Source organism: Halopseudomonas sp. (genome assembly GCF_036961105.1).
Taxonomy (GTDB): Bacteria; Pseudomonadota; Gammaproteobacteria; order Pseudomonadales; family Pseudomonadaceae; genus Halopseudomonas.
Genome location: NZ_JBALWW010000024.1, coordinates 1 through 52663 on the forward strand (window position 1 = coordinate 1; position 52663 = coordinate 52663).

The window sequence follows — 52663 nt, forward strand, 5'->3', positions numbered from 1 at the left end:
CGGATATACGACAGACAACCTGCTCTTGTTATCAAAAACTGGAGGCCTTGCAATGAGGGAGGAGACCATATACGACCCTACCAGGGGGAAAGCAAAACCTGGGGGGCTGGAATGATTAGGTTCCATCCCGGCCTGCGGTGGTGCGGCTTTCAGCGGAAGCGCAAGCTTATGCGTACCTCTTGCAGATTATTTGCAGGCCGCTCGCCAGGCCCGCAGGAAGTCCTGCGCGCGGCCACCCTTATGGGGGTAGGAGCGCTCCCATATTCGCGCTAGGCTTGGCAGGTCGCTGCTGACCGAGATGGGCAACTGCTGACGGTCGTAGATCAGCCAGGCGATGGCGGTGGCGTATGCCAGGTTGTAGCCGAGCTCGGCATGCGGGTTTTGTAGGAAACAATGCTGGCTGGCCAGGCCGCGCACCTTGCTGGCCAGTTCGGGTTGCTGGGCCAGATGATGATCCCATATCTCGGTGTGTTGCTGTGGTGTGATCGCGTAGGGGCCGATGGCCTGTTCGCTGCGTTGCAGCGCCGACAAACGGGCGATCGTAATCAGGGTGCCGAGCAGCAACTGTTCCATGGCAGCGCACGTCACCCCAAGATAGGTCAGGGTAGGGCGCAGAATGTTCTCGAGCAGGTTGTCTGCGGCGCTAAGGGCCAGCAGGTTGAGAGGGAACAGATCCTGGGGATTACTGGTGGTTGAGGTTACGCGCGGCTGGGCAATCACGACTACTTCCTGTTGGTTATCTGCCTAAGCTAAAGCGTAGTTGCAAATTAGTAGCGTAACGCTCTGTTTTTAAATTATTTTAACTCTTCAGTTCGGCCAGATATAACTGCTTGCTATTAAAGCGGCATCATTACAATAAAACGGATGAATTCCCATGAGCGATGCCTCTCTTTCCGCCGCCGCATTGATTGACGAGCCAGCACTGTTGGCGCAAGAGCGGGGCTTTGCCAGGCTGCGTTTCAGTGATCAACTGGAGCCGGGTTTTCAGCTGTACCTGCATGCCAAGATGTGCGCTCGCGTAAAAATAGTGGCAACCTCTTCGATTGCCTTCATGCTGTTTTTCATGCTGCTGGATTATCTTTACCTCCCGCATTGGGTAAGCAGTTACACCCTGAGCGTACGCAGCGCTGGGTTGATCGTAATCGTGCTGGCGATCTGGTACGCCAATCGGGAAGGCCGCGTGGCTCCGCATCGGGCTTTTGCAGTCGCGACAGTGGGGTATTTTTGCTCTGGTTTGATGGTGGCGATGGTGATCATAGTGGCGCGACTCGCGGAGGTGCCCATCCGGGTTACCCACGACGGGCTTTATCTGGTGCTACTCTCAGGCATGTTTCTGCTGGCCTTGCCGATGCGCCAGGCTACCATCGGCTCCTGTGCGATAGTGGTGGTGTATCTTCTGGCGGAGTGCTGCATAGGCTCGAGCCGTTCGACTGTGGTCTCCAACAGCATCTTTCTGATCAACTTTACGCTGATGGGCGCGTTCGGTGCCTATCTGTACGAGTACATGCAGCGCCGCGCCTATCTCAATGAACAGTTACTGGAAGCCGCGCGTACTCGAGCCGAGCGCGAGAGCCAGAGCAAGACTCGCTTTCTGGCGACGGCCAGCCACGACTTGCGCCAGCCACTGCATGCCATGTCACTATTTATACAGCACCTCTATGAGCAGGTGGATAACCCTGAGACCAGCAAGACAGTGGCGCGACTGGCGGATTCCACTCAGTTGCTGCAGGTGATGCTCAACTCGTTGCTGGACATTTCGCGGTTGTCGGTAGGCATGGTGCGGGCACAAATTCGTTCATTCAATCTGCAGCCGTGGTTGCAGCAGCTGCTGGATAGCCTGGAACCCTTTGCGGCACGTCGCAACATCGTGCTGCGCCTGCGCTGCAACAAGGCCTATGCGGTATACAGTGACCCGCTGCTGCTGGAGCGCCTGATCCGCAACTATCTCAATAACGCTCTGATTCATGCCGAGGCGCGCACTGTCAGTATCGAGGTCACGCGGGTGGATCAACGTTTGCGGATCAGCGTGGTCGATGATGGCTGTGGCCTAGCCGAAGCGGACCAGGAGCGTATTTATGAAGAGTTTACCCAGTTGCGCAACCCGGCCCGCAGCCTGGACAAAGGGGTTGGGCTGGGCCTGAGCATCTGCCGTCAGATAGTTCACCTGCTGGAGTACCCCTCAGGTCTTGAATCGCGCGTGGGTGAAGGTTCCCGTTTCTGGTTCGACGCGCCATTGGGCGAATGGCAGGCGCAGACCGAGACGCCACAGCAGCGGCAGGCACCGGAGCTCAGTGGCCGGGTGGCGCTGATCGAAAACGACCGGGTAAGTCGCGAAGCCATGCAGGCACTGCTGTCGGCCTGGGGCTGCATTGTGTGGGCCTTTGAAGGGGCTGATGAAGCATTGGCTGGCCTCAGGGGAATCGAGGTGGACGTGCTCCTTACCGATTATCGGCTGGAGGGCGATATCGATGGCTTGATGCTGGTGCGCGCCTTGCGTGATCAGGCTGTGTTTGCTGGCCCGGCTGCGCTGGTCACTGCCGATACCGCGGACGAAGTGATAGAAGCCGCTCGGTTGGCAGACGTTGAGCTGCTGTACAAGCCGGTGTTGCCTGCGCGTTTGCGCCGGGTGGTACACAATCTGCTGGCGGTGCGCTGCTGAGCGGCGAAAGGTACGGCCAGGCGACGAGCATTGAGCCAACTTTCGGCCGCTGATACGGGGAGGTGTGGGCATCCGTGCCCGGGGAAACTTTGGCTTTAGAAACTGACCAGCCCCAGTTTGCGAGCGTTGCTCACGCACTCGGTGCGGTTGTGGCAGTCCAGTGAAGAAAAAAGGGCCTTCAGGTGGGTTTTGACGGTGTCTTCGGAGAGCGACAGGCGTTGACAGATCACCTTGTTGGGCAGGCCTTCTGCGAGCAGATCGAGAATCTCCAGTTGCCTCGGTGTTATACCTACATCCCGCGCACTACTCTGGCGGTCAAGGGGATGGTTCTCATCGCCAATAACCACTTGCACGCCGTAGAGCAGCTGCGTCACTGCCTCCAGCAGGGTGCGTCCGTCTGCGGTCTTGCTGATAAAGCCGGCAGCACCGAGCTGCAGGGCTGCGTCCAGGTCGCTGGGACTATTGCTCGCGGTGAGCACGGCGATGGGTACCAGGGGATCGCCAGCGCGCAGTTTCTGCAGCAGCGCGAGGCCGCTGCTGTCGGGTAACTGCAGATCCAGCAGAATGAGATCGTAGGTGTTGTGCTGAACCTGCTCCATGGCCTGCGCGGCGTTATGCGCATGATCAAGCTGCACGCCCTCGCAAAGGCTGCCCAGAGTCAGGCTAAGCCCGTCCAGATAGATCTGATGATCGTCGATCAATAACAGGCGGGTGTCCGGCGGTAGGTTACTGCTCATTGTTGTCATCCTCGGCGGCTGCCTTCGCTCCAGAGGGGCGGGCAGACTTGTTATTGTTCACCGCGATGATAATAAGCAAGGCATGGCAGCAGGTCCAGCGGCAGGTTTTCGCGCTGTGCGCTATTGCTCGTCGCTGCGCTTGCCGGACAGACCTTGACGCAACTCGCGCAGTTCCTCACGCAGCTGGCGGACCTCATTCAATAGGAGTGCCTGTTCGCTGGGTGGCGCCGGTGGCGCCTGCTCGGCGGTGCGTTCACGCTGGGTCTGAATGGCGTCAACGATGACCGCGATGAACAGGTTCAGCATCATGAAGGTGGCGATCAGGATGAAGGGCACAAAGTACAGCCAGGCATAGGGAAACTGCTGCATGATCGGGCGTACGATACCCATCGACCAGCTTTCCAGCGTCATCACCTGAAACAGCGTGTACAGACTGGCGCCGAGGGTGCCGAACCACTCTGGAAAGTGTTCGCCAAACAATTGAGTGGCGATCACGGCGGCGACATAAAAGATGAGACCGAGCAGGGCAACAATGCTACCCATGCCTGGCAAGGATGAGAGCAGCGACTGCACCACCATTTTCATGCTGGGTACGATGGAAATCAGCCGCAACACGCGCAACACCCGCAGCGCACGCAGAACCGCCAGGGGACCGCTGGCAGGCACCAGGGCAATGGCAATCACCAGGGTATCAAACAGGCCCCATGGATCACGCAGCAGGCGCCAGCCATGGGCGGCGAAGCGCAGTGCTATCTCGACCACGAAGCAGGCCAGAATCAACTGGTCGAGCGCCTTGAGCCAGGGGCCCCACAGCCGCATGGCCGTGCTGGAGGTTTCCAATCCAAGGATCACTGCGTTGATCAAAATCAGTGCAGTGATCAGATATTGCACGGCGGAGCGGTCCAGCCAGTCAGCCAGGCGCTGACGCCAAGGGCGAGCCAGATTCAAGGTGTCGGTCATGGGAGGTCGTCGGTGTGTCGGTCTGAAGCGCCCGCACGGCGCGGGCACGGCGTAATAGAAGTTACTCGTTCTCGGCAAAGGCGCAGAGGGTGAAGGTCGGTATGCCGGCATCCTGCATGCAGCGCGAGCCACCAAGATCCGGCAAATCAATGATGGCAGCCGCCTCGTACACACTGGCGCCGCACTGACGCACCAGCCGCGCCGCCGCCAGGAAGGTGCCGCCAGTGGCAATCAGGTCATCGAGCAGCAACACCTGCTCGCCACCGCTCAGGGCATCGCGATGCATTTCCAGCGTGGTCTCGCTGTATTCGGTGGCGTAACTTTCGCGCAGAGTATCGGCGGGCAGCTTGCCGGCCTTGCGGAAAAGCACCAGGGGTTTGTTCAACTCGTAGGCCAGCACTGCGCCGAGCAAAAAGCCGCGGGCATCAATGGCACCAATGTGGGTCACTGGCGACTCCACGTAACGTTGAATCAGGCTGTCGGCTACCATTCGCATGGCACGCGGCGAATGGTAAAGGGGGGTGATGTCGCGAAAAGTCACGCCGGGTTTGGGGAAGTCCGCCACCGGGCGAATCAGCGACTTGATGGTGTATTCGTCAAAAATCATTGCAAGTTCCTGCAGATCAGTCGAGTTGGCCGCCCGCCAGCGCGCAGAGCTCGGCGTGGTCGAGAATATCAATTTGCTTGCCTTCGGCAGCAATCAGCCCCTGCTGCTGAAAACGGGTAAACACGCGCGATACGGTTTCCACTGCCAGCCCCAGGTAGTTGCCGATGTCGTTACGTGACATGGCCAGGCGGAAGGAGTTGGCTGAATAGCCGCGTGAGCGAAAGCGTGCCGAGAGGTTGATCAGTAGCGTGGCGATACGCTCATCAGCGGTCTTTTTCGACAGCAGCAACATCATTTGCTGGTCATCACGTATCTCGCGGCTCATCAGACGCATCACCTGCCGGCGCAGGCCGGGCATGGTGGCGGTGAGATCGTCCAGTCGCTCATAGGGGATCTCGCAGACCGAGGTGGTTTCCAACGCCTTGGCAGACAGCGGCTGGCGCTCGCCGTCCATGCCGGACAGGCCGATCAGCTCACCGGCCAGATGAAAGCCGGTGATCTGCTCTATGCCGGCATCGTTGACGCTGAAGGTCTTCACAGTGCCGGAGCGCAGGGCATAAACCGAACTGAATACATCGCCCTGACGGAACAGCAGCTCGTTCTTGCGCAGCGGCTTGCCGCGCTTGACGATGTCGTCCAGCGTATCCATTTCATTGTCGTGCAATGCCAACGGCAGACACATGGTCGCCAGACTGCAGTCCTTGCAGTGAGCTTCGGGCAGAGCGCGCAATTTAAGGGCGTCAGGCATGGAAATAATCTCGTCGGTCGTCGGGGATGATCCTGGTGCAAGCGTACAACAAGCGCACGCGAGTTACACCGCCGACTGTGCGCAAAATGTTGCCATTAGTGCTGGTGGCCCTGATCGCCTGTCGGCGGATGGCTGGTGGGAGGGGCCAGCGTGTTCATCAGCCAGTGCTGGTGGGGGCCGGGCAGCGTCCAGAGGCCAAAGGCGATGATCAGACTGGCCGCGCCAATGCGCAGGCTGCGCCTGCGCAGCAAAGCCGTCAGCCGCTCCGCGGCTGCACCGGTCGCCAGCAGGGTGGGCAGCGTACCTATGCCAAATGCCAACATCAGCAGTGCAGAGGTGGCGCCGTTGCCGTGGCTGCTGGCCCAGACCAGGGAGCTGTAGACCAGACCGCAGGGTAACCAGCCCCAGAGGGCGCCGAGCAGCAAGGCCTGTGCGGGGCGTTCCACCGGCAGCAGTCTGCGGGCGCGCGGTTCGATGTGGCGCCAGAGCCCACGACCTAGAGTTTCTATACGGGTCAGGCCAGACCACCAGTTGGCCAGGTACAGGCCCATGCAGATCATCAGCAGACCCGCCAGGGTGCGCAACACCGGCCCCAGCCCCATTCCCTCCAGCGCCCAGCCGAAGCTGCCGAGCAGCGCGCCGGCCAGCGTGTAGCTGATAATGCGCCCGAGGTTGTAACTGAGCAGAATGCGCCACAGGGGCCAGCCCTTGCGCTGCGCGGCTGGGATTGCCAGCGTTAGCGCGCCCATAAGGCCTCCACACATGCCGATGCAGTGGCCGCCACCCAGCAAGCCCAGCGCCAGGGCAGTCAGAACCAGCGGGAGTAGATCCGCGCTCATGTCGGCCGGTCGTCGTCTGCGGGTGGCGGCTTCTGGTCACGGCCTGTTGCCGGCCTGGTCTCGTCTTCACGACGCTGCGCGGCCAGGTGGGCAGGATCATCTTCGTCGAACAGGATGCTGTGCGCGGGGCTGTCGAGGTCGTCGTACTGGCCGTTGTTCACCGCCCAGTTGAACACCCAGATGGCAATAACGACCAGCAGTATGGCGATGGGCACCAGAATGTAGAGTACTGTCATGCGCGGGCCTCCCGGGGAGTCTGTACCTTGGCCTGTGTCGGTTGCAGTTTGACGCGGGTCAGCCGCAGGGCGTTGAGCACCACCAGCAGGGAACTGGCGGACATCCCCAGCGCGGCCCATGCCGGCGTGACCATGCCAAGCGCTGCAAGCGGCAGTATGGCCAGATTATACAGACTCGCCCAACTGAGATTTTCGATCATGATGGCGCGGGTGCGACGGGCTACCTGCATGCTATCGACCAGGGTCAGTAGTCGGCTGTTGAGCAGCACCGCATCAGCGTTGGTCTTGGCCAAATCGGAAGCGTTGCCCATGGCGATGGAAATGTCGGCACTGGCCAGGACAGGAACGTCATTCACACCGTCGCCCAGCATCAGGACTTTCTCGCCGCGCGCCTGGCGCGCCTGCACGTAGGCAAGCTTGGCGTCCGGGTCAGCGTTGCCTATGGCCTCGCTGATGTTCAGTTGGGCGGCCATGCGCTGCACCACCGGCAGTTGGTCGCCCGAAAGCAGCACGACCTGAAGCCGCCGGACCTGCAGCGCCGCCACCATTGCTGCGGCGTCTGGGCGCAGGCGATCATTCAGGGCAAACCAGGCGATCGGGCCGCAAGCATTGCCCAGCAGGAGCCATTGTCCCGGCTCCTGCGGATAGGGAGGTGCCGGGTAGTTGCCGAGCGCACTGACATAGTCGGGTTTGCCAATGCGCAGCGGTTGGGCGTCACATTCGCCCTGCAGGCCTTGGCCGGGTACATTTTCCACCGCGCTGGCACTGTGCAGGCTGCGGCCGAAGGCGCGGGCGATGGGATGCTCCGAGCAGCTTTCCAGCATGCGTGCCCAGGCCAGTGCCTGCTCGGCGTCGTAGCCGGGGAAGGGCTGAACCTGCTCCAGGGTCATACGCCCTTCGGTCAGGGTGCCGGTCTTGTCGAGGATGACCGTGGTAATCTGGTTGATGCCCTCGAGCACATGGCCCCGGGTAATCAGCAAGCCGAGCTTGTGCAGGCTGCCGGTGGCCGTCGTGAGAGCAGTGGGGGTAGCCAGCGACAACGCACAGGGGCAGGTCGCGACCAGCATGGCCAGTACAATCCAAAAGGCGGTATCGAGGTCACGCAGCCACCACCAACTCGCGCCCACCACCACAACCGATAACAGTACAGCCATGAGAAAGTACTGCGCGACCTGATCTGCCAACCGTGCCAGGCGCGGCTTGTCGGACTGCGCGCGCTCCAGCAGCCTGACTATGGCAGACAGCCGGGTGTGCTCGCCCAGCGCGCTGATGCTGATTTGCAGCGGCCCTTCGACATTCATTGTGCCGGCGGTCACGGCGTCGCCCGCGCGCTTGGCTATAGGCAGGTACTCGCCGGACAGCGCAGACTCATCAACGCTGCTGCTGCCGCTTATTACCAGGCCGTCGGCGGGAATGCTTTCGCCGGGCTTGATTTCCAGAATATCGCCGGCAGCAAGCTCACTGAGCATTACCCGGTGGCTGCTGCCATCGGCCTGCACGCGCACCGCGCTAGGTGGGAGCAGATTGACCAGGCGGGCGGTGCTCTCGACCGTACGCTGACGAGCGCGGCGTTCCAGATAGCGGCCTGCCAGCAGAAAGAAGGCAAACATGGTGACCGAGTCGAAATAGACCTCGCCACGGCCGATCACGGTGGCCCAGATGCCGGCCAGATAAGCGCCGCCAATGGCTAGCGAGACCGACACATCCATGCTCAGGCGGTGGTTCTTCAGGTCGCGCCAGGCACCCTGGAAGAAGGGCGCACAGCTGTAGAATACGACGGGGGTGGTCATCAGCAGGCTGGCCCAGCGCAGCAGGTGCGCCATGCTCTCGGTCAGGTCCTGATCGAACTCTTCATACAGGGCCATGGTGGCCATCATCACCTGCATGAACATCAGGCCCGCCAGCCCCAGGCGGCGCAGATAGCGGCGGTTCTCGGCGGCAATCTGCTCGGCAGCCTGGTCAGGCTCATAGGGGTGTGCGGTGTAGCCAATGCGCCGCAGCCCGGCGATCACGGTCGAGAGCTTGGTGGTGTCTGCTTGCCAGTTCAGCGTCAGGCGCTGGTTGCCCATGTTGAGGCTGGCCTCAAGCACGCCCGGTTGGGCGCGCAAATGTCGTTCGATCAGCCAGCAGCAGGCTGCGCAGTTGATGCCCTCGATCAGCAATTGAATCTGCTGTCCCTGAGCACCGCCCCTGGCCGAGGTGTAACGTTGCTGCACGTCCTCGCGATCGTACAGTTCGAGCTCGTCCTGCAGCACGCGCGGCATCGCCTCGGGATTGGCGGACCGCTCGGTACGGTGCTGATAGTAGGAATCCAGCCCTGCGCTGCAGATGGCTTCGGCGACCGCCAGACACCCCGGACAGCAGAGCGGCTGCTGCTGCCCCAGTATCTGCGCGCTCCAGGGCGCTCCGGCGGGTACCGGCTCGCCGCAATGAAAACAGGGAGTGGGTTGCGCCATCGGTCAGTGGGCGGTTATCTGATAGCGCTGTCCGGGCTGCAGCTGTACCTCTCCGGTCAACCGCCAGCCCTGATCGCCCGGTTTGTCGGGGTCGCTCAGCTCAATGTAGCGGCGCCCCTCGATTTGCTGCTGCAATTGGCCGGTGTAGCTGTTGCCCCGAATCTGACGCAGCGTCACTGCGCGGTCGCGGGAAGCATGGGCGGGGGAGATCAGATCCAGCGTCAGGCTGCGCGGCAGCGCGGCGAAATCGCCCTGCAATTCCAGGCTGATATCGCCAGTCACCTCGTCAATGGCAAAATCGGCTGCCACCTTCAAATCGCGCGCCATGTGGTCGCGCCCCAGATAGAGGTTGATGGCCTTGCCTTCGCTGTAATAGTTGTCGCGCACCAGGCTGTCGGGGTTGAGCGTAGCAATGAACAGCAACCCGAGGCCGATAAAGACCGCAAAGGCGAGAATGGCGATGATGAACCAGGCCCAGAACTGCTTGTACCAGGGGGCGCTGTCTTGATCTTGCTGCATGCTTGTTCCTGTTGTCATGGTAGTGGCCTTGAACCTGGCGCCCCTAGCGTATCCGGGGCGCCATGAAACGGCTCTCTGCCGTGGCGGTGACGCTGTCATCGTCAGCCGCGATTACCGTAAAGGTGATAGGTACATTGGTCTCGCCGTCCATCTGCGCCGGGTCTATCTGCACATTCAGTGGCAGTTGCAGTTTGCTGCTCGGCCCCACTACCAGACGGCTATCGGGCAGATGCATGCTGAGGCCGTCACGACCGTTCATGCTCAGTTCATAGCTGCGCTCGGTAGTTCCCTTGTTGAAAATTTTGACAATGTACACGTTCTCGATCTGGCCGCCGCTGGTTTCTCGATACAGAACATTTCGATCGCGCTCTATATCCAGCGATACCTGCGAGATGTTGCTCACGGTAATGATGAACAGGCCAATCATGACCAGCAGCGCGGTGCCGTAGCCAAACAGGCGAGGGCGGAACACCTTGGTTTGCTTACCTTCGAGACTGTGCTCGGTAGTGTAGCGAATCAGCCCCGGAGGGTAATCCATCTTTTCCATTACCTCGTCGCAGGCATCGATGCAGGCCGTACAACTGATGCATTCGATCTGCAGCCCATCGCGAATATCGATGCCGGTGGGGCAGACCTGCACACAGATCTCACAATCGATGCAGTCGCCCTTGCCTACCTCAGCCGGGTCTACGCCTTTCTTGCGCGATCCGCGAGGCTCACCACGCTCGGCGTCGTAGGAGACGATCAGGGTATCGGCATCGAACATTACGCTCTGGAAGCGCGCGTAAGGGCACATGTGGATGCACACCTGCTCGCGTAGCCAGCCCGCATTGATGTAGGTGGCAGCGGTAAAGAAAAATACCCAGAACAGCGACCAGCCGGCCATCTGCCAGGTAAACATGTCCATTATCAAACCGCGGATGGGCGTGAAATAACCCACGAAGGTAAGGGCCGTGACCAGCGATACTGCCAGCCAGATGCTGTGCTTGGCCGCGCGGCGCATGAATTTGTTGAAGCTCATGGGCGCGTGATCGAGTTTGATGCGCGCGTTGCGCTCACCCTCGGTGACGCGTTCGGCCCACATGAAGATCCAGGTCCAGACCGTTTGTGGGCAGGTGTAACCGCACCATACCCGGCCGGCGAACACGGTAATGAAGAACAACCCGAAGGCGCAGATGATCAGCAGGAAGGACAGCAGAAAGAAGTCTTCCGGCTGGAAGGTGGCGCCAAAGATGTGAAATTGACGTGCCGGCAGATCCCAGAGCACCGCCGGGCGGTCGCCCCACTTCAGCCACACCGTGCCAAAGTACAGCAGGAACAGGAACCCGGCGCCGGCCAGGCGCACGTTCTTGAAGAAGCCCTGATAGGAGCGCGTCTGGATCTTCTCGCGCTTGGCGTAAAGATCGTAGGTCTCTACCTTGGGCGTCACGTCTTGCAGGGGGATTTTACTGCTCATATCAGGCTGACCCTCTCAGGCGAAGGGAAGTATGGCGGACTGACCTCACGTAGGGTCAGACTTTGCCTGTGATACTGAAAATAGACCTTATCGCCCAGCCGCACAATGCGACCAGTGGTCGCGCCGGACGGCTGTTGGAAACGAGATGGGGGAACCTAAGTTCCCCCATCTGCTAGTGCTGGCTGACGAACCGGCGCGCGTTACTGTTCCTGCGGCGCGGTACCGTGAGACAGGCTGTAGATGTAGGACGCCAGCATATGGATCTTGTCTTCACCCAGGTGTGCTTGCGAAGGCATGTGACCGTTGCGGCCGTAGCGAACCGTCTGCTGGACCTGCAGGAAGCTCGACCCGTACAGCCACACATCGTCGGTCAGGTTAGGTGCACCCATCTGCTGGTTGCCCTTGCCGTCCGCGCCGTGACAAGCCACGCAGGTGTTCTTGAAGGTCTCTGCACCTGCAGCCAGATCCACATTCTCGGTCTCCAGACCTGACAGGCTGCGCACATAACCAGATACGTTGCGTACGCCGTCTTCGCCGATAACGCTCAACCAGGCCGGCATGGCTGCCTGACGGCCGCCGCGCAGGGTAGTCTTGATGGTTTCCGGCTCGCCGCCATACAGCCAATCATTGTCGGTCAGGTTCGGAAAGCCGAAGGCACCGCGGGCATCGGAGCCGTGGCAGACCGAGCAGTTGGTGGCAAACAGACGCTGACCGATCCGGGTGGCGTCGCGATCCTTGGCCACTTCTTCGACCGGCATCTCGCGGTAGCGCGCAAAGATGGGCGCAAACTGCTCTTCTGCCTTGGCTACCTCGGCGTTGTACTCCTTGACCGAGGTCCATTCCAGGTAGCCAGGCCATTTGCCAAGGCCCGGGTACAGGAACAGATAGAATGCGGCAAACACCATGGTGGAGATGAAGAGCACGAACCACCAGCGCGGCAGGGGGTTATCGTATTCCTCAATGCCGTCGAAGCTATGACCGACGGTCTGATCGGTCTGCTCAGGTCGCTGGCCCTTGCGTGTGGCCAGCAGCAACCACAGGATCAGCCCCAGGCAGGTCAGGGTCAGGACAACAATGTACCCGCTCCAGAAATTAGTCATTACTTGTTACTCCTAGCATCATCTTGCTGCTCTTCCTCGGCTTGGGTGTCGTCTTCGTCGGCAAAGGGCAATTGCGCTGCTTCGTCGAAGTCCTTCTTCTTGTATGAGCTGTAGGCCCATATCACGACACCGATAAAGGCCACCATCGCAAAGATGGTGCCCAGGCCCCGGAGAGTATTGATATCCATGGTTGCTTACCGGTCCGACAGGACAGTGCCGAGGTGCTGCAGGTAGGCGATGATGGCGTCCATTTCGGACACTCCCTCAACCGCTTCCTTGGCGCCGGCGATGTCTTCGTCAGTGTAAGGAACGCCCATTCCACGCAGGACTTCCATCTTCTTGGCGGTGTATTCGCCATCGAGGACATTTTCCTGCAGCCAGGGGAAGGCGGGCATCTTGGATTCCGGTACCACGTCACGCGGATTGATCAGGTGAGCACGGTGCCAGTCGTCGGAGTAACGTTCGCCAACGCGGGCCAGGTCCGGACCGGTACGCTTGGAACCCCACAGGAAGGGATGTTCCCAGACGCTTTCGCCGGCGACCGAGTAATGGCCGTAACGTTCGGTTTCAGCCCGGAAGGGGCGAATCATCTGCGAGTGACAGCCAACACAGCCCTCGCGGATGTACAAATCACGGCCTTCCAGCTCCAGTGCGGTATAGGGGCGCAAGCCTTCTACCGGCTGGGTAGTTTCCGGCTGGAAAAACAGCGGCACGATCTGGACCAGGCCGCCGAAGCTGATGGCCACGACCATCAGAACGACCATCAGGCCCAGGTTCTTTTCTACGGTTTCATGCATTTTCATCTAATTCGTCCCTCAAGCAGTCTGGGCTGCGGCTTCAAGTGCCGCCGGCTTGCTATGACGCACGGTACGCCAGGTGTTGTAAGCCATCAGCAGCATGCCCAGCAGGAAGAAGGCGCCGCCGATCATCCGCACGATATAGCCCGGATGGCTGGCTTCCAGCGCTTCGACGAAGGAATAGGTTGGTGTGCCGTCGACGTTGACTGCGCGCCACATCAAACCCTGGGTGATGCCGTTAACCCACATGGCAACGATGTACAGCACGGTACCGATGGTGGCCAACCAGAAGTGGGCGTTGATCAGCGGGGTGCTGTACATGGCTTCGCGACCAAAGATCTTGGGGATCATGTGGTACAGCGAACCGATGGAGATCATGGCAACCCAGCCCAGAGCACCGGCGTGTACGTGACCAATGGTCCAGTCGGTGTAGTGGGACAGCGCGTTGACGGTCTTGATCGCCATCATCGGGCCTTCAAAAGTGGACATGCCGTAGAACGCCAGAGCCACAACCAGGAAGCGCAGGATCGGGTCGGTGCGCAGTTTGTGCCAGGCGCCGGACAGGGTCATCATGCCGTTGATCATACCGCCCCAGGAGGGAGCCAGCAGAATCAGGGACATGATCATGCCCAGGGACTGAGCCCAGTCAGGCAGAGCGGTGTAGTGCAGGTGGTGCGGGCCGGCCCAGATGTAGATGGAGATCAGCGCCCAGAAGTGCACGATGGACAGGCGGTACGAGTAGATCGGACGCTCGGCCTGCTTGGGAACGAAGTAGTACATCATGCCCAGGAAGCCGGCGGTCAGGAAGAAACCAACCGCGTTGTGACCATACCACCACTGAATCATCGCATCCGTTGCACCGGCATACATGGAGTAGGACTTGGTCAGGCTGACCGGAATCGCCATGCTGTTGACGATGTGCAGGACAGCAACGGTGAGGATGAAGCCACCGAAGAACCAGTTACCCACGTAGATGTGCTTCATCTTGCGCTTCATGATGGTGCCGAAGAACACCAGAGCATAGCTGACCCAGACGACAGCAATCAGGATGTCGATCGGCCATTCCAGCTCAGCGTATTCCTTGCTGGAGGTCAGACCCATCGGCAGGGTAATGGCGGCGAGCACGATGACTGCCTGCCAGCCCCAGAACGTGAAGGCAGCCAGGCCATCAGAGACCAGGCGGGCCTGCGAGGTACGCTGTACCACGTAGTAGGAGGTAGCAAACAGGGCACATCCGCCAAAGGCGAAGATGACCGCGTTAGTGTGCAACGGACGCAGGCGTCCGAAGGTAGTCCACGGCAAGCCAAAATTCAGTTCGGGCCAGACCAGTTGGGACGCAATGAAGACGCCCATGGCCATGCCCACGATACCCCAGACCACCGTCATGACGGCGAACTGGCGTACCACCTTATAGTTATAGGCTGTCGGAGTGGTAGCTGTGCTCATGCGAGATTCCACGGATAGCAGTTGGTTTATGGGTATTAAAGCGCTGGCAAGTATGAGGAAAGCCCGCGCGCATTGCAATGACATAGGTCATTGTTTGATCGAGTGAAAAGGCTTCTGGAACGCCGCTGTGTGCTGTTGTTATGCTGGGCTTTCGCGGCTGTCCGTGTGTCGGATTTCCCTGCGGCGCCAAGGGGGTCGCACGGGCTATCGCGCCGCGCCGCGCTGTTACCCCAGCGGGGCGCGCATGATCGGCCGCTGCGAGATGCAAGCCTGGTTTTACCTCCCTTGAGCGTAGTTGCAGTTTGGCATGCTGTGAAGTTAAAACCCTCGCCTGGCGCGGCTGTGACAAGATGTCGCACTGAATGATTGCGTACTGATTAATTGGGGGAATCAATGTCCAACCGCCTTTTGACCGATGAGCCGGCCGTGCCTGTGGTGGCCAACCTGTTGCTGGCGCATGGGGCGGGTGCGCCCATGGATAGCCCATTCATGAACCTGCTGGCTGAGCAATTGGCGGCGCGCGGCCTGCGTGTGCTGCGGTTCGAGTTCCCCTATATGGCGGCCAGACGGGAAGATGGGCGCAAGCGGCCGCCCAATCCCATGCCGGTTTTGCAGCAGCATCTGCGCGAGCTAAGTGCTGAGGTGTCGGAGCCATTGTTTCTTGCCGGCAAATCCATGGGCGGCCGTGTAGCCAGCATGCTGGCCGGCGAGTTGGCGGTACGTGGCTTCGTCTGCTTTGGCTATCCCTTCCATCCGCCGGGCAGGCCGGAGAAAACGCGTATCGCCCATCTGCAACAGTTGAATTGCCCAGGCTTGGTGGTGCAGGGTAGTCGCGACCCCTTTGGCAAACCGCAAGAGGTGGGTGCTTATCCGTTGGACCCGAGTCTGAAGCTGCACTGGCTTGAGGGCGGGGAGCATGATTACAAGCCGCTGAAGGCGAGCGGTCGCACCCAACCACAGTTGATAGCCGAAGCCGCAGAGGTGGCCGCCGGCTTTTGCCGGCAGCATCTGTTGTAGCGCTTGGGTAGTGGCCGCGTTAAACGCCCAACGCGGCCGGCATGATCGCGGCGGACATGGTGCCCCAACGCCGCCCTTTGACGAACAACGGCACGTAGAGCACGAATACCACCACAGTGGTGCCGGGCAATACGAAGGTGCCCATGTTCAGATAGGTGCACGAACTCATGATGCGCAGGTCGGTGTCGTTGGTAACCGCAAAGCGCTTGTAGTTGCTGCGCGCCGCATCGATTTTCGGATCGCCGGTAGGCGGCTGAGAAGAGGCGCTACGGCTGGTTGGTAGGTAGCCCTTTTCGTTTACGGCGGCTGTGTAGACTACGCCGTCCTTGCCGCCTTTGTCCCACTCATCCAGCAGCGGGCGAACACGCTCAATAAAGGCATTGGCCCAGCTCACATCGTGCTTGGGCGGATTGGTATTGGCAATGGCCGTGTAGTGCTGGTCAAACAGATCAACGCCGGCGTCGGCCAGCTGTTCCAGGCGCGCTTCCAGCTCGCGGCGACGCCCCATCAGCAGCTCGGTGACCGCCTCCAGATGGCCTTCGCCCAGGCGGAAGCCGGCCAGCGAGCGCAATGCCAGATTGGTGTTGTCACGCAAGGAGTCGGCCTGAGTGAAGGTATCCTCCATGCGCTTGCTGATAGTGACGCTCAGCTCGCGGATTTCACCGCCGTGCTGCAGCGTCTCGGCGTTGGTGGCGGTCAGCTCTTCCAGGGCGCTGCTGACCATCAACAGGTCATCATTGGTGCGCTGAAAATCATCCACCAGCGTATCGAACTGGTCAGCGGCAGTACTGACCGCGGTGCCGGTCGATTCAGTCTGCTCAAGCATGCCCTGGGTTTGCTGTTCGGCGCCCGTCATGGCTTGGGTCATCTGCTCCATCAGTTGGCTGATCTGCTCGGCGGCATTGCCCACCTTGAAGGACAGGTTGCGTACCTCATCGGCTACCACGGCAAAACCGCGACCTTGTTCGCCCGCCCGGGCCGCTTCAATGGCAGCGTTGAGCGCCAACATGTTGGTTTGGGCTGAGAAGTCCTGCACCGTTTTGAGAATTTCACGCACTTTGCCAGAAGTGGCATCCAACGCGTTGATATTGTTCTGAAAACCCGCCATTGCGCCGTTGATCAGCTGCATTTTTTCACGGGCATCGTCCAGCTGGACCTTGGAGCGTCTGGCCATGTCCAGATTGCGGGTATTGACCTCGGTCACGGCAGTCGCGCGGGAAGAAATATCCTGCAGCGCAGTCGTGGTCTGCTCGCTGGCATGGAAAATTAGCTCGGACAGCTGTTGCTGTTGGCCGGCATCGCGCGCGGCATGTTCAGACAGCAAGCGGCTGTTGGCGGAGGCCAGAGCGGTACCCAGACTGTTTTGTTGCAGTTCCAGCATGATGCCGCGCAGGCGCCGATTTAGCTCGAGGAACTGGCGGGAAGTCTCATCCTTGGCTGCCTGGCTATCAGTGCGCAAATCGATCTGCTGGCTGTTGGTACGGGTCACCAGGCTGACAAAACTGCCGCTGGCCTTGCTGTCTGCCGGCAAAGCAAACCAGGTCAATAACAGGGTGGGAACCACCATGACAACAGCGGCCCAGAAGAGCATCCCCTGGCTGACCGATATCAGCGCTATGAAAAAGAAGAGCTCACAGGCCAGCAGGGCCAGCAAACGCAAAGCGGCAGAGGGCGCGGAGACCGTTTTGGTTTCCTCGGCTGAGTGGGCACGCGGGGTTGTAGCTGACGATTGTTTGGGCATGGGTGGCTCGCTGCGTGGTTATTTTTATGAGGCAGTCCGATATCTGCAGACTGTCACAAAATGAGACTTTAGTCTCTTTATAAACACAGTATCGGCCGTTGAACCGGAAACCGAAATGGCATATTGGCCATTTATGACGCTTTTTTTGTCGTATGTCACCAGCCTGTCATGCCTATGCTGCCCCTCAATGCGTGAGTGAGGGCAGCCATAAGGACAGGCTGGGAAACAATACCAGCAGCAGCGTAGCGAAGAGCAGAATGAGGATGAACGGGGGGGTGCCCCGGATCACGTCAAAGTAGGGGCGTCGGAATACCGCCATGGCAGTAAAGATGTCACAGCCGAAGGGCGGTGTAGCAGAGCCGATAGCGGCCTGCAGGGTAACAATCACGCCTACATGAATCGGGTCCAGGCCAGCGGCCTCAACCGCTGGTTTGAACAGCGGGGTCAGGATGAGAATGACCACTATCGGGTCGACGAACATGCAACCTATAAAGAAGGATACGGCGATCAGACCCAGTACCAGTGTCGGGCTATCGCCAATACTGGCGATCACAGGCTCCAGGATAGCCTGCGGTATGCCGGCGAACGAAATGGTGTAAGTAAAGGCATTGCCGGCCGCCACAAGAATGAACACCACAGCGGTGATAAGCCCGGTCGACAGCGCTACGTCCCAGAGCTCGGTCAGCTTGACGGCGCGCAGTATCACCACTTCGAGAATGATGGCGTAGAGCACAGCGATGGCTGCCGCTTCTGTCGGGCTGAAAATGCCGCCATAAATACCGCCCACCACTACCAGCGGGAAACCCAGTGGCAGCAACGCCTTTTTCATGGCCTTCCAGCGCAACGCCCAGCCAACGCGTTCTTCTGGTTCGATACCCATGCGAATGGAGCCGATCCAGCAATAAATCGAAAACAGCACCAGAATCAGCAGGCCGGGAATGATCCCGGCGATGAACAGGTCGCCGATGGACGAGCCCGACACCACCCCGTAGATGATCATGCCGATGCTGGGCGGGATCAGCAGGGCGATATCGCTGGCGTTGATGATCAGCGCCAGACTGAAAGAGTCGGAATAGCCCTTTTCCAGCAACTTGGGGCGCATGGGCCCCCCCATGGCGACCACGGTAGCCTGGGTTGAACCGGAGACAGCGCCAAACAGGGTGCAGCTGGCAGCAGTTGTAATCGGCAGGCCGCCGCGCAGGTGGCCCACGAAGCTCTGCACCAGATCCAGCAGGCGATTGGCGGTATGGCCGCGAGTCATCAGATCGGCAGCGAATATGAACAGCGGAACCGCAGCCAGCGCCCAAGATTGTACGCCGCTGATCATCTGACCCATCAGCAGGCCTACATTGCCCATATCTATTACCAGAAACAGCAGCATCAGGCTGGCGACGAGCAACGGCACCATCATCGGGAAGCCCAGCAATAGCAGCACTATCATGGTGATAAAGGTCAGGGTCAGCATGCAGGGTCCAATGGCTAGCGGTTAGACAGCGCCGTCGTCAGGCACGGCGTTGTACTCTTCCTTCTCATTGAAGGAACGATAAATGTCGCGGGAGATCAGGTTGCGAATCGCGGTAAGCCAATACTGGATGCCCGCTAAAGCGAAACCTATGGGCGCGGCCAGATAGGGGATCCACAGGGGGATCTGCAAGGCCGAGGTGGTGCGGCCACGACTCTGAATGGCACTCACATAGTCCCAGGCGTACCAGGCGAAGTAGAACATCAGCGCGCCGGTGAGCAGGCTGATGAATACCAGCATGGCTTTGCGTGGCCAGCCGCTGAGCTGGTCGTAGAAGGCCGACATGCAGATATGCCGGGCCCGGCGCACGCCATAGCCGAGGCCGGCGAAGGTCATGATGATCAGGCTTATCTGCGTCAGTTCGACCTGGCCGGTAAGGCCGTTGCCAAACAGCTGACGGCCCAGAACGTGGATAATCAACAGGCCCGCAAGAAATAGCACGCTGAGGCCGAGGATGGTCTTTTCGATATGCTCCGACGTGCGATCCAGTGCGCTCAGCATGGTGCCGAGCAATGCCTTTGCGGAGTGGCTGGCCGACGTATCGCCAGGCTCTGGCATTGAGCTGTCCTCTTCTTGGCCTGTTGGGTCAGGCTCTGACCAGATCGGTAGAGAAGTTGATCCGGCTGGAGTTTGTGTACATGAATCGACGGCCTGGTCAGCTTGTGATTTGGTCGTCTATCTGTGATCTGTTTTTAAACTACCCTATCCAAAACGGTTTTGCACGGCATGGACATATGCTGAGCCTATGTTATGGTTATTTGGCTAACCAGAACAATTTATAAGGAGTGTTCCATGAATTGGCGTAATGGATGTATTGGTGCGGCGGCAGTTCTGCTGGCGGCTTGTGGTTCGGACGAAGAGCCCACGGCAAATACCACAGCACCCGAGGCGGAGGTGGAAGAGACCACGCCCGCTGCGGCTGAACCGGAAACCTGGGGTTTTGCCCTGGAAGAAATCGAAGGTAGCGTCCAGTACGAATACGGTGCCAAGTTTGCCGAGCTGATAAACGAAAAAACCGATGGTCAGGTTGAGGTGAAGCTCTACCCCTACGGCCAACTGGGCGGCCTGACTGATATTTACGATCAGGTGCAATCCGGTGCAGTGCAGTTTGCCTTCGGTTCCGGCTTTCTGGGCGGTACCGTGCCCGAGTCGCAGCTGTTCAGCCTGAACTTCGTGCTGACCGACAACGAAAAGACCAACGCCGAGATTCTCAACGCACCGGAATTTCGCCAGAACGAAGATCTGGTAGCCTCATTCCGCGAGCGTGACTTGCAACCCTTGGCAATTGTGCCCGAGGGCTGGCAGGTCTGGAGTGCCAACAAGGCAATCCGCACCCCTGACGATTTCAGCGGCCTGGCCATTCGCACCATGGACAACCGTCTGCTGCGCGAAACCTATAGTGCTTACGGCGCCGATCCCACCACCATGGAATATGGCGAGCTGTTCAGCGGTATGCAGCTGGGCCAGCTGGACGGCAACATCCAGCCGGTTTTCGCCCACCAGGAAATGGACTTTTACAAGGTGCAGGATTACCTGATTTTCGCCAATCAGGCGCAGTTCATTGCAACCTTCATGGCCAACAGCGGCTGGTATGACAGCCTCAGTCAGGACCGCAAGCATGTGATTGAAGAAGCAGTGACCGAGCTGGTGCCCTACATTCACGACGTGCAGACGCGCCTGAATACCGAACGTCTGGACATCATCACCGAAAACAGCGATATCGAGCTGATCTACCTTACTCCCGAAGAGCGTGACGCTTTCCGCGAGCGCAGCTTGCCGGTACGTGATGTGTTTTCCGAAATGGTCGGTGAGCGTGGTACGCGGTTGATGAACACCTTGATCGAGCAGGTTGAGAACGCTGATGTTCCCGACGCGGCCCCCGAGCAGTCAGATACCGAGACTGCCACCGAGCAACCCGAAGCCGAAGCTGAAGAGTCAGCGATGGATGAGGCTGCTTGAGGCGCCTTGACGCTATAGCTGTGTAACACCTGGCCGTTTAACCGGGGCCGGGTCAGAAAAACCCGGATTGGCGTGAGCTGATCCGGGTTTTTTGTGGTCGCAGTTTATAGGTCCGTGGCCGCTGGCGTGACGGCGCATGGCAGTTGGTCCATCAGCCGCCACTCCAGCGAGCCGCGTTACTCACTATCGACGGAGAACACCATGAGCAAGACAGTCAACACCATTGACCCGAGCACAGGTGAGAAAATCGCCGAATATCAGATATTGAGCGAAGAGCAGGCCAGTCAAGTTGTGGAGCGCGCCGATGCGGCCTTCAGGAGCTGGCGTCTGGAAAGCCTGCAAAACCGCGCCAAAGTGCTCAACAAGATGGCTGATCTGATTGATGCCAACCGCGACGAACTGGCACAGTTGATGACCCGCGAGATGGGCAAGCCGGTGGAACAGGGACATCAGGAATGCCAATTATGCGCCGCCATTTGCCGATACTCTGCGGAGCATGGTCCGGAGCAGCTGAAAGACGAAAGCCGGCCGCTGAAGGGCGGGCGCGCATTGATTACCTATCAACCCATTGGCGTCATTCTGGGTATTCAGCCGTGGAATTTCCCGCTGTATCAGGTCATACGTTACAGCGCGTGCAATATCATGGCGGGCAATACCACCGTCCTTAAGCATGCCAGCAACGTGTTTGGCATGAGTCAGAAGATTGAGCAGCTCTATCTGGAAGCGGGGCTGCCGGAGGGCGTTTTTCAGGCGCTGCTGCTCGATGGCGCAGGAGCCAGCAAGCTGGTAGAACACCCCAAGGTACGCGGTGTGACCTTTACCGGTAGCGATAGTACCGGCAAGAAGATTGCCGAGGCGGCTGGCAAGGTGGTGAAGAAAACCGTGCTGGAACTGGGTAGCAACGATGCTTATGTAGTGCTATCGGATGCCGATGTCGCCATGGCGGTAAAAACCTGCGTTCAGGGCCGCATCATCAACAATGGTGAAACCTGTGTCTCGGCCAAACGTTTTGTGGTGGCGGCGCAGGTGTATGACGAGTTCCGCGACCAGTTTGTCTCGCAGATGGCGGCGATTAAAACCGGTGACCCTACGCAGAAAGGTACGCAGCTTGGCCCCATTGCGCGCAAGGATCTGCGCGATACCCTGCATGAGCAGGTTGAGGAGTCGGTGCGCCAGGGCGCCAAGGTCAGCGTGGGCGGGCAGATACCCGAAGGCGCTGGCTTCTTTTATCCGGCTACGGTACTGGAAAACGTCAAACCCGGCATGCCGGCCTACGATGGCGAGCTGTTCGGTCCGGTCGCTTCGCTGATCAAGGCCGCCGATGACGAAGACGCCATGCGTATTGCCAACGATTCCCGCTATGGTCTGGGCGGCGGCATTTTTTCGCGCAACGAAGATCGCGCTGTAGAGCTGGCCCGCCTGCATTTTGATACTGGCATGGTCAATATCAACGGCTACAATCTGGCGCAACCGCATCTGCCCTTCGGCGGCGTCAAGGACAGTGGCTATGGCCGTGAGCACGGCGGCTTTGGCATCCGCGAGTTTGTGAACGTCAAGGCGGTGATGATCACCGAGCAATAGTGGCTTGCCGCTCTGCTGTCGACTGGCGCAGGGCGGCTCCCATCACGCTTGACTGCACCGCAGACTGCGAGTGTGCCTGGTTTTGCCTCATCATTCTTAGCACCCGCGCTCTTTCATCAATGCGGGTGAGCCAGTAGCATAGCGCCCATTCCCCAGTAGACCGGACAATCCCCATGAGCCAAGTTGAGCGCGCTGCGGTAGAGCAGGCCATTGCCCAGTACCAGGACCCGTATCTGAAGACCGACCTCATCAGCAGCGGCTGCCTGCGGCAGCTGGATATTGATGGTGACGTGGTGCGTGCCGAGTTGGTATTGGGCTATGCCGCCAATACCATAGTGGGTGGCATAGCGCAGATGATCCAGACCGCAGTCGAAAACCTCGACGACGTCAGCGTTGCACATATAAAGGTGCGGTGTGAGGTGGTCGCTGGTGAACTGCAGGGCAAGGTGCCGGCGCTGGCCAACGTCAAGAATGTTATCGCTGTCGCGTCAGGCAAGGGCGGTGTAGGCAAATCCACCACAGCCGCCAATCTGGCTTTGGCCCTCGCGCGCGAAGGCGCCAAGGTGGGCGTGTTGGACGCCGATATCTATGGTCCCAGCATGGGGCTGATGCTCGGCCTCCCCGAAGGCACCCGCCCGCAGGTGCATGAAAACAAGTGGTTTATCCCGCCTACTGCGCACGGTCTGCAAGTGATGTCGATGGCCTTTCTGGTCGATGAAAACACTCCAGTCGTCTGGCGCGGGCCCATGGTGTCCGGTGCACTGATGCAGCTCCTGACTCAATCGGCCTGGGATGAGCTGGATTATCTGGTCGTGGACATGCCGCCGGGCACGGGTGATATCCAACTGACGCTGGCGCAGAAGGTGCCCGTAACGGGCGCGGTGATAGTGACTACGCCGCAGGATCTGGCACTGTTGGACGCGAAGAAAGGCATCGGTATGTTCGAGAAGGTGAATATTCCCGTGCTGGGCGTGGTCGAGAACATGGCCATCCATATCTGCTCCAACTGCGGTCACGCCGAGCATCTGTTTGGGGAAGGGGGTGGTGAGCGGCTGGCTGACGAGTATGGCGTGGATCTGCTGGCGTCCATGCCGCTGTCGATGATGATTCGCGAGCAGGCCGACGGGGGCAGGCCCACCGTGATTGCCGAGCCGGAGTGCCAGATCAGCATGATCTATCAGGATATGGCGCGTCATGTAGGTGCGCGCATTACCCAGCAGGCCACGGGCCAGGGTATGCCGGAAATCAGTATCAGCGATGATTGATCGCGGACTTTTGTCAGCCCTCATAACCCGGTAACATGCAGGCTCTTTTTCGACCAGTTCAGGACACACCATGAGCATCAAAGCCGACCGTTGGATCCGCAGAATGTCCCAGGAGCACGGGATGATCGAGCCCTTTGTCGAGCGCCAGGTACGGGGCTCCGAGGGCGACCGGGTCATTTCCTACGGTGTGTCCAGTTACGGCTACGATGTGCGCTGCGCCGATGAATTCAAGGTGTTCACCAACATCCATTCGGCCACTGTTGATCCCAAGCACTTTGATGAGAAGAGCTTTGTTGATGTGAAAGGCGACGTCTGCATCATTCCCCCCAACTCCTTTGCGTTGGCCCGGACCGTGGAATACTTTCGTATCCCGCGTGATGTGTTGACCATCTGCCTGGGCAAGAGTACTTACGCGCGTTGCGGCATTATCGTCAATGTCACGCCGCTTGAGCCCGAGTGGGAAGGTCACGTTACCCTGGAGTTTTCCAACACCACCACCTTGCCGGCGAAGATCTATGCCAACGAGGGTGTAGCACAGATGCTGTTCTTTGAATCCGATGAGTCGTGCGAAGTGTCTTATCGCGACCGCGGCGGCAAGTATCAGGGGCAGCGGGGCGTTACCTTGCCACGAGCCTGAAGCTTGCGCCGGCTTGTTCAGAACCCGATGCCCTGGCGTCGGGTTTTTTATTGGCTTGCAAAAAAATGGTCTCGCGCGGCTTGCCGTGGAACAAGACGCGCGAGACCGGGTAATACAACTACTTAAGCGGATGCCGCCCGCGAATGAAGGCGAGCGCAGTGTTCAGAGTGTCTTGGACACGGAGAAGGTAAAGTTGGAGTCACAGGAATCGGAGCTGGTATAGGGGCAGTCGTCATCCAGGTCGGTATCGCTGTACATCAGCGCGAGGTCCAGGCCGAGCACGGTCTTGCCGATACTGACAGCCCAGTCACCGTATTTTTCGTCGCCGCTGACACCATCAAGCGGGTCCTTGGTATCGGTCAGGCCGTAGTGCAGCCCCAAACCCATGTCCCATGGCAGGTCGAAGCCATAATCGATGTAGGTGTAGAGTGCGCTACCGGGATCGTAGGCATATTTGGCGCCCAGCACGAAGCCATAGAGGCTCAAGCTGGCGAGGGCCTCCTGCACGTCGATCGAGCTGTTACCGGGATAGGTATAGGTAGCCCATTGCAGGTCATAGCCGATGTCATCGGTGATGGCGCCGCCGTAGCCGGCATAGTAGTCGAACTCTACGCTGGAGCCGCCGAAGTCTTCTGAATCCACATTGGATGCCCAGGCGCCGATATACAGGCCACTTTCATGGGCGATATCCAGACTGCCCTGAACGGCGCCAGCGCCATCAGTCTGTGACTGACCGCGCCAGATGTATTGGGTAGCCAGGGTGGCAGTCATGCTGGTATCAAACTCGCCAAGGGCAGTGTCGAACGCTTCTGCGTGAGTCATGGTGGCAAAAGACAGCGTGCTGGCGGTAGCAACGGCAACTGCAAGTTTCTTCATCATCGCGTGTTTCCCCAAATGGTTTTGATTAAATGCGTTGGCACGACTCACTTAGCATTAAGCTTGCCAGCTTTTAAATTCTCTTTTTTTTCATTTAGTTATGTCGTTTTTGTGACAATGTTAGCCGGCCTTGGGGTTGGCGGTTTGAGGCGCGGTGCACTTTTGCGGTGCGGGAAAAATCAGCGATGGCGCAAAGGGTGGCAAGACGATGGCGCATAGCTACGCGCCATCGCTGCGGAAAAAAGAATGGTTAAGCAGCAGGCGCCTGAACTGTTAGTCGGCCACCAAGGCGACCAGGCGTTTGTGACGTTGGTAACGCTGCAGGCGATCAGCTAGTGGCTCCGGAAGCAGATCGGTGGGGGCAAAGCCGTTGCCTGAATACAGGGACGTCAGTTCCGGTGCGCAGAATAGCCAAACGGGGCGTTGTGACTCTTGTACCTGCTCTCTGGCTTTCTTGAGAAGGGTGCTCGCGTGGCCGTGACCACGGTAGTTCGGAGCCACCACCAGACTGGTCAACCAGTAACCTTGCGCAATCGGTTGCAGGCAGAGAGCAGCAACGATCTGTGCGCCGTCCTGTGCTACCCATACCCAATGATGACCTTTGGCCTTGGCGCCACGCTGATGTTCCCGGTAAAACCGGTTCACCAACGGATAGGATGCGAGGGGTAATTGAATAATCTCAATAGGCATGGTGCGTGGTCGCTATACGAATACCGCGATTTTCGCACAGGCTATGCCTGACCACTATGTTTCCCTAATCGATCCTTCGCTCTGCCTTTGCTGCGCATCCGCCGTTGGCTCTGCGCAGCAAAGGTAGTCTGGTCATTCAGCGCGGCAGTGGGGCAGGGCTTCAGATGCGTCGACGCTTGCTCATCCACAAGGTGCATAAGAATAACGTCAGACAGACGCCAAAGAACATTTTGCCCAGCGTTGCAGCGGTGGCACCAAAGCCGCCAAAGGTGAATACCGCAGCGGCGACCGTCATGATGAAAAATGCGATGGCCCAATTAAGCAAGGGAGACCTCCGATAGTGGGCGGGGTTACCAGACTGCCCGCTCATACATTCAATTGCACCCGGCAAGGTGGCTTCCTTAATATGAAAGTAGATCGCCGGCTTTTGCTCCATGTTCATATTTTTTTACGTCCGTAATCCGATAATAATAACAAACAGAGATGGAGAGGGTCAGAGCCGCAGGGTTGGCGCGCGATTCTGGACTGCGTCCGTGGTTGCCCATTGAGGCTCGCCCATATCGATGGAAGCGGCAGAGGCGCGTCCGACGCGCAATTCGCTGGCATCCAGGGCGCGAACGCCGGGAGTGTTGCGGGCGGTGGCAATGGCTACACGCTTATCGTTCTCGTGCAATACAGTGCCTCTGAGAGTCACGAAGCCGTTCTCTGCGTTGACGCGGATGCTTATCCCGTCCGTGTTACCATCCCACTGCAAACGTGACTGCAGAGTGGCGGTCAGCACACGATCGTCGTCGAAAGGTTGACCTTGATCCTGGCGTTGCTCTGTCGGCATGGGCTGGCTCTGGTCGGAGCTGTCTGCATGGGTGACCAGCGGCATCAAGCTGGCTAAGCTAAGCGAGAATGCAAGCAGAGCAGTGCGATTGGTGCTGTGCATAGTGTCAATCTCCGGTCTGTGTCCTGGTCAGGCCGCCGAACTGGCTCCTGACGTTTCATAGTATTGAGAGCAACAGCTGTGCCAGTTATTTTTATAAATAAAAATCGTTTAAAAACAATTGTTTAGATGTTTTTTGTGGCAGAGTGCGGAATGCAAGTTGCAAGATTGCAATATCTTCACCATGCAATTTGCATGATTTACGCAGAGCGGTATCTCACAACAGGCGTGGAGCAGACGAAAAGATGGAAGCAGCGCAAACCAAGGGGCGAATTTTGCTGGTCGATGACGAGCCGGCAATCCTCAGAACCTTTCGCTATTGTCTTGAAGATGAGGGCTATTACATCGCAACCGCTGCCAGTGCGGCCCAGGCCGAAACGGTATTGCACAGCCAGGTTTTTGATCTCTGTTTTCTGGATTTGCGCTTGGGCGAAGATAACGGCCTGGACGTGATGGCAAAGATGCGCGTCATCGCTCCCTGGATGCGCGTGGTGATCGTGACCGCGCATTCAGCGGTGGATACCGCAGTAGATGCGATGCAATCGGGCGCTGCCGATTATCTGGTGAAACCCTGCAGCCCGGACCAATTGCGCATGGCTGCGGTCAAGCAACTGGAAATGCGCCAGATGGCCGCGCGCCTTGAAGCGCTGGAAGACGAAGTAAGCAAACCCCTGGCCCGCGTCGAGTCGCAGAGCCCGGAGATGATGACGGTACTCGAAACCGCCCGACAGGTAGCGGTGACAGATGCCAATATTCTGATTCTGGGAGAATCCGGCACCGGCAAGGGCGAGCTGGCCCGTTTGATTCATGGCTGGAGTCAGCGCGCAAAGAAGTCCTGCGTCACCATCAACTGCCCTTCGCTGACTGCCGAGCTGATGGAAAGCGAGCTTTTCGGACACAGCAAGGGTGCCTTCACCGGTGCGAGTGAGAACACCCTGGGGCGGGTCAATCAGGCTGATGGCGGAACGCTGTTTCTTGACGAGATAGGTGATTTCCCTCTCACGCTGCAGCCAAAATTGCTGCGATTTATTCAAGACAAGGAATACGAGCGTGTGGGTGACCCGGTTACGCGCCGCGCCGACGTGCGCATTCTGGCGGCGACCAACCTCGATCTGGGGGAGATGGTCAAGGACGGTCGGTTTCGGGAAGATCTGCTTTACCGCCTCAATGTGATTACTCTGACGCTGCCGCCGCTGCGTGAACGCCACGACGATATCATGGCTTTGGCTGAACGATTTCTTGCCAACTTTGTCAAGGATTATGCCCGCCCCGCAACCGGCTTCAGCACTGCCGCTCGCGACGCCCTGCTGGCATACAACTGGCCCGGTAATATTCGCGAATTACGCAATGTGATTGAACGGGCCAGCATTATCTGCAATGAGGAGCTGGTGCAGGTGTCCCATCTTGGATTGACGGCCACAGAAAGTAACAGCGCGCCAAGAGTTGGCTCGGAGCTGAGTCTCGAAGAGCTGGAGAAGGCCCATATCGCGGCCGTGCTGGCATCCTGTTCGACGCTGGATCAAGCGGCCAAGACCTTGGGCATTGACGCGTCTACCCTCTATCGCAAGCGCAAGCAGCTTGGCTTATGAAGTTACGCACGCAGCTGTTTCTCAGCAGCAGCGCGCTTATCACGGTGGCGCTGGTTGGGCTGGTTGTGGGCATGTTTGGTGTCCTGAGCCTGACCCAGTCGCAAAAGCTCTCGATGAGCAGCAACCTCAACATCATCAAGGCCACCTTGGCGATGCGGCAGGAAATCGGCAGCCAGGTCACCATGCTGCTGGAAGAGGAGCTGGACCGCGAAAAGATCAACGCCTCTGATACACGCTTCAAGCAGTGGCTAGGCATAGGCAAGGCGCATGCCGTGGATGAGGCAGACCGCACGGCAATGCAGGCAATTGATGAAAGCTATGCGGCCTATGACGGGATCTTGCGTCGGCCAGCGGCGCTGCGCCGTGAACTGCTCTCCAATGACGCCTTCAGCACGCGCGTCTCTGCCATGCGTGATGCCCTGAATGACATCCAGAACCGCTATGTGGCCAAAGCCGAGCAGGCCGAAGCGGCCGCGCATCAGCGCGCCTGGCTGATCGCCGGGCTGCTGGGTCTGATTGGCCTGTCGGTGTTGTTGCTGGGACTGCTGACCGCCAACAGCATAGCGCGCCGGTTTGCGCAGCCGATCGAGGGTCTGGCCGAGGCTGCCGACCAGGTCAGCACCGGCGATTTCAATGTTATGTTGCCGATTTCACCGGTACTGGAAATCTCCGCCTTGAGTCGCCGTTTCGGCGCCATGGCTGAAGCCCTTCGCGAATTCAAGAACAGTGACGTGGAAGCTATCAAGAGCGAGCAGCGTCGTCTGCAGGCTGTGCTCGACAGTATCGATGATGGTCTGCTGATCCTGGATCAGGATGGTGAAGTTGAACACTTCAACCCCGTTGCCCGGCGTCAGTTGGACTGGGACGCGCGCGAGCTGGGCCAGACGCTGGGCGCAGCCATGGGCCGTCCCGAGCTGGATGAGCAGGTGCGCGATGTGCTGGCCGGCAATCCGCACAGCAGCGAACAGGAGGATTTGGCGGTCACGGTTGCCGGTGAAACGCGGCTACTCGATTACAGTCTCACCCCCGTGCTGCGCACCGACACCTGGGTTCAGGGCGCGGTTATGGTGCTGCGCGACGTAACCGATCAGCGCGCTTTCGAACGTGTGCGGCGGGAGTTCGTGTTACGGGCTTCGCACGAGCTGCGCACCCCGGTGACGGGGATGCACATGGCTTTCTCCCTATTGCAGGAACGTCTCCAGTTCGCAGCTGAAAGCCGTGAGGCCGACCTGTTGCTGGTGGTGGATGAAGAGATGCGTAGGCTGGTTGATCTGATCAACGATCTGCTGGACTTCTCGCGCTACCAGAACGGTTTGCAGAAGCTGAAGCTTGAGCCCTGCGACCCCCGCGAGCTGCTTGAACAGGCAGCGGCACGTTTCGCCGAACAGGCGCGTGGCGCCAATATCACTCTCGCGGTAGATATTCATGGCGAGATACCGTCTGCGCGGCTCGACCGGTTACAGATTGAGCGGGTATTGGACAACCTGCTGGGCAATGCGCTGCGGCACAGCAAACGCGATGGCGAGGTGCGTTTGCAGGCGCGGCGCCAAGGCGAGCGCATCATGCTCAGCGTAGAAGACAACGGCGAAGGTATTCCTTTCAGTCAGCAGGGCCGGGTGTTCGAACCCTTTGTGCAAATCGGTAGCAAAAAGGGTGGTGCCGGCCTGGGACTGGCGCTCTGCAAGGAGGTGGTTCAATTGCATGGCGGGCACATTGGCTTGCAGTCGAAACTGGGCCATGGCGCCCAGTTCTACATGTCGCTGCCGTTATAGCTCAGGCCCTAGCGCTTACCCATGGAGCGCCGCGTGTTGCGCGGCGCCATGCCGATCTTCTTCTCGTGGCGGTCTCCGCCGGCCTTGCCCTTGCTGGGCGCCGCCCCAGCGCGCGCGTGGGCGCTGGCCGCTGCCGAGAACAGCGAGCCCAGCCCCGGCAACGCTTTTGAAGGCTCGGACGCCGCCTCCGTTGGTGCTATTGGGGCATTTTTGCTGGGTTGGTCATTCATGGCGAGCTCGGCTGGGTATTGAAAAGGTCGGCAAGTATACTGTGCGGCGCGCGCAGGCCCTAGCAAGTCAGTAAAAATTGCAGCAAGCTCCCCGCCGTTCCAACTCTCCAGCAGGCACCTTGATATGGCAAACGCAGTGAAACCCATTGTTTATCAGGGGATTGAAACCCTAAGCCTGCGTCAACTGGATGAGCTCAGTGCGGTGCCCAAAGGCACCAGTTTTCGCGCTTTCAAGCGGGTACTGGGCGAACTGCGCGAGGGTGAACACTTTTTTCATCTGCCAGCAGATGAGCATAAAGAGTTGATCGATGCGCTAAAAACCGCTGGGCAGATCTACGCCACGACGGTGCACCTGGTACTGCTCACGCGCAGCGGCTGCGCGCGCCTCCAGCAAGCCGCCAGCTAACGGACAATTGCCGCCTCAAGCCAGGAATCCCAGCCATCCCGAGGCTGCCAACAACAGGCCCATCAATCGATTGAAGCGGCGCAGCCCTGTGGGTGAGCGCAGCCAGCGCCCGGCCTGCATTCCCAGCCACGCCCACAGCAGCATGCAGGGCACGGCCATCAGCAGAAACAGCAATGCCAGCAGCCAGGCAGGTGCTCCGGCGCTGGCCATGAATACGCTGACCACCGCCAGAGCAACAGTCCAGGGCTTGGGGTTGATCAGTTGCAATGAGGCGACGGTCCAGCCGCTGATTGGTCGCTCGCCAGCCGGCTTGGCAACTAACTCTACCGGCGATCGTGCTATTTGCCAGCCCAGGTAGCTCAGCCAGAGCGCGCCGACGTAGCCGAGCACCTGCGCGAGGCGCGGTATGGCCAGCAGGGTAGTGCCCATGCCCAAACCGACGGCCAGTACCAGTGCAGCAGAGGCCAGACAACCGCCGAGTATGATGGGCACGCTGGCGCGCAGGCCGAATCGTGCGCTGTTGCTCATGGCCAGCAGGTTGGTCGGGCCGGGGGTAATAGAGGCTACAAAGGCGAACAGCAGGAAGGGCAGTAATGGTGTCACGCTGGAACTCCCGAAAGTAATGTCGGAGGTCAGTGTGCGCTGGGCGTCAGCTCTGGTCTGGAAGAGGTGTGCAGCGGTTGCGATACCCTGCCGGTGTCAGGCCGTAGGCGCGCCTGAACCAGCGACCAAGATGACTCTGATCAGCAAATCCCAGGCTGGCGGCAACCTGCGCAGGCGTTTCACCGGCAGCCAGCCGTCGCCGCGCCCGAGCCAGCCGTAATTGCACCAGATAGGCGTGCGGCGCCAGTCCAAAGGTCGCCTTGAAAGCGCGGCTCAGACGAAAGCGGTCCACCCCGGTCACCGCCGCCAGGTCGGTCAGGCTCAAATCCTGCTCCATATGCGCATGCAGATAATCGCGTGCGCGCAGCGCTACCTGTGGCATGCGTGGGTCTGCCTGGCTGCGTTGGCGCCACTGCATCTGGCCAGATAATTGGGTAAGCAGATAGTCGATCGCGGTTTGCCGAACGATGCGCAGCTCTTGCTGATGCAAGGTTTGAAAGGTGCTGGCGATGGCAAAGATCAGCTCGGGGGAGGGGCCGACTGTCATGCTCATGCTGGGTAGGCAGTCTTGCGGTGCATCGGCAAACAAGGCGCGCAACTCACGTTCCAGCCACTGCGGGTCGAGGTAAAGCATGGAGTAGGTAAAGCCGTCGGGCGTGGGCGCTTCGCCGTCGTGAATCTCGCCGGGCTCCAGCAGAATTACCTTGCCGGGCACACTGTCATAGCGCTGGCGCCCGCAACGAAAGCGCTGCACGCCCTGTTCGGTAAAGCCCACCAGATAACTGTCGTGCCAGTGCGGATCATAGGCATGCCCCTCAAAGTGTGCGCGAATGGTCTCGATGCCGGTGTCGGCGTCCTGTCTGAGATCAATCCAGTTGCGGGCGTTCATGCGCTGGTTTTGCCGAGCCGGTCAGTGGGTGGATGAAAGCATCATAGCGCGCCCGTGGCGGCAGTCTGGAAGATTTGTGCAGGAAGCTGGGAGCCGCAAGCCGCAAGCCGCAAGCCGCAAGCCGCAAGCCGCAAGCCACGACCCACGACCCACGACCCACCCTGGCGTTTATTGTCCGTTTGCCGGATGAAGATCATCATCACAAGATGGAGATGATCTTTCGCGGCTTATCTCTGGACAGGCTGAACCGCTTGCTGTTCAGCGCTCGTCGGCCTTGACCCATTTTGCTACTTTGGGTGCTTGGTAGCTGTGTACCTGGTGCAGCAGGCTGGGGATATCTGCTGCAACTATCAACATGTCGCGGTAGGGCTGCTTCATGAAACCCTCGGCCAGTGCGTGATCGAGGAAGGCGATGAGTTTGTCGTAGTAGCCCGCGGCGTTGTATAACGCGCACGGCTTTTGATGATGACCCAGTTGGCCCCAGGTCCAAACCTCAAACAGCTCTTCAAAGGTGCCGACGCCACCGGGCAGCGCGATGAAGCCGTCGGCCAGATCCGCCATGCGCGCTTTGCGTTCATGCATGGAGGAAACTTCGATCAACTGCGTCAAACCGTCATGCGCCAACTCACGCTCCACCAGATGGCGGGGGATAACGCCAATTACCTCGCCACCGGCGGCCAGCGCTGCGTCCGCTACGGCGCCCATCAGGCCAACTTGCGCGCCGCCGTACACCAATCCGATGCCGGCATCGGCCAGAGCGGTACCCAGCTCAACAGCTGCTTGCAGATATTGGGGTTGGTTGCCGGCGCTTGAACCGCAGAATACACAAATTCGCACAGGTGCTCCTTGAGTTGGAAAGGGCAAGAGGACGGCTCGCTCACGAGCGATCGCAGCGGGGGACATTAACCAAAAAAGACCAAGTTCGCCATGCTTGCCTTCTTTCTGATCAACAGCGCTTTCTCAGCCGCCAAGCTCTGCCAGAGCGCGCGCACCTGAACAAAAACCGCTTGGCTGGCCCGCAGTAGGCCGCACGCTCATCCCAGCTTTCAGCTTTCAGCTTTCAGCTTCCAGCTTCCAGCTTCCAGCTTCCAGCGCCAGTAGCGCGCTTTCATGTTATTTTCACGTTACAACCACTGCGGAGCCTCGCCTTGTACCTGCCTGAGCACTTTGCCGAAGATCGCCCCGAACAATTGCATGCTCTGATCAAGGCGCACCCGCTGGGAGCGCTGGTGACTCAGGGAATCGAGGGGTTGGACGCCAACCATATTCCCTTCGAGCTGCTGGCAGAGCGGGGCGAGCACGGCGTACTGCAGGGCCATGTTGCACGCGCCAATCCGTTGTTGCAGCAGTGCACCGACGGGATGCCGGTGCTGGTGATCTTTCAGGGCGAGCAGGGTTATATTTCACCCAATTGGTATCCCAGCAAGCATGAGACCCACCGGCAGGTGCCGACCTGGAACTATCAGGTAGTACACGCGCATGGTCGCCTGGTATTGCGAGACGATGAGCGCTTTGTGCGTGGGCTCGTCGCCCGCCTGACCCGCGCGCACGAAGTCCGCACTGAGCAGCCTCGTCCCTGGAAGATGACTGACTCCAGCGCCGATTACATCAGTCAGATGCTTACCGCTATTGTCGGCGTTGAAATAGAAATAGAACGCCTCGTAGGCAAGTTCAAGTTGAGCCAGAACAAAGCTCCGGGCGACATCGAGGGCGCTGCGGCGGGGCTGGACGAGCGCGGGCAGCAGCGGCTCGCACAGCTGATGCGAGCAGCCGAGCAACCCGAATAGGTGCTTGGTGGCTGCATTTAAGGTCATCGATTTACGCCGCGCACAGCTCTGGTGCGGGGCTTTGCACGCAGCGGTCGGTATTGCGGGTGGCAAGATGATGGCACTGTTTTTGCTGGAGTCTTGAAGCAAGTCTGTCCAGACGGTCAGGTTTTACTTCAAGGCGCGAAAATATGCTCTCCCTGCTTCGAAACATCTCGATGCGCGGCAAATTGCTGCTGCTCATTCTCCCGGCCCTGTTGGGCACGCTGTATTTCTCCATCACCACAGTCAGCGCGCGCTACGCCAACCTGGAGGCGACACAAGCTGCGCGTGATTTGTTCAAGCTGGTTTTGAAGGCAGACCCGCTGGTCGAGAATCTACAGAAGGAGCGCGGCCTGACGGCACTGTTCATTGCCTCTAGCGGTGCCGACGGCCGCGTGGTCGAGCGGCTGGAAGCCCAGCGCGCACTGACGGAGGCCAGCCTGCTAACCTTCAGCGAAGCGCTGGGGAGCCTGGAGGGGGATATACGCGCGGTAATAGCGCCGCAGCTGTCGCGTGCCAGCGCTGCCTTGACCGAGCTGGCACCGCTGCGTGAGCGCGTCATGAACGAAGATATCCCCGCCGAAGCCGCTAACGCAGCCTACAGTCAGGCCGTAACCCAATTGACTGCGCTGAGCCCGGAGATCTTGCACCGAACCGAAGAGCCGCAGCTGACCCGCTTGATGGGCGCCTTTTACGCGCTCACTGAGGCCACCGAATGGGCTGCCGAGGAGATGGCCCGGGGTGCTTCTGTGCTCAGCGAAGGCAATGTTTCCCTGGCTCTGGTGGCTGAGGTCAGCTCGGCTGGCGCGCGTAAGCAAACACTGTTGCAAACGGCGGCGAGCCTGTTGGGAGATTCCATGCAGGCGCAGGTACAAGACCTGCAAGAGCAACCGGAGTCCCTGGCTTTCAGCGCGCTGCGCAACAAACTGATCGGCTCGGAGTACGGCTTTCTGGGCATGGCCAATATCGAGTGGTTTGACAGCGCCTCCAACGCCATCAATGGCGTATATCACCTGAAGCAGAAGGTTGCTGCCGAAATGGCCGAGCGGACTGATTACGTGTTGAACCGCGCGCGCAATGAGCTGCAGCGGGCAGCGATCATTGGCACCGTGGTGGTGGTGGCAGTGTTGTTGCTGGCGATGTTAATCATTCTTGGGGTTACCGGACAGGTCAATCAGCTGCTGGGCGACTTTCGCCAGATCATGGACAAGAAGGACCTGTCGATCCGCACCAAGATCTGCTCACGTGACGAGGTGGGGCTGATCGGCAGCGCGCTCAATGGCCTTATCGAGACCTTCTCCGGTGCCCTCAGCCAGATCGATCAGACCAGTGTACGCCTGGCGTCGGCCTCCGAGCAGACCCGCGCCACCGCCAGTCAGAACTCCGACCAGGTGGGCCAGCAGCAATTGCTGGTAGAGCAGGTAGCCGCTGCGGCAGAGGAGATGTCCAGCACCTCCGAAGAAATCTCGCGCAATACCCAGCAAGTGGCGGACGCGGCTGCCGATGCCTCCGGCAAGAATCAGGCGGGGCGTGCCGTGGTGGAGCAAAGCGTCGCGCGCATCCGCCATCTGGCCAGCGCCATCGAGCAGGTGAATGGCCAGATGGAGCGCCTGCAACACAGCAGCGAGTCTATTACCCGCGTGATAGACGTCATCAAGACGGTGGCCGATCAAACCAATCTGCTGGCGCTGAATGCTGCCATCGAAGCGGCGAGGGCGGGCGAGCATGGCCGTGGTTTTGCCGTGGTGGCCGATGAAGTGCGCAACCTGGCGCGCCAGACCCATGATTCCACCGTCGAAATCGAGAATATGATCAGCGGTTTTCGCGACATTGCCGACAGCGTCAAGGTTGCAGTTACCCAGAGCCACAAGCTGGCCACTACCAGTGCCGACGAGGCCGAAAAGCTTGAAGGAACCCTTGCCGATATCCTGCAGGATGTGGACCGAATCTCCAGTATGGCCAGCCAGATAGCCACTGCGGCCGAAGAGCAGGTTGCGGTTACGCGGGATATTTCGCGCAGCATGTCGTCGGTGCGTGATACCTCACTGCAGACGCTCAGCGGCTCACGCGAGATATCTCTGGTCACTGTCAGCCAGGCCGAACTGGCTAGCGAGTTGCAAGCGCTGGCACAGGGGTTTCGCGTCTAGACAGATGACAGAGATGCACGCCTGCCGTAGGCGGGTTACAAAAAATGCTGAACGGTCGGCAGCTTGGTCGGTCGATAATTAAGTATCAAAAAGAAACGAAAATGTAATTTGCATCACAGCTTCTATCGCCTAATACTCAGGCATCACCGGCGCGTGTCTTGGAGGGCGTATGAGTCGTTTCAAGTCGTTCGATGACGTAGAAATCTATTACCAGTGCTGGGTGGTAAAGTCGCCCGAGCCGCCGGTTGTACTGCACCACGGCTATGTTGCTAACGCCCGCGTCAACTGGGTGGTGCCTGGCATGGTGCGTCGGCTGACCCTGGCCGGGCGCAGCGTGATAGCGCTGGATGCCCGGGGCCATGGCCGCTCGGACAAGCCGCACGATCCCGCCGTGTATGGCGAGGCGCGTATGGCACAGGACCTCAGCTGCCTGCTGGACGAACTTGAGTTGGAAGAGGTCGATCTGGTGGGCTACTCGATGGGCGCCACCGTAGCACTGTTGGCTGGCACCCAGGAGCCGCGTATTCGTCGCCTGGTGGCAGGCGGTATTGGTGCAAATACGCTGAATCTGGCCAGTCCCTATCATGCCGCCGGGCGCAGAGCCTTGTCGCAGGCGATGCTCGCCAGTCGCTGGAGTATTCGCAACCCGACACTGGCCGGCTTTCGGCTGTTGGCAGACATGGTTTGGGCAGATCGCAAGGCCATGGCTGCCCAAGCACTGGCCTTTCACTCCAGGCGCATTCCGCTGGAAAAGATCACCGCTCCCACCCTCATCATCGCCGGTGACAAGGACCCCTTTGCCAAGCAGCCGCGCAAACTGCAGAAGGCCATACCCGGTGCCCAACTGAAAGTGGTACCGGGTGATCATTCCAGCGTATTGATTCGGCCAAGCTTTCAGCGCGCCATTGTGGACTTTCTGCAGAGCTGAGGGCGCTTTCAGCGCTCCGCCAGACGGTACTTGGCGCACGCTATCAAGCGCCAATCCGCCGCATTGGCGTCACAATCGGCATCTAGCCCTATTTTTTACGGCACCAATTGCCTCCTGACTGTTCTACTTTCTAACGCCCGTTTAAATAGAAAGCAGGGAGGACAATGATGGAAAACGTCTTATTTGCCGGATGGGAGAGCCTGGGGCGCACGCTAGTTATAGGCATCATGGCCTACTGCGCCTTGGTGATTTTTCTGCGCGCCTCGGGTAAACGCACGCTCTCCAAACTCAACGCGTTTGATTGGGTGGTCACCGTGGCTTTGGGCTCCACGCTGGCCAGCGTGCTATTGACCAAGAATGTGGCCTTTAGCGACGGTGCCCTGGCCTTTGCGTTGCTGATTGGCCTGCAGCTCGCCGTTACCTGGATCAGCGTGCGTGCTCGCTGGTTCCGCCGCTTCATCACCGGCGAGCCGGCGATGCTGCTACACCGTGGCAGCTTCATGCCCGACGCCATGCGCCGTGCACGTATCACCCAGGACGAGGTGCGCGCGGCAGTGCGCTCAACAGGCGTGTTGGCGCTGGCAGACGTGGAGGCAGTGGTGCTGGAAACCGATGGTTCCCTGAGCGTTGTAAGCCGCAGCGCCGCGACCGGGCCAAACAGTCTTGAGGGTGTGCGGGGGTACGCCGGGCAGCAATAGAGCCGAGCACAAGCTTTGGCAGGCAGGAGCGGGGGGGTTACGCAGCGGTTCCAGCCACCCTGGAGCGTCCAGATAATGAACTTGAAAAAGGCGCGGTTTATACCGTTAGGGGGCCAGAGAAATGAATGTTCGACATATGCAGCGAAATGATCTCGCTGCCGCAATGCAGGTCCACCAGCACGCTTTTGGCCGTGCGGCACAATCACCTTACTGGATTGAAGTTACCCTTGAGGCCTTTCCACGGTTTCTCTGTTTTGTGGCAGCGGACGCGGGGCAGGTACTCGGCTATCTGATCTGGTCGCAAAAGCACGGCTACCGAGATGAGGCGACGGTCGAGCTGGATCAGATTGCGGTACTGCCCGAGCATGTGGGCGACGAGGTAGCCCGGCAATTGATTGAAGAGTCCATGCCGCACGTCAGTGCGCAGCTGGCCAGCCAGGGAATCTGCGTCAAGCATATCAACGTCAGCCTGCGTGAAGATGAGCATCTCCACCGGCCCTACCAAACCGCTCTGGATGTTGAGGTCGCCACTGCGATTGCGGGTTTGTACCGCCTCGATGAAACGCTGATGGCCGCCAAGGATATGGAAAGGCGGGCTGAGCCGGCTGATTGAGTGAACGGCCAGCGATTGAGCTGTAGCGGCCAAGTTCAAAGCCGGCCGCCGGAAAGAGTGGCTGGTCGGCAATTTCAGGTTTCTCAACGGCTCCCGTTGTGTATCTCAGTCCGGGAGTCGTTGGCCCTCAGTCGATATTTCGACCAGGCTACTCTTCGTCTGGGGCGTACATGTCTTTCATGAAATAGGCAAAAGCCGTCTGAAAAGCCGTTTCCTGATAGCCCTTCAGGCCGGTCTCGGCAAAGGGAATATGCACGGGATTGCGCTTGAGCGATGCCTTGATGTCGGTGGTCGACATGATGACCACATCCAGGTCGCTGATCAGCTCAATGGCCGCCTCCAGCTTGAAACCCACAGCGCCGCCGGCAAATTTGCCCTTCATTGGCCGTTGGCGAATCACCACCTTGTCCACCTGATAGTCCTGCATCAGTTTGGCAAAGGTCTGCTGGAAATAGCGCAGCTCGCGCGTACTGTTGATGTCGGTCAGCGTCAGCCGCCGCGAGCGGCAGTCAGGCAGCTGAAACACATCGTCCGTCAGGGTCAGCAAACACAGATTCACATCGTTACTGTTGATCTCAACACCGCAAACTTTCATGGCACACCCAAGCTGATTAGATGGGCGCAGTGTAGCGCAAAAGCTTGGGGCTAGCCTCTGGCGGCCTGCAGCGCTGTCATTGAAAATGCTCCTGAGCGCATTATCTGCTTTACGCCACAACGTAAATGGCATTACATTTTTGCAACGGCAATAAGCCAGTTTGCAGGAGCCCAGGGATGGCATCGAGAAGTTCTGCAGGGTTTACCTCAATGGTGTTTTTTTCAGGCCAGCGCCTCGCTGTTGGCCGGCCGCCTTCAAGCAGCGCGGGTTATTCCCACGGCCAGCAACGGCTGTCGCATCGCACTGATCCCACTCTCGACCTGGTCGCCACCTCGTATCGCCCTTTATGTGGTCAGCATCGGGCGGCCGACATCTCGTTGATAATGGGCCTTGCCCCCCCATCTGAACGGCCTTGCGGAGACACCTGCTTTCGCTTGGCCTCGGCGCCTTGGCGCCAAGACTAAAACTCCCTTAGCTGCTAATGACGCCCGTAGGAACGGACCTTAGTGCCTTCGAGGCGAGTCTGGGGGGGCTGGTATGCGTTTTCGGATCTCTTCCGTGAGCGAGTAGTTGGTGGTCGTGGTACCTGCAGTGGTTTCAATAACCAAAACAAAACTGGTGTGACAAGGAGTGTGTAATGAAAGGATTGATCGCGGTTCTTTTGGTGGTTGCGTCACTGTTTAGCGTTGGGTGTTCGTCGGTAAAAACAAAGGTGCTCGCGCCTGATACAGCGACCGCTTTCAGTGGGAAGAATCTTTTGCTGTCAAAGTATAACGAGCTGCCGGATTTTCCTGCTCAGACTGCTGTGAACGTTCAGTTTGGTCTGGTGGGTGTGCTGACTGCTATTTCCAATGGCAATGCCATTATTCGCAGAAACAACATTCAGGACCCAGCGATGGGTATCTCCCGCCAGTTGGCGCAGGGGATGCAGGCCAACCATGGGTTTAATGTGACCGAAGCCACCGACTTTGCAGCGGTCAAGTCAGACGTCCCTGCGTTGGCTGCGCGTTACCAGGATTATGACTATGTGCTTGATGTCAAAACCCTGGGGTGGAGCTCCATCTACTTTCCGACCGACTGGGATAACTACCGCGTTATCTATTCGGCTCATGCGCGATTGATCAGTGTAGAGACCGGGCAGGTGGTTGCCGAACAGGTGTGCAGCCATGTGCCTGATTATGCGGATACCAACCAGGCGCCATCTTATGTGCAGCTGGAAAACGGCACCGGCCTCAATGCGACCTTGAACAAGTCGATCGAGTATTGCGTCGACCATATCCGAGCCGCCGCACAGCTGTATAACGAGGGGCAAGTGGAAGACGTTGCTCTGGTTGAGTGATTCCTCGGTTGGTAGTGCAATAGGGTTGTGCGCCCAGCTGTCACCCTGATCCAGGGGGGCAGCGAGCCGCAGGTCGAGATTGTTTATCTTGAGCCGCGCAGGGGTAGTGCGACTTTAAACGGGTCATTCTGCTCGGGTATGCTTGGTCAGTAGCTACGATTGCTGCATGGATAAAAACAACAAGAGGTGCTCAACGGAATGACGAACGAACAATTTGACGCACTGGTCGCTCGCCTCGAATCGCAGGCTCAGCGACATCCTTTTTGGTACAAGTCTCGCGTACTGCTCATGGCCTTGCTGGGCTACGGTTACATCACAGTGATGCTGGTTGGCCTGGTAGTGGCGACCTTGCTGTCTGTGCTATTCCTCAAGGTGCTTGGCCTCAAGCTGGCCATTCCGTTGCTGGTCTTGATCTGGGTGGTGCTCAAGGCGCTTTGGGTGCGGCTGGATGCGCCGCAAGGGCGCCGGGTGACCCAGCGCGAGGCGCCTGCCTTACTCTTGATGATCAATGATTTGCGCAAGCGACTGAAGGCGCCGCGCTTTCATCGGGTCCTGATCACTGATGACTTCAATGCATGCGTAGTGCAAACCCCACGTTTGGGCGTCTTTGGCTGGTATCGCAACTACCTGGTAATAGGTCTGCCGTTGATGAAGTCACTCAGCGTGGAGCAGTTCCGGGCAGTGCTCGCACATGAGTTTGGGCACCTTGCAGGCGGCCATGGCCGGGTTTCAAACTGGATCTACCGCATGCGGCTCAGCTGGCATCGGTTGATGGATTCACTGACTGCCGGTGGGCACTTCGGCACCTTCCTGTTTCGCGGCTTCTTCAAGTGGTATGTGCCTTACTTCACGGCGTTCTCCTTCCCGCTGGCGCGCGCGAATGAATATGAGGCTGATGCTGCTGCCGCCAAGGTGACCTCAGCGGATGCAATGGCGCAGGCGCTCACGGCGGTCAACGTAGTCGGGAGTTATCTGGACGAGCGCTATTGGAGCGATATCCACCGCAGCGCGGTGGATCTTCCGCGCCCGGCTTTTGCACCCTTCGAGCGGTTGGCAGAGCAGTTGTCTTCGGATATCGAGCCGGCCTCAACCCAGCTCTGGCTGGAGCATGCACTGGAACGCAAGACCACCTCTGCAGACACCCACCCCTCGTTGTCCGACCGCTTGCAAGCATTGCAGCAAGCTCCGCAACTTGACCTGCCGGCGCGTGAGGAGCGCGCAGACCTGCTGCTGGGCCCGGTATTACCGACCATTACCCAAGAGCTGGATTGTCAGTGGGAAGAGGCAATTCTGCCGGCCTGGCAAGAGCGTTATGAAAACGCAACGCAGGGCAGGGCACGCCTGCAGGAGCTGGAGGTTTGCGTAGCAGAAGGTACCGCTTTGAACGCGTCCGAGGCCTACGAACGGGCATGGTTGACCGAAGAATTTGGCAGCGGCGAGGAGGCGGCTTTCGAACAGTTTCGGCAGTTGCAGCAGCAGGAACCGGATAGCCCTGTTGCGTGTTTTGCACTGGGATCGCGCTTGCTGCGGCGTGACGACGATTCTGGCCTGGATCTGGTGCAGCGAGCGATAGAGCTCGATGACGATGCGATGCTCCCCGGTTACGAGTTGCTGCGCGACTACTGTTGGCGGCACGGTCAGGAGGCTGCGGCCCACGCGTGGCATGACAAGTTGATGCAGCGTGCTGAGCTGCTCGAGCGAGCACGCGCCGAGCGTGAACATCTCAGCCTGAAGGACAAGTTTGATCACCATGGGCTGCCAGAAGAGCTCATTGCCGAGGTGCGTGCCTGCCTGAATCCCATTCGCGGGGTACGCAAGGTCTATCTGCTACGCAAGCGCCTGAACCTCTTCCCGGAGCAGCCGCTCTACGTACTGGGCTTCTCCTGCACACCCTGGTGGGGCATATACCGGCGCAAGCGCGAGGCCGGCATTGGCCAGCGTATCGTCGACGAGCTCAACCTGCCGGGGGAGATTTTCTGCCTCAGCATCGATGGCGACAACTACCGATTTGGCCGCAAGTTTAGATGGAAGCGCGGTACCCGAATACGCTGACCTGGCGGCCGAGTGGCGGGGCGCATGACCACTTGCCACGAGGCGGACAGCGCAGGTTGCCTAGGCGGGTCATGGCGGTCGGTTCGGGCAAGAGTGGTAGACCAGTGACGAGTCGCGGCGAGCCCCTCACAACGCAAGCGACGTGCGCCGGGCGGTGCGCAAAGCAAGTGTGAGCGCGTATCGAATGCTTTACGCCGCAGTGCGATGCGGTTAATTTCAGTTCACGGCAATACGCCAGTTGCAGGAGCCCAAGGATGGCGCGTAGACGTACTTCAACACTCGATGACATGGTAACCGTATTGTCCCGCTTGCCCTGGTGGGCAAGTGCACTGATTGGCCTTGTGAGCTGGCTTATACTGCATCCCGTGGCCACAACGCCCTATGTGCCCCCCACTGGGCTCAAACCCGGCGACATGTCCGGCGTTCTGCTCGGGCAGCTCTGGCGCACCTTCGCCATGTTTGGCCAGTACCTCATACCCGCTGTTTGCCTGTTCGGCGCCATTGGTTCTATCGCCGGCCGGCACAAACGCAAGCAACTCCTGCAGAACGTCAAAACCGCCACCCAACCCGGTAAAACCATCGACGGCCTCAGCTGGCAACAGTTTGAACTCCTGATCGGCGAAGCCTTTCGCCGCCAGGGTTACAGCGTCTCGGAAACCGGCGGCAACGGCCCCGACGGTGGTATTGACCTTATCCTTCGCAAGAACAACGAAAAGTACCTGGTGCAATGCAAACACTGGCGCTCACTCAAGGTTGGCGTGCCGGTCATTCGCGAGTTTTTCGGCGCGATGGCGGTAGAGGGCGCAGCGGGTGGTTTTGTGGTGACTGCCGGGCAATACACCGCCGAGGCCAAAGGCTTCGCCGAAGGTCGCAACATCCAGCTTATCGACGGCGTAAAACTCAAGCGCCTGCTAGCACAGCGCAACCCCATAACCCCCGTCCCTGAACCCGGCACCACAGCGCAGGTGCCGCTGCAGCAAGTCGTTCAGCCGCCAACATCCGACCCGTTATGTCCTGCCTGCAACAGCGGCATGATCAAACGCACCGCGCGCAAGGGAAGCAACGCCGGCAACGTATTCTGGGGGTGCAGCACCTATCCAAAGTGCCGGGGAATCGTGAATGTATGAGCTGTGCACAGACCGCGATGGTATGCAGAGCCCCATGCCATGCAGTGTTATTGAGATCATGGAATGCGGAACTCAAGATAATACGTACATTGCGGGAGGGGAGTTGGGAATGGGGCTGTTTTTAAAGGTTTTTTTAATCGGAGGGCTTGGCTTGTGAGCGGTGATATACAGAAGTCACTGATATGCAATCATAAAGCCGTCGGTCCAGTAAGCTGTTAGCTTCTTCTGAGGGATGTTCATGATTCTATACAAGTACATGTCCTTCGGTGCCACGCGAAAGGTGGTCGATACCTTATCACTAGGGTTTTCATGCCTTGAAGATTTGAACGACCCTTTTGAATGCACAGCCTTTGGCTTTAAAGATAGCGAGGAGTCTATAAGCGCGGAAACCGCCACGGATGCTTGTAGAAACCGTTTTTCGAGAAAATACGGTGTTTTATCGTTGACTCGTCAGCCGTTAAACGCGCTTATGTGGTCGCACTATGGAGACTCTCACCAAGGTGTAGTGCTTGGGTTTGATTGTGATTTGGCCGGCTTTTCAGACCCGAGAAGCAACGTGATTCCAAGCCAGTATGGAGAGATGATCTACTCAGCTACGAAGCCGCACAACGATCTACCTGTTATTGGCGAGAGTGAGCTAATGGATATTGGTGGTAGCCTTCGTTTTGACTCGAATGCCTTCAATCTAATGAAGAGAGCTTTTCTGTATAAGTCTCTCGAGTGGGCGTACGAAGAAGAAGTCCGTGTTGTGAAAAATATTGGCGGAATCCCCTTCGGTTATCACACAGGTGGTGGCCGCCATCGTGAATGTAATAAGGTAACTGTCTCTGGTAGACCTCTATACTGCTTTGATGTACCAGAGAATTCGCTCAAGGAAATTTATTTGGGGCGACATTTATATAGAAATGTTACCAAAGGTGGCTCTGTTACCGATGAAGAGTTGAAAGGTGTGCTTCAGTCCTGGGGTGAAAAAGATATCAAGATGATGCAATGTGAACCCGACGTTCACTCCTGGAACCTCGTTGCAAAACCATCTATCAATAGAAGCTAACCAGTGGCTGTTGGCGGACGTACCTACGCTGTCGCTCCGGCACGCCGCAAAGCCAAGGCGTTAAGTGCCCAATCAAATTAACCCCTGTAGTGGAATATGGAAATAAAAAGGACTTCAATCGATGATTAAAAGATCCATCAGCTTAGCATTAATTTCGGCCGCAGTTTTAACTGGCTGTACTTCTACTCCTACAGGAGATTTATACTGGAAGTCTGATATGGGCGCTGACTTTAATGAGATGAAAGTACTGATGGATTCGCCTGAATTTAGAGCACAGGTAAACGATGGCACACATTATACAATTCCTACTTGCGGCTTTGCTGATGATAAAAATGCGGCTGAAATTCTTGAGTACTTGATAAAAATTGGGGGGTCTGTAACTTCCTGTCACTCAGGCGTATATCGTTATTTCACAACCCCTCTCCATAAAGCAGTAAAAGGAAACTTAATTGAGAATGCATCCGTTCTATTAGCAAATGGCGCTGACCCAAATATTGAAAACTCCGATGGTGAAACGCCTTTAGGTATAGCAGAGGAGGAAGGCTATCACGAAATTTCAGAAATGATTAATTCCTATGAAAATGATTGGCAAAAAGCCAAATCAGACAACGAGATAAATGCCTTAAATGAATATCTAGAACAATACCCTAAGGCACTTCACTCTGATGAAGCCAGGCTGAAAGTAGCATTATTAGAGTCAATGGATGAGCCTCAGGTAAATGCAAGCGTTGTCGTAACGGAACCAGATGCGAAAGAACTCCAGCAAGAACAATTGGCGACTGAGGCAATCCAGAATCCAATATCAGAAGAGTCTAATGAAACTGTATCGAAGAATACGGTGAGCAATGCTCAACCAATTCCTTTAGAAGAAACAAAGGCAATAGGGAGCGAAGCGCAAGCTTCCGCGCAAATCTCTATACCACTATCTCCTGAAATTGATTTCGCATGTACTTTTTATTCTAGAAATCAGTGTGATGAGTACATAATTGATGATAAGGGAGGAATAGATGACATGAAAGCATTGTGTTTTCAGTCATTTGGTAATGTAGAAGCATCATGTAAGGTGGGTGCTCCAAGTTGCGCCTATAGGACTTCTTGGGGCTTAAAGATTTCTTACGCCTACAATTCAGACAATTTTTACTTTAAACAGTCATGTATAGATGGTGGGGGAGAGCTGCGTTAAGACAGCTATATTCAGGCATAATCAATAAAAAATGACTGACAGGCACACTTTAAAAGCACTGTCCCTCAATGTATGCGTATGTATTTTGATAAATACCTTGTATCAAATTGAGGTGCCGAGGGTTGGCGTTTGCTTGCTTTGATTAGCCTTTTTCAATCGAACCTGACCCCATTGGTTTCTGTCGGAGTAAATAAATGCAGATCAGAGCAATGCAAGCCGCTGACCTTTCAGCAGCTGCAGAGGTTCACCAGCAGGCGTTTATTCGCCAGAAGCAGTCGCTGCAATGGCTGGAGTCGAGCTTGAATGCCTTTCCACGATTTCTGTCCTTCGTTGCAGAAGAGCAGACGGGTGTTGTGGGTTACATTCTTTGGGCACAAAAGAGCGGCTTTCGCGATCAGGCTGTAGTGGAGCTTGACCAGATTGCGGTACTTCCGGCAGTGCAGGGCAGGGGCATTGCGCGGCGCTTGATAGATGAGTCCTTACCCTGGGTGAAACAGCAATTGGGCCGGCAGGGCTCGACGCTGAAACACGTGATCGTTAACACCCGTGCCGACAACCACGCGCAGCGCTTGTATCAGAGTGCGTTGGGCGCGGAGGTGGTAGCGACCATTGCTGATCTGTATTCGGCGGATGAGGTGTTGATGTTGGCGAGGAATGTGGGTTCTGACTAAGGGGGATCCTCGTTCGAGGCACTCGCTTGGTAGGCAGGCTGGATTATCAAAGGAGATGTGTTGAAGAAGTTATATGGCTGTGCTCGCCGTTCGCTTTATTTTTCCTGTTCTATGGGCTGTATGCCGTTGCCGGATGGCTATCCAGCGAAGAGACTCTGGGCGAGGTCGCTGTAGATATGGTGGGGTCAGTCACCTTGCTGATTCAGCTGCTTTGGTTGTACCAGCTTAATGTTGACTTGGGGCGTCATTGCGGCTTTCGCTCAATAAATACAGAGCGCGCGTTTCTCATCCTGCTAGTAGCAATGATGCTGCCGAATTTGCTGGGTTTTTTCACGTCTGGAGAGCCCCGCACAGTCGGTACTGAAGTGTGGGTTTTAATTGCCTTGCTCTTAGCCGTCAGCTTTTGGCTCAGTTCCCATCTGGCCCAAAAGCTCGTTGCCTGTGAGCGGGTCAGATCCTTGCTAGTCAGTACCCAGGTGAGAACGACTTGGGCTTTTTTCATTCTGCCGATTGGTATCTGGTTTCTGCAGCCAAGGATAAAACGCTTATTCACGGCAACGGACCCTTGATCAAGTCGTCCTTCTGTCCCGTCAGCGGCAACGCCATTACGATCATGTTTTAATGTGCGCTTCGCTCTGGCTGCACCTGGCCGGACTTTACATCACACGGAGGTAATGTGGGACTGATCATCCTGCCCCTGCTCGCTGCCTGGTTTGCCGCTTTCGTTTATTCGGGGTTTATGTTGTACGCGATTTTCAGCGGCGATAAACCACTTTGGTACGCTGCCGCCGCGCTTGGGCTGGGGATTGTACTGGCCTTGGTTTACCTGCGAATCGGCCTGTCGGGCTTCAAGGCCAGGGAGACAGTCTGGGCCTTCGAGATCCCGCTGTATTTCCTGCTCAACAAGGCGGCGATTGCGGTATTTGTGGTCGCAGCGGTGTGCTATTTCTTCGGCTGGGGTGCGGCAACTTTTCCGCATATCAAGGCTATCTGTTTCGTACTGGCTTTTGCGGCTTCAGCAGGAGCATTGCTGGGTACTGTCTGCGCGGACAGGTTCCAGAAACAGCAGGGCATTACGACTACCTATTGATCGAGCTTGGTCCGGCAGGGCGAAAATTGCCGTGAGATAGGGCGACTCTGTGCTGCGCGTGTTCTTCCCCCAGCTTGAGTGATCCGGCCTCAAGCCATGCCACACTGAGCCCGCCCCACCGTCTCTGACGGACTCTCCCCAAACAACGCCTTGTAATCCCGCGCAAACTGCCCCGGATGCCAGAAGCCCCAGTTGGCGGCGGTGATGGCGATGGCAGTGTCGTGCTGTGCGTCGCTCAGGGCGCGGCGTACCTGATTCAGGCGCGCGGTGCGCAGAAATTGCAGCGGGCTGATGCCGAGGATGCTTTCGAAGCTGTATTGCAGCGTGCGGCGGCTGACGTGGGTGAGTTCGCAAAGTTCGGTCATGCTTACAGCGGCCTGTGGGTGGGCGGCCATATGGGTTTTGACTGTGTCGACCACATGCTTGCGATGGGCGTAGCTGGGTGCGGTTTCCGAGGTAAGGTGTTCGTCGCTAAGCAAGGCGAGCAGGGCGGTGGTGGCCAGGTCTTTCTGTAGTTGATTGTTCAGGCCGTTGGCGCTGTGGTTGACCACGCGCTCCAGTAGAAAGCGCACTTGATCCAGTTGTTGCCGTTCTACGGTCAGGCGCGGCGCCGACTCCAGAGTGGCCAGATTGAGTGTGCGGCCTTCGCGTTCGGCGGCGTGCAGCAGCACGTCTTCCTTTACCACGATGCCGTAAATGTCGAAGGCCTCGGGTGTCATCAATTCAAAATCGCGGTCGCCGGGGCGACACATCAGCTGGTTGCTGTCGACCTGCAGGCCGTTGATGCGGCAGTCGGCGGTTTGCGCCGGAATGCCCAGCCAGACCGAATCCTTCCAGACGTTGCACTGCTGCCGCAGCGAGCGGTTGGTGTGCTCCTTGAACAGCTGAAACCCTTCCAGTGCCACCTCATCAATACGCCCGTAGAAACGGCCTGCGCCCAACTGGTCGTATTCCTGCTGCCAGTTGGTCAGGTTGTGGGCGTGTTCGTCGGCGTCCTGTGCCTCGCTTGTGCTCCTTCCTGGTGCGACGGGCGATGAGGGTGGTTGCATCGGTGGGCGCCTGTGGTCGGCCTCTTGGGTGGAATAAATCGGTTTTCGCCATAGGGGATGGCTCAACACCTTGAATTGTCGAGCAAATTTCGATTTGCCAAAACTTGATAGTGCATTGGTACGCATGTCGCAACATTGCCGGTAATAGATTGCCGTTGTTACGCGACGATGCCTAATTTTAGCAGCAAGTTTTGTGCCTGAGGTAACCCATGTCTCACACTTACCGCTACCAACTAGGTAGCAAGACCTATCAATTCCGTAACTTGGCCGAGCTGATGGCGAAGGCCACTCCTCAGCGTTCTGGTGACCGCCTGGCCGGCGTGATAGCGCTTTCGGCCGAGGAGCGCGCAGTGGCGCAGATGACCCTGGCAGAAGTGCCGCTCAAGACCTTTCTGAACGAAGCTCTGGTGCCCTACGAGCAGGATGAAATCACCCGGTTGATCATGGATGAGCACGACGCCAAGGCCTTCGCCGCCATTGCCCATCTGACCGTGGGCGATTTTCGCAACTGGCTGCTCAGCGACCACGCCACGCCTGAGGTACTGACTGCGGTGCGCGCCGGCATCACCCCGGAGATGGCGGCGGCGGTCAGCAAGATCATGCGCAATCAGGATCTGATTCTGGTCGCCAAGAAGTGCCACGTGACCACGGCCTTTCGCAACACCATCGGCCTACCGGGCCACCTGTCTACCCGCCTGCAACCCAACCATCCCACGGACGATGTGAATGGCATTGCCGCCAGCATTCTCGATGGCTTGCTGTACGGCAACGGCGATGCGGTGATTGGCATCAATCCGGCCACCGACAACGTGGCCCAGGCAATCAAGCTGATGCAACTGATGGGGGAGGTGATCGACAAGTATCAGATCCCGACCCAGTCCTGCGTGCTGACCCATGTGACCAATACCATCGAGTGCATCGAGGCCGGCGCGCCGGTGGATCTGGTGTTCCAGTCGATTGGCGGCACCGAGGCGACCAACAGCAGCTTTGGCTTCAATCTCGCTACCCTGGCTGAAGCGCGGGAGGCAGTGCTGAGCCTCCAGCGTGGCACCGTCGGCGATAACGTCATGTACTTTGAAACGGGGCAGGGCAGTGCGCTTTCAGCCAATGCCCATCACGGCCTGGACCAGCAAACCTGCGAAGCGCGTGCCTACGCGGTGGCGCGCAAGTTCAAACCGCTGCTGGTCAATACCGTGGTGGGTTTTATCGGCCCGGAGTACCTGTTTGACAGCAAGGAAATCACCCGCGCCGGGCTGGAAGATCACTTCTGCGGCAAGCTGCTCGGCGTGCCCATGGGCTGCGACGTTTGTTACACCAACCACGCCGAAGCCGATCAGAACGATATGGACAACCTGCTGACGCTACTGGGCGTGGCCGGCTGCTCCTTCGTGATGGGCATTCCGGGTTCGGACGACATCATGCTGAATTACCAGACCACCTCCTTCCACGATGCACTCTATGTGCGGCGCGTGCTGGGCTCGCGGCCAGCACCGGAGTTCGAGCAGTGGCTTACGCGCATGCAGATCATGCGCGATACCGACCGGCACATTCTGCACGACGCGCTACCCGAACCCTTCGCCCGCTCGCTGAAGGCGTTGCCGGGAGGCTGCGCATGAGCAAGCCGGACGATCAATATCTGCAGCAGGGCAAGGTGGTGGACAACCCCTGGCGCCGCCTGCGCGAGTTTACCGACGCGCGTATTGGCCTGGGCCGGGCGGGTATCAGTCTGCCCACCAGCGAGATGCTGGCCTTCCAATTGAGTCACGCCCAGGCGCGTGATGCGGTGCATTTTCCGCTGGATGTGGATGCGTTGTGCGCGCAGCTGGCGGGCCTGAGCAGTCTGCCAAATGACGCACCCCTGCGTTTGCACAGCCAGGCGCAAGACCGCACCAGCTACCTGCAACGGCCTGATCTCGGCCGCCTGTTGGATGACGCCTCGCGCGAGCAACTGGCCGCCTTGCCGACCGCCAGCAGCCAGAGTGATCTGGCCATCGTGATTGTGGATGGCCTCTCGTCACTGGCGGTGCAACAGAACGCAGCGGCCTTTCTGGCGCCGCTGCTGGAGCTGCTGCAGGCAGAGTCCGAGCCCTGGCAGCTGGCACCCGTGACCGTGGTCGAGCAGGGCCGGGTGGCCATCGGCGATGGCATTGGCGAGCTGCTCAACGCGCGCGCCGTGCTGCTGCTGATCGGCGAGCGCCCCGGCCTGAGCTCCCCTGACAGCCTCGGCCTGTACCTCACCTGGAATCCCAGGCCGGGGCTGAACGATGCCGCGCGCAACTGTATTTCCAACGTGCGTCCGGCTGGCTTGCCCTACGCGGAAGCGGCGCGGCGGGTGCTTTATCTGCTGCGTGAGGCACGGCGGCTGAAGCTGTCGGGCGTGAAGCTGAAGGATCGAACCCAGGACGAGGTGATCGAGCACAGCGGCGGCAGCGGCAAGAATTTTCTGGTTTCCGAGTAATGCAGCACGAGTAACACACGGCTTTAAACCAACGGCAACTTTCATTTAGAAAAGTAGAGGAATAACCATGTCGACAGACAATCAGGAGTACCTTGCCAAACGGCAACTCAAGCGCGGCACTGCGGGCTGGATTCTGCTCGCGGGGCTGGGCGTGTCTTATGTGATCTCCGGCGACTTTGCCGGCTGGAACTTCGGCATCGCCGAGGCGGGTTGGGGCGGTTTTGCCATCGCGGCGGTACTGATGGCGCTGATGTATCTGACCCTGGTGTTGTCGCTGGCGGAGATGTCGGCAGCCATCCCAGCGGCGGGCGGCGGTTACAGTTTTGCCCGCCAGGCGATGGGGCCCACCGGTGGTTTCATGACGGGCCTGGCCGTACTTATCGAGTACGCCCTGGCACCGGCGGCGATCGTGATCTTTATCGGTTCGGCGGTGGAGTCGTTGCTGGGCGTGAATGGCCCCTGGGTGTACGCGGCCTTCTATCTGGTGTTTGTGGGCATTCACCTGGCCGGTGTGGGCGAGGCGTTGAAGGTAATGATGGTGATCAGCGGTCTGGCCGTGTTTGCCATAGTGGCAACCGGTGTGGCGCTGGTGATGCACTTTGATGCCAGCAACCTGTTTGACATCGCCGCAACCGAGGCTACCGGTGCCAGCGAGATGCTGCCGCTCGGCTGGTATGGCGTGTGGGCTGCTTTGCCCTTTGCCATGTGGCTGTTCCTGGCTGTTGAAGGCGTGCCGCTGGCCGCCGAAGAAGCCAAGGACCCGGGCAAGGATGTGCCCAAGGGCATTATCGGTGCCATGGTCTTCCTGCTGTTCACCGCGCTGATGGTGGTGGTACTGGTGCCGGGCGCTGCGGGTGCCAAGGCCATGGGCGAAAGCGCTGTGCCTCTGGTGGATGCGCTGAATGCCACTGGCAACGGCAGCCTGGCCACGCTGGTCAACGTGCTGGGCCTGGCCGGTCTGGTGGCCTCCTTCTTCTCGATCATTTACGGTTACAGCCGCCTGGTATTTGCCCTGTCGCGTGCAGGCTATCTGCCCAAGTCGCTGTCACTGACCACCGAGCGCAAGGTGCCGGCACGGGCGTTGATCGTCCCGGGCGTGTTTGGTTTTCTGGCTTCGCTGAGCGGTGAGGGCGACCTGATGCTGGCCATGGCGGTGGTGGGGGCGACTGTCTCTTACGCGCTTATGGCGCTGAGTCATATTCTGCTGCGCATCAAGCAGCCGGATCTGGTGCGTCCTTATAAAACGCCCGGCGGTGTGGTGACGTCCGGCGTGGCACTGGCACTGTCGTTGATTGCGCTGACCGGCGTGTACGCCTTCGACCCGCGTGCCTTCTTCTTCACCATGGTGCTGTTCGCAGTGGGCGCCGCCTACTACTTCGGCTACAGCCGCAAGCATCTGGTGGCCAAGTCGGCGGATGAAGAGTTTGCCATGCTGGCGGATGCAGAGGCGGATCTGGCGGCAGTCTGAATTGGTTGTATCGCTCTGATCGACAAGGCCGCCTTAGGGCGGCCTCAGATCGCTGACAAACCCCGTCCATTTTGGATGGGGTTTTGTTTTTTATAGGTTCTGCCAGCCTCGTCCGCGT

General features: G+C 58.5%; 52 protein-coding genes. 24 read left to right on the forward strand and 28 right to left on the reverse strand.

The genetic code is table 11. The features are described 5' to 3' along the window. Window positions 1-186: 186 nt before the first annotated feature. Window positions 187-720, reverse strand: coding sequence for a hypothetical protein (locus V7756_RS16755; RefSeq protein ID WP_335611337.1), 534 nt, complete (start codon window positions 718-720; stop codon window positions 187-189). 154 nt (window positions 721-874) lie between these two features. On the opposite strand from V7756_RS16755, the gene V7756_RS16760 reads away from it, so the two are divergent. Then, window positions 875-2659, forward strand: coding sequence for an ATP-binding response regulator (locus V7756_RS16760; protein ID WP_335611338.1), 1785 nt, complete (start codon window positions 875-877; stop codon window positions 2657-2659). Between the two features lie 95 nt (window positions 2660-2754). Here the strand turns inward: V7756_RS16760 and V7756_RS16765 are convergent, their stop codons facing one another. From V7756_RS16765 to ccoN, 13 genes are all read right to left on the reverse strand, one after another. Next, a complete protein-coding gene (locus V7756_RS16765) occupies window positions 2755-3396 on the reverse strand; it encodes a response regulator transcription factor (RefSeq protein ID WP_335611339.1) in 642 nt (213 codons plus the stop codon). 120 nt (window positions 3397-3516) lie between these two features. Next, window positions 3517-4356, reverse strand: coding sequence for an ion transporter (locus V7756_RS16770; RefSeq protein ID WP_335611340.1), 840 nt, complete (start codon window positions 4354-4356; stop codon window positions 3517-3519). Between the two features lie 61 nt (window positions 4357-4417). Beyond that, window positions 4418-4963 carry an adenine phosphoribosyltransferase gene (locus tag V7756_RS16775; RefSeq protein WP_335611341.1) on the reverse strand — a complete coding sequence of 182 codons (546 nt, stop codon included), beginning with the start codon at window positions 4961-4963 and terminating at the stop codon, window positions 4418-4420. 16 nt (window positions 4964-4979) lie between these two features. Further along, window positions 4980-5711: a fumarate/nitrate reduction transcriptional regulator Fnr gene (fnr, locus tag V7756_RS16780; protein WP_335611342.1), complete on the reverse strand. Its 732-nt coding sequence runs from the start codon at window positions 5709-5711 to the stop codon at window positions 4980-4982. 95 nt (window positions 5712-5806) lie between these two features. Further along, complete coding sequence (locus V7756_RS16785; RefSeq protein ID WP_335611343.1) at window positions 5807-6550, reverse strand: sulfite exporter TauE/SafE family protein; 744 nt, start codon at window positions 6548-6550, stop codon at window positions 5807-5809. Beyond that, complete coding sequence (gene ccoS / locus V7756_RS16790; protein WP_335611344.1) at window positions 6547-6786, reverse strand: cbb3-type cytochrome oxidase assembly protein CcoS; 240 nt, start codon at window positions 6784-6786, stop codon at window positions 6547-6549. The genes V7756_RS16785 and ccoS overlap by 4 nt, the downstream gene beginning before the upstream one ends. Further along, a complete protein-coding gene (locus tag V7756_RS16795) occupies window positions 6783-9242 on the reverse strand; it encodes a heavy metal translocating P-type ATPase (RefSeq protein WP_335611345.1) in 2460 nt (819 codons plus the stop codon). The genes ccoS and V7756_RS16795 overlap by 4 nt, the downstream gene beginning before the upstream one ends. A 3-nt stretch (window positions 9243-9245) precedes the next feature. After that, on the reverse strand, window positions 9246-9761 hold the full coding sequence (locus tag V7756_RS16800; RefSeq protein ID WP_335611346.1) for a FixH family protein: 516 nt from the start codon (window positions 9759-9761) through the stop codon (window positions 9246-9248). 43 nt (window positions 9762-9804) lie between these two features. Then, the gene (ccoG, locus tag V7756_RS16805) at window positions 9805-11217 is read right to left on the reverse strand and encodes a cytochrome c oxidase accessory protein CcoG (protein WP_335611347.1); all 1413 of its coding nucleotides are present in this window, start codon (window positions 11215-11217) and stop codon (window positions 9805-9807) included. A gap of 200 nt (window positions 11218-11417) precedes the next feature. After that, window positions 11418-12317, reverse strand: a complete 900-nt coding sequence (ccoP, locus tag V7756_RS16810; RefSeq protein WP_335611348.1) for a cytochrome-c oxidase, cbb3-type subunit III — start codon at window positions 12315-12317, stop codon at window positions 11418-11420. After that, entirely contained in the window at window positions 12317-12505 is a 189-nt protein-coding gene (locus tag V7756_RS16815) for a cbb3-type cytochrome oxidase subunit 3 (protein ID WP_335611349.1), read from the reverse strand. The genes ccoP and V7756_RS16815 overlap by 1 nt, the downstream gene beginning before the upstream one ends. Before the next feature lie 6 nt (window positions 12506-12511). After that, window positions 12512-13120 carry a cytochrome-c oxidase, cbb3-type subunit II gene (gene ccoO / locus V7756_RS16820; RefSeq protein WP_335611350.1) on the reverse strand — a complete coding sequence of 203 codons (609 nt, stop codon included), beginning with the start codon at window positions 13118-13120 and terminating at the stop codon, window positions 12512-12514. A 12-nt stretch (window positions 13121-13132) separates the two neighbouring features. After that, window positions 13133-14560, reverse strand: a complete 1428-nt coding sequence (gene ccoN / locus V7756_RS16825; protein ID WP_335611351.1) for a cytochrome-c oxidase, cbb3-type subunit I — start codon at window positions 14558-14560, stop codon at window positions 13133-13135. Window positions 14561-14953: 393 nt separating this feature from the next. Here ccoN and V7756_RS16830 point away from each other — a divergent pair, with 393 nt between their 5' ends. Further along, the gene (locus tag V7756_RS16830; protein WP_335611352.1) at window positions 14954-15577 is read left to right on the forward strand and encodes an alpha/beta fold hydrolase; all 624 of its coding nucleotides are present in this window, start codon (window positions 14954-14956) and stop codon (window positions 15575-15577) included. Between the two features lie 19 nt (window positions 15578-15596). On the opposite strand, the gene V7756_RS16835 is transcribed toward V7756_RS16830, so the two are convergent. From V7756_RS16835 to V7756_RS16845, 3 genes are all read right to left on the reverse strand, one after another. Further along, window positions 15597-17318: a methyl-accepting chemotaxis protein gene (locus V7756_RS16835; RefSeq protein ID WP_335611353.1), complete on the reverse strand. Its 1722-nt coding sequence runs from the start codon at window positions 17316-17318 to the stop codon at window positions 15597-15599. Between the two features lie 184 nt (window positions 17319-17502). Next, window positions 17503-18783, reverse strand: coding sequence for a TRAP transporter large permease (locus V7756_RS16840; RefSeq protein ID WP_335611354.1), 1281 nt, complete (start codon window positions 18781-18783; stop codon window positions 17503-17505). 21 nt (window positions 18784-18804) lie between these two features. After that, window positions 18805-19398, reverse strand: a complete 594-nt coding sequence (locus V7756_RS16845; protein ID WP_335611355.1) for a TRAP transporter small permease — start codon at window positions 19396-19398, stop codon at window positions 18805-18807. Between the two features lie 234 nt (window positions 19399-19632). On the opposite strand from V7756_RS16845, the gene V7756_RS16850 reads away from it, so the two are divergent. From V7756_RS16850 to dcd, 4 genes are all read left to right on the forward strand, one after another. Next, window positions 19633-20799, forward strand: coding sequence for a TRAP transporter substrate-binding protein (locus V7756_RS16850; protein ID WP_335611356.1), 1167 nt, complete (start codon window positions 19633-19635; stop codon window positions 20797-20799). Between the two features lie 201 nt (window positions 20800-21000). Then, entirely contained in the window at window positions 21001-22380 is a 1380-nt protein-coding gene (locus V7756_RS16855) for an NAD-dependent succinate-semialdehyde dehydrogenase (RefSeq protein ID WP_335611357.1), read from the forward strand. 173 nt (window positions 22381-22553) lie between these two features. Then, window positions 22554-23645 carry an iron-sulfur cluster carrier protein ApbC gene (gene apbC / locus V7756_RS16860; RefSeq protein ID WP_335611358.1) on the forward strand — a complete coding sequence of 364 codons (1092 nt, stop codon included), beginning with the start codon at window positions 22554-22556 and terminating at the stop codon, window positions 23643-23645. Between the two features lie 70 nt (window positions 23646-23715). Then, entirely contained in the window at window positions 23716-24282 is a 567-nt protein-coding gene (gene dcd, locus V7756_RS16865) for a dCTP deaminase (RefSeq protein ID WP_335611359.1), read from the forward strand. 162 nt (window positions 24283-24444) lie between these two features. Here dcd and V7756_RS16870 read toward each other — a convergent pair whose 3' ends face one another. From V7756_RS16870 to V7756_RS16885, 4 genes are all read right to left on the reverse strand, one after another. Then, a complete protein-coding gene (locus tag V7756_RS16870) occupies window positions 24445-25161 on the reverse strand; it encodes a TorF family putative porin (RefSeq protein WP_335611360.1) in 717 nt (238 codons plus the stop codon). A 270-nt stretch (window positions 25162-25431) separates the two neighbouring features. After that, entirely contained in the window at window positions 25432-25848 is a 417-nt protein-coding gene (locus V7756_RS16875; RefSeq protein WP_335611361.1) for a GNAT family N-acetyltransferase, read from the reverse strand. Window positions 25849-26008: 160 nt separating this feature from the next. Next, entirely contained in the window at window positions 26009-26290 is a 282-nt protein-coding gene (locus V7756_RS16880) for a DUF1328 domain-containing protein (protein WP_335611362.1), read from the reverse strand. A gap of 51 nt (window positions 26291-26341) precedes the next feature. Beyond that, on the reverse strand, window positions 26342-26782 hold the full coding sequence (locus tag V7756_RS16885) for a BON domain-containing protein (RefSeq protein WP_335611363.1): 441 nt from the start codon (window positions 26780-26782) through the stop codon (window positions 26342-26344). A 242-nt stretch (window positions 26783-27024) separates the two neighbouring features. On the opposite strand from V7756_RS16885, the gene algB reads away from it, so the two are divergent. Next, window positions 27025-28368 (forward strand): sigma-54-dependent response regulator transcription factor AlgB, encoded by a 1344-nt coding sequence (gene algB / locus V7756_RS16890; RefSeq protein ID WP_335611364.1) that lies wholly within the window; start codon window positions 27025-27027, stop codon window positions 28366-28368. Continuing rightward, entirely contained in the window at window positions 28365-30140 is a 1776-nt protein-coding gene (locus tag V7756_RS16895) for an ATP-binding protein (protein WP_335611365.1), read from the forward strand. The genes algB and V7756_RS16895 overlap by 4 nt, the downstream gene beginning before the upstream one ends. Window positions 30141-30148: 8 nt before the next feature. Here the strand turns inward: V7756_RS16895 and V7756_RS16900 are convergent, their stop codons facing one another. Beyond that, window positions 30149-30370: a hypothetical protein gene (locus V7756_RS16900; RefSeq protein WP_335611366.1), complete on the reverse strand. Its 222-nt coding sequence runs from the start codon at window positions 30368-30370 to the stop codon at window positions 30149-30151. 124 nt (window positions 30371-30494) lie between these two features. Here V7756_RS16900 and V7756_RS16905 point away from each other — a divergent pair, with 124 nt between their 5' ends. Next, a complete protein-coding gene (locus tag V7756_RS16905) occupies window positions 30495-30776 on the forward strand; it encodes an ORF6N domain-containing protein (RefSeq protein WP_335611367.1) in 282 nt (93 codons plus the stop codon). A 15-nt stretch (window positions 30777-30791) separates the two neighbouring features. Here V7756_RS16905 and V7756_RS16910 read toward each other — a convergent pair whose 3' ends face one another. The 3 genes from V7756_RS16910 to V7756_RS16920 all read right to left on the reverse strand — a co-directional run bounded on the left by V7756_RS16910 (window position 30792) and on the right by V7756_RS16920 (window position 33105). Further along, complete coding sequence (locus V7756_RS16910) at window positions 30792-31379, reverse strand: LysE family translocator (RefSeq protein ID WP_335611368.1); 588 nt, start codon at window positions 31377-31379, stop codon at window positions 30792-30794. A 46-nt stretch (window positions 31380-31425) separates the two neighbouring features. Then, window positions 31426-32268 (reverse strand): AraC family transcriptional regulator, encoded by an 843-nt coding sequence (locus V7756_RS16915; protein WP_335611369.1) that lies wholly within the window; start codon window positions 32266-32268, stop codon window positions 31426-31428. 258 nt (window positions 32269-32526) lie between these two features. Next, window positions 32527-33105 (reverse strand): TIGR00730 family Rossman fold protein, encoded by a 579-nt coding sequence (locus V7756_RS16920; RefSeq protein WP_335611370.1) that lies wholly within the window; start codon window positions 33103-33105, stop codon window positions 32527-32529. Window positions 33106-33416: 311 nt separating this feature from the next. Between V7756_RS16920 and V7756_RS16925 the strand changes: the two genes are divergently transcribed. The 5 genes from V7756_RS16925 (at window position 33417) to V7756_RS16945 (ending at window position 38462) form a co-directional block, all read left to right on the forward strand. Then, window positions 33417-34055, forward strand: a complete 639-nt coding sequence (locus V7756_RS16925) for an FMN-binding negative transcriptional regulator (protein WP_335611371.1) — start codon at window positions 33417-33419, stop codon at window positions 34053-34055. A gap of 170 nt (window positions 34056-34225) precedes the next feature. After that, window positions 34226-36223 (forward strand): methyl-accepting chemotaxis protein, encoded by a 1998-nt coding sequence (locus V7756_RS16930; RefSeq protein ID WP_335611372.1) that lies wholly within the window; start codon window positions 34226-34228, stop codon window positions 36221-36223. Between the two features lie 169 nt (window positions 36224-36392). Next, on the forward strand, window positions 36393-37151 hold the full coding sequence (locus V7756_RS16935) for an alpha/beta fold hydrolase (RefSeq protein WP_335611373.1): 759 nt from the start codon (window positions 36393-36395) through the stop codon (window positions 37149-37151). 167 nt (window positions 37152-37318) lie between these two features. Beyond that, window positions 37319-37849, forward strand: coding sequence for a DUF421 domain-containing protein (locus V7756_RS16940; protein WP_335611374.1), 531 nt, complete (start codon window positions 37319-37321; stop codon window positions 37847-37849). Window positions 37850-37985: 136 nt separating this feature from the next. Beyond that, entirely contained in the window at window positions 37986-38462 is a 477-nt protein-coding gene (locus tag V7756_RS16945) for a GNAT family N-acetyltransferase (RefSeq protein ID WP_335611375.1), read from the forward strand. Window positions 38463-38610: 148 nt separating this feature from the next. Here the strand turns inward: V7756_RS16945 and V7756_RS16950 are convergent, their stop codons facing one another. Next, entirely contained in the window at window positions 38611-39057 is a 447-nt protein-coding gene (locus tag V7756_RS16950) for a DUF3010 family protein (RefSeq protein WP_335611376.1), read from the reverse strand. Between the two features lie 637 nt (window positions 39058-39694). On the opposite strand from V7756_RS16950, the gene V7756_RS16955 reads away from it, so the two are divergent. The 6 genes from V7756_RS16955 (at window position 39695) to V7756_RS16980 (ending at window position 46480) form a co-directional block, all read left to right on the forward strand. Continuing rightward, complete coding sequence (locus tag V7756_RS16955; RefSeq protein ID WP_335611377.1) at window positions 39695-40396, forward strand: hypothetical protein; 702 nt, start codon at window positions 39695-39697, stop codon at window positions 40394-40396. A gap of 198 nt (window positions 40397-40594) precedes the next feature. Continuing rightward, on the forward strand, window positions 40595-42448 hold the full coding sequence (locus V7756_RS16960) for a M48 family metallopeptidase (protein ID WP_335611378.1): 1854 nt from the start codon (window positions 40595-40597) through the stop codon (window positions 42446-42448). A 254-nt stretch (window positions 42449-42702) separates the two neighbouring features. After that, window positions 42703-43575 carry a restriction endonuclease gene (locus V7756_RS16965; protein WP_335611379.1) on the forward strand — a complete coding sequence of 291 codons (873 nt, stop codon included), beginning with the start codon at window positions 42703-42705 and terminating at the stop codon, window positions 43573-43575. 238 nt (window positions 43576-43813) lie between these two features. Then, entirely contained in the window at window positions 43814-44626 is an 813-nt protein-coding gene (locus tag V7756_RS16970) for a DUF2971 domain-containing protein (protein WP_335611380.1), read from the forward strand. Window positions 44627-44747: 121 nt separating this feature from the next. Next, entirely contained in the window at window positions 44748-45809 is a 1062-nt protein-coding gene (locus V7756_RS16975; RefSeq protein WP_335611381.1) for an ankyrin repeat domain-containing protein, read from the forward strand. A gap of 194 nt (window positions 45810-46003) precedes the next feature. Then, window positions 46004-46480 carry a GNAT family N-acetyltransferase gene (locus V7756_RS16980; protein WP_335611382.1) on the forward strand — a complete coding sequence of 159 codons (477 nt, stop codon included), beginning with the start codon at window positions 46004-46006 and terminating at the stop codon, window positions 46478-46480. Between the two features lie 244 nt (window positions 46481-46724). Here V7756_RS16980 and V7756_RS16985 read toward each other — a convergent pair whose 3' ends face one another. Continuing rightward, entirely contained in the window at window positions 46725-47033 is a 309-nt protein-coding gene (locus V7756_RS16985) for a hypothetical protein (RefSeq protein ID WP_335611383.1), read from the reverse strand. 123 nt (window positions 47034-47156) lie between these two features. Here V7756_RS16985 and V7756_RS16990 point away from each other — a divergent pair, with 123 nt between their 5' ends. Continuing rightward, the gene (locus V7756_RS16990; protein WP_335611384.1) at window positions 47157-47570 is read left to right on the forward strand and encodes a hypothetical protein; all 414 of its coding nucleotides are present in this window, start codon (window positions 47157-47159) and stop codon (window positions 47568-47570) included. Between the two features lie 89 nt (window positions 47571-47659). Here V7756_RS16990 and V7756_RS16995 read toward each other — a convergent pair whose 3' ends face one another. After that, window positions 47660-48619 carry a helix-turn-helix domain-containing protein gene (locus V7756_RS16995; protein ID WP_335611385.1) on the reverse strand — a complete coding sequence of 320 codons (960 nt, stop codon included), beginning with the start codon at window positions 48617-48619 and terminating at the stop codon, window positions 47660-47662. A gap of 209 nt (window positions 48620-48828) precedes the next feature. Here V7756_RS16995 and V7756_RS17000 point away from each other — a divergent pair, with 209 nt between their 5' ends. The 3 genes from V7756_RS17000 (at window position 48829) to eat (ending at window position 52545) form a co-directional block, all read left to right on the forward strand. Beyond that, on the forward strand, window positions 48829-50235 hold the full coding sequence (locus V7756_RS17000) for an ethanolamine ammonia-lyase subunit EutB (RefSeq protein WP_335611386.1): 1407 nt from the start codon (window positions 48829-48831) through the stop codon (window positions 50233-50235). Continuing rightward, a complete protein-coding gene (gene eutC / locus V7756_RS17005) occupies window positions 50232-51077 on the forward strand; it encodes an ethanolamine ammonia-lyase subunit EutC (protein ID WP_335611387.1) in 846 nt (281 codons plus the stop codon). The genes V7756_RS17000 and eutC overlap by 4 nt, the downstream gene beginning before the upstream one ends. A 67-nt stretch (window positions 51078-51144) precedes the next feature. Next, window positions 51145-52545 carry an ethanolamine permease gene (gene eat, locus V7756_RS17010; RefSeq protein WP_335611388.1) on the forward strand — a complete coding sequence of 467 codons (1401 nt, stop codon included), beginning with the start codon at window positions 51145-51147 and terminating at the stop codon, window positions 52543-52545. The last annotated feature ends 118 nt before the right edge of the window (window positions 52546-52663 follow it).

Bases quoted from the DNA above. Each gene is read 5' to 3' on its own strand.
- eat (WP_335611388.1), top strand. From the start codon at position 51,145: ATGTCGACAGACAATCAGGAGTACCTTGCCAAACGGCAACTCAAGCGC.
- V7756_RS16940 (WP_335611374.1), top strand. From the start codon at position 37,319: ATGGAAAACGTCTTATTTGCCGGATGGGAGAGCCTGGGGCGCACGCTA.
- ccoN (WP_335611351.1), bottom strand. From the start codon at position 14,560: ATGAGCACAGCTACCACTCCGACAGCCTATAACTATAAGGTGGTACGC.
- V7756_RS16850 (WP_335611356.1), top strand. From the start codon at position 19,633: ATGAATTGGCGTAATGGATGTATTGGTGCGGCGGCAGTTCTGCTGGCG.
- V7756_RS17000 (WP_335611386.1), top strand. From the start codon at position 48,829: ATGTCTCACACTTACCGCTACCAACTAGGTAGCAAGACCTATCAATTC.
- V7756_RS16960 (WP_335611378.1), top strand. From the start codon at position 40,595: ATGACGAACGAACAATTTGACGCACTGGTCGCTCGCCTCGAATCGCAG.
- V7756_RS16770 (WP_335611340.1), bottom strand. From the start codon at position 4,356: ATGACCGACACCTTGAATCTGGCTCGCCCTTGGCGTCAGCGCCTGGCT.
- V7756_RS16915 (WP_335611369.1), bottom strand. From the start codon at position 32,268: ATGAACGCCCGCAACTGGATTGATCTCAGACAGGACGCCGACACCGGC.
- apbC (WP_335611358.1), top strand. From the start codon at position 22,554: ATGAGCCAAGTTGAGCGCGCTGCGGTAGAGCAGGCCATTGCCCAGTAC.
- ccoO (WP_335611350.1), bottom strand. From the start codon at position 13,120: ATGAAAATGCATGAAACCGTAGAAAAGAACCTGGGCCTGATGGTCGTT.
- V7756_RS16835 (WP_335611353.1), bottom strand. From the start codon at position 17,318: ATGCCCAAACAATCGTCAGCTACAACCCCGCGTGCCCACTCAGCCGAG.
- V7756_RS16795 (WP_335611345.1), bottom strand. From the start codon at position 9,242: ATGGCGCAACCCACTCCCTGTTTTCATTGCGGCGAGCCGGTACCCGCC.
- V7756_RS16845 (WP_335611355.1), bottom strand. From the start codon at position 19,398: ATGCCAGAGCCTGGCGATACGTCGGCCAGCCACTCCGCAAAGGCATTG.
- V7756_RS16945 (WP_335611375.1), top strand. From the start codon at position 37,986: ATGCAGCGAAATGATCTCGCTGCCGCAATGCAGGTCCACCAGCACGCT.
- V7756_RS16830 (WP_335611352.1), top strand. From the start codon at position 14,954: ATGTCCAACCGCCTTTTGACCGATGAGCCGGCCGTGCCTGTGGTGGCC.
- V7756_RS16840 (WP_335611354.1), bottom strand. From the start codon at position 18,783: ATGCTGACCCTGACCTTTATCACCATGATAGTGCTGCTATTGCTGGGC.
- V7756_RS16885 (WP_335611363.1), bottom strand. From the start codon at position 26,782: ATGCACAGCACCAATCGCACTGCTCTGCTTGCATTCTCGCTTAGCTTA.
- V7756_RS16855 (WP_335611357.1), top strand. From the start codon at position 21,001: ATGAGCAAGACAGTCAACACCATTGACCCGAGCACAGGTGAGAAAATC.
- V7756_RS16895 (WP_335611365.1), top strand. From the start codon at position 28,365: ATGAAGTTACGCACGCAGCTGTTTCTCAGCAGCAGCGCGCTTATCACG.
- V7756_RS16775 (WP_335611341.1), bottom strand. From the start codon at position 4,963: ATGATTTTTGACGAATACACCATCAAGTCGCTGATTCGCCCGGTGGCG.
- V7756_RS16975 (WP_335611381.1), top strand. From the start codon at position 44,748: ATGATTAAAAGATCCATCAGCTTAGCATTAATTTCGGCCGCAGTTTTA.
- V7756_RS16950 (WP_335611376.1), bottom strand. From the start codon at position 39,057: ATGAAAGTTTGCGGTGTTGAGATCAACAGTAACGATGTGAATCTGTGT.
- V7756_RS16930 (WP_335611372.1), top strand. From the start codon at position 34,226: ATGCTCTCCCTGCTTCGAAACATCTCGATGCGCGGCAAATTGCTGCTG.
- V7756_RS16905 (WP_335611367.1), top strand. From the start codon at position 30,495: ATGGCAAACGCAGTGAAACCCATTGTTTATCAGGGGATTGAAACCCTA.
- ccoS (WP_335611344.1), bottom strand. From the start codon at position 6,786: ATGACAGTACTCTACATTCTGGTGCCCATCGCCATACTGCTGGTCGTT.
- V7756_RS16900 (WP_335611366.1), bottom strand. From the start codon at position 30,370: ATGAATGACCAACCCAGCAAAAATGCCCCAATAGCACCAACGGAGGCG.
- V7756_RS16980 (WP_335611382.1), top strand. From the start codon at position 46,004: ATGCAGATCAGAGCAATGCAAGCCGCTGACCTTTCAGCAGCTGCAGAG.
- V7756_RS16800 (WP_335611346.1), bottom strand. From the start codon at position 9,761: ATGCAGCAAGATCAAGACAGCGCCCCCTGGTACAAGCAGTTCTGGGCC.
- V7756_RS16995 (WP_335611385.1), bottom strand. From the start codon at position 48,619: ATGCAACCACCCTCATCGCCCGTCGCACCAGGAAGGAGCACAAGCGAG.
- V7756_RS16965 (WP_335611379.1), top strand. From the start codon at position 42,703: ATGGCGCGTAGACGTACTTCAACACTCGATGACATGGTAACCGTATTG.
- V7756_RS16765 (WP_335611339.1), bottom strand. From the start codon at position 3,396: ATGAGCAGTAACCTACCGCCGGACACCCGCCTGTTATTGATCGACGAT.
- V7756_RS16955 (WP_335611377.1), top strand. From the start codon at position 39,695: ATGAAAGGATTGATCGCGGTTCTTTTGGTGGTTGCGTCACTGTTTAGC.
- V7756_RS16785 (WP_335611343.1), bottom strand. From the start codon at position 6,550: ATGAGCGCGGATCTACTCCCGCTGGTTCTGACTGCCCTGGCGCTGGGC.
- ccoP (WP_335611348.1), bottom strand. From the start codon at position 12,317: ATGACTAATTTCTGGAGCGGGTACATTGTTGTCCTGACCCTGACCTGC.
- V7756_RS16760 (WP_335611338.1), top strand. From the start codon at position 875: ATGAGCGATGCCTCTCTTTCCGCCGCCGCATTGATTGACGAGCCAGCA.
- V7756_RS16870 (WP_335611360.1), bottom strand. From the start codon at position 25,161: ATGATGAAGAAACTTGCAGTTGCCGTTGCTACCGCCAGCACGCTGTCT.
- V7756_RS16935 (WP_335611373.1), top strand. From the start codon at position 36,393: ATGAGTCGTTTCAAGTCGTTCGATGACGTAGAAATCTATTACCAGTGC.
- V7756_RS16875 (WP_335611361.1), bottom strand. From the start codon at position 25,848: ATGCCTATTGAGATTATTCAATTACCCCTCGCATCCTATCCGTTGGTG.
- fnr (WP_335611342.1), bottom strand. From the start codon at position 5,711: ATGCCTGACGCCCTTAAATTGCGCGCTCTGCCCGAAGCTCACTGCAAG.
- dcd (WP_335611359.1), top strand. From the start codon at position 23,716: ATGAGCATCAAAGCCGACCGTTGGATCCGCAGAATGTCCCAGGAGCAC.
- ccoG (WP_335611347.1), bottom strand. From the start codon at position 11,217: ATGAGCAGTAAAATCCCCCTGCAAGACGTGACGCCCAAGGTAGAGACC.
- V7756_RS16880 (WP_335611362.1), bottom strand. From the start codon at position 26,290: ATGAACATGGAGCAAAAGCCGGCGATCTACTTTCATATTAAGGAAGCC.
- V7756_RS16970 (WP_335611380.1), top strand. From the start codon at position 43,814: ATGATTCTATACAAGTACATGTCCTTCGGTGCCACGCGAAAGGTGGTC.
- eutC (WP_335611387.1), top strand. From the start codon at position 50,232: ATGAGCAAGCCGGACGATCAATATCTGCAGCAGGGCAAGGTGGTGGAC.
- algB (WP_335611364.1), top strand. From the start codon at position 27,025: ATGGAAGCAGCGCAAACCAAGGGGCGAATTTTGCTGGTCGATGACGAG.
- V7756_RS16815 (WP_335611349.1), bottom strand. From the start codon at position 12,505: ATGGATATCAATACTCTCCGGGGCCTGGGCACCATCTTTGCGATGGTG.